Below are 42,546 nucleotides of genomic sequence, written 5' to 3'. Positions count from 1 at the left end.
ATGAAGTACACCTGGCTGCCCTTGAGTGCCTATCTCTCGTTTGAACGTCTACATGAAGAGGTACACCGCTTACTCGGTGGTTACGGAACTGATCACGCGATTAATTTTGAATAGGCACTTACCATCAGTAATCCAGACTTTAGTGTTTTCTCTGTTGCATCCGTCTATTATTCTCTGTTTTGTTTCATTTAATTTATCATTGCGTTTTTCTCTGTCGCTATCCATTACGATAATAGAATTAGTGTTGATTTTTAATATTGAAATCATGTCACTACTATTATCATCTAAGTCGAAGTGGCTTAATGCTCTACCACCATAAAACAGGAAGCTATAGTCAACGCCTTCGATTAAATTGTTATTTTGACCTGATAACCAATGTTTAATGTAGATTCTGTCAGAAGGTCCCTCAACCCAAATTACACAGTTTGCTTGAAATATATCGGATGCTTTGTAACCTAAGTCTTCAAGAAGCTTTTTCTCATCGCCAAAGGTTTCAACTGATCTTCCCTGAGTATGATATATGCTAATATTATCGCTAAAGTTTGCATTTATCATAGCTGACGAATGAGTACTAAAGAAAACTTGAAGGTCTTTCTCTATTGATATTTCTTCAATTCTTGTGAGTAATAGCCTTTGCAGTCGAGGATGTAAATTTATCTCTGGCTCCTCAAGTAAACAAATATCCCCATTATTGCAACTCATTAAATATGATGTGATTTCAGCATATGATCGCCATCCAGATGGGAACCAAGAAAGAGGCAAGGCGTTAGGCATCGCTTTATCCTCTTCTAACCAAGTCTCAATTAAGTTGTCATTAGTAATTATCAGATTACTTGAATTTACTGGGACGTGTTCTTTGGTAGTTCCATCATCATTTTGGGTTCTGTTATAGGTGCCATTTAGTTTCTCTCCTATCTTGTTTAGCTCATCAATATAATTTTCGTTTGGCTCAGTGATAAAATTACTGCTATATGTTTTGTAATGTATTTGATTATGAAGCTTAAACTTTATGCCTCTTAGGATTTTGTTGTTCTCGTCAGTGTTAAACTTACTAATGTCGCCGTAAAAAATAGTGGAATCTGAATCCATAATTCTACAGCCCAAGTATTTAGTTAGACAGTTGTTTTCATTCATCGAACCTGATGAGCTTACAAACTTGAACTCGCCGTCATCAAATGTCACTTTATAGAATGGAGAAGAGCTTGATAAGGGGTTTTCTTTAGGTAGGCTTGGGATAATAGATAAATCAGAAAGGCTGCGTATAATATCAATTATTGTTGATTTCCCTGAACCATTCTCACCTATGAAAATATTGATTTTATTAGGTTCTATTTTTCCATATTTATTATTATGATTAACATTCAATCTTCTGATTGAGTTATATAATATCTCTGTGATTCTCATCGACTACTCAATTGTATACTTTTAAACATAACGCCGCCAACACGCGAAGCTTTGTAGTGAAGGCGCAGCCGGAACGAAAAAGCTGTCGCCGTGATTGGCTTGGTTATGTGCGGTGCTACGCAACATTAACCCCCTTTCCTTGCTCTAGAAATAGCGTCCTCAACTGCCGACAAAGCTTGAGGGCTATTTTTCCAGCAGGTGTTTCTCAGCATAAAAGCCACCATTTCGGCAATATCTTTTGCATTGTGAACCGATAACTTACTGAAGGAATCGATACCAATTTCCTCAAAGCGCTTAACGACCGTCGGCCCAACGCCTTTCACTTCTAACAAAGCGTTTTTTTCGGATTCAGAGAAGGCCACTGTTTATCTCCTTTTAAGCACATAACAGCGTATTAGACGGCGCGTTCTATGATTGAATGAACGTGCCAACACTTTTTCCCAACAAATGCAGCCTGCCAGACTCTCCCAAGTTTATGATTTATTGGGCTATTAATTTCCATTAGGCTGTATAGCCAAAATTCGCGCGCCTGCGGAATTTCCGCTCAGGGTCTAGAAACCTCATTCGTTCCCTGCCCCACCAAACGCCACCCTACCCGCTATCGCATCCATCCCTTCAATCGGCTGCTCGTAGATCCAGGCAATATCTTTATTGTCACCCAGCGAGAAATACACCGTATGCCCTTTAAAGGGGCAGTGGGTGGTCGTTTCTGAAGGGGTCAGCAAATCCATCCGCACGTCTTCACGTGGGAAGTAGTGGCGTGGCGGGTAGCCGGTTTCGCGTAGCTCGAGGGCTTGTGTGGAGTCGGCAAGCAGTTTGCCATCCACATGCACTTGCACGCGCTGGCTAACGGGGTGAAGCGTAATGCGAGGTGCCTGTGGCATTAGGTTGTTCCCTGCGGCTTTTTAGCTCTAGTAAAATTAGCTTAGCAGCAAAGTTCGTTGAATCCCATGCTAGCCTCATCAAACTTTAGGATACGGGCATGACGTGGGTCATGATGATGACATTACTACCGCCCTACCAATGCCTTTGGCTGAAGTAATAAGTGCTTGGGCATTAAGAAAGGGCGTTTGGAAGGGCTTCAGGAAGGCGAGCAGCTTGCTTTGGAAAGCAAGCGAAATGTAGCTCGTAAGCTGATTGCTCGCACCGAAATGGTTGATCCGATGATCGCGGACATCGAAGAGCTGCCCGTCGAAGAGGGGAGAAGTTACGGGCCGATATCCAGCATTAATGCCTAAACAAGCTGGCGTGACCGCCGCCAGCAAGAGTTCAAAACGCTCGCGAGACTATTTTTCAGACCAACCCTAATCCCGCTTTCTTCAGTCTTTACCTAACGATGATGCCTTGCGACTACCCCCTCCACCCTTCCGCCTCGTGCGGGCCTTTTTCTGCTCACGCCCTCGCATCGCCTGGCGTGTTTGTGCAATTCGCATCAGACGTTGAAAGGTGGGGCATTCCAGATGACTTGGCGCCGTGCAAGTCACAACATGACGCAAACCATCACGTAGTGCTGTCAGTTCTTTTATGCGGCGATCCAGGAGATCCGCCTTGTCACTCACCATTTCACGGTCGATTTCCGGCTGTCGTTCAGAACCCAGCATTTCGCGTATCTCGGCCAGCGAAAACCCCGCGACCTGCCCCAGCGCAATCAGCGACAAGCGCGTTAATACGTCCGTTTCGAAAACCCGGCGCAACCCATTGCGCCCAACGGATCTGATCAGCCCCACTTCCTCGTAATAGCGCAGTTTCGAGGCGGGAATGCCGCTTTTACGGGAGAGTTCGGCAATATCGAGCATGGCACTTGACTTCAAGTTGACTTGAAGTAATAAGCTACTTTTCCTCACCCTAGCTTTCAAGGAGATTGAGGAAGATGCCTCTTTTCAATAATCAGGCTCGTTTCACCCACAGGGTCGGCCCTGCATTTACGCTATTGGCAGTCGTTCAGGCCACATTGATTATCACCATCACCTTGGTTGCACCGAAATGAACGGACTGCTGATCGATGCTCTATTGCTCGGCGTTGGGGCGACCGCTTTCATGGATATCGTAGCGCTGTTGCAAAAACGCCTGTTGGGAATCCCCTCACTGAATTACGCGATGGTCGGGCGCTGGCTGGGGCACTTGCCGAGCGGCAGGTTCATCCATCGGCCTATCGGCAATAGCGCACAGATCCAAGCAGAAGCGCCTCTAGGGTGGTTTGCTCATTATCTGATTGGGATCGCTTTCGCGATGACGTTCCTGGTACTTGTTGGGCCAGGCTGGCTCGCCCGCCCTACGCTCATGCCTGCGCTAGGTTTCGGTGTGATGACGGTGCTTGCGCCTTTTCTTGTCCTGCAACCTTGCTTGGGCGCAGGCATCACCGCCCGCAAGACACCTCAGCCAAACGTCGCTAGGCTTCGCAGCCTTTTGGCACATTCCAGCTTCGGTTTTGGTCTTTGGATTGCGGGCTTGGGATGGTTGCTTTGATGTGGCCAGCCTCTACTAACAGAATGCCGTCTGCTGGAAGCTCTTTGTTGCCACCATGCCAGCGTGCCAAACCTGAAGTTGTGGATACCCTTCTTTCCAGTTCACCTCTGGCAGCCTGAACGCCAGGTAGTCCAGGGCGACGGCAATGGCAATGTTGCCCAGGTGAATCGGTGAGGCCTGCTGTTCTTCGCCTAGCTCACTGCCTAGTTGTTTCAGTAGTCGCTGAATGGCTCGCGAACGACGCTGGCCAAGGATGCTATCGTCAATCTCGTTGCCATAATGCTTTCTGGCCACCACGGTCATTAATGCGGCATCCATCAGGTTTTGGCCCAGCCCCGCCCGGTGAAGCACATCATCCAGGCCCGCCGCTGGCAGCATGGGTGGGTTGGGGCTAACGCTATCCAGGTAAACGGCAATGAGCATGGATTCGCTAAGCGTGGCGCCCTCCTCCGTTACCAGCGCGGGAATGCGCCCGGCGGGGTTGGCATTTAACAGATTGGCATCGTCTGCCCAGGGGTCGCACCACTTCAGTGTCACGGCGTCCGCCAAGCCTTTTTCCATTAATACGATGCGCACCAGGCGCGCATAGGGCGAGGTTGCGTTTAAGTAGAGTTCCATTATTGCTTCCCTTGGTGTTTAGAGTGCTGTGTAGCGTGCTTTGTAAGTTGTTGGGCAGAAAGATGCGTGTGGCGCTGCTGTACACCACGGCTAAGCAGCACCAGCAATAAGCCCGCGACGAGGATAAGGCCGCTGATGGCAAACAGTGGCGTGTAGCTACCCCAGGTGCCATAAAGCGCCGACATGGCATAGCCCGCCACTGCCTGAGCGGCTGCAAAAGCGGCGGTGGCTTGCCCCCAGAGTTTCTTGTGGGCGGTTGGCCCTACCAACTCAGCAAGGCGGCCAGAGGTGAGTGCGACAATGCCAGGGATCATCGCCCCCACCATGAAGGAGGAAACCGATTGGCTGAGCAGCGCGAGCGAGAACACCGGCAGCAAGACAGCGGCGGCCTTCGCCGCAAAGGCGATCATTAAGCCACCCTGCCAGCCCAATCGCTGCGCCAGTGCACCAACCATAAACGGTCCACACAGGGCGCCCAACCCGAAGATACCCCACTGCAATGAAGCCGCTTGATTACCCAGGGCGTTTTCCCTGGCGAGATAGTCCACCCAGAACACGGTGTGAGGCACAAAGCCAATCGCATCCAGGGCGTAAGCACCCACCACCAACATCACGATTATCTTTACACCCGCACCCCCTTTGGGGCTATTCCCCCTTGGGCTAGCCGTGCTTGGTGAGGTTAAATGTGCCACGCCCCAGTCGCACAAAAGGCCAGCGGCAATACACAGCAGCCCAAGCGTGCCCCAGGTGACTGTCAGGCTTAACCCAAGAAGCAACGGTATGATGAAGGCCGAAAGCAGTGCGCCAAAGCCAATGCCGGTAAACACCATGGCACCGACACGCGTTCGCCTTTCAGGTGGCGTGGCCGCTAGCGCCAGCGAGGGGCCAACGACCATTAAAGTGGCCCCGGCAATCCCCGAGACCAACCGCCAGAAGAAGAACCAGAGGAAACCGCCCGCCCCGGCGCAGAGCACAAAGCTAAGCGCGATACCCGCGAAGCTTGCGGCCATCACCATGCGAGGAGAAAAGCGCTCACTCAGCGAGTGGGCGGCGAGTGCGCCGATAAAATACCCCAGCAGATTAGCGGCCCCCAGGTAGGCGCCTTGGCTCGCGGTGAACCAACCCTCTTGAATAATCGCAGGCAATAGCGGCGTATAGGCGAAGCGTGCGATGCCAATCGCCGCCAGGGTCGCCATTATGCCTGTCATCAGGGCGGGCAGATCGTGGGTAGTGAGTGTTCGCTTCATCACGCCAATTCCTTTTTGTGCCACCCCTTGGTGGGGTCGGCAGCACGTTGGTACATCGCCAGACTACGCGCGAGGAATTATTTCTAGAAACGATAAGTTTTGATCGCTACTATCTTGTTTATAGATAACCTGACAGGGAGACGGCGCGTGCAACTTAAATCGCTGCGACTGCTCGTGGCCGTGGCCGACACCGGCAGTTTTGGGGCGGCGGCCAAACGGCTGCACACGGTGCAATCCAATGTGACCACCCACATTAAAAAACTCGAGGAGGAGCTAGGCGTACAGCTGATTCATCGAGCGGGGCGGGTTCGCCCTACGAGTGCCGGGTTGGCGCTGGTGGAGTTCGCCGAGCGCATGCTGTCGGCCCACGACGAAGCGGTGTCGCTGTTTAAAGGCCAGGAGAAGGCGTGTGGGCGGCTACGCATCGGCGCCATGGAGACCACGACGGCGTTGCGCCTTCCGCCGATACTGGCGGCGTACCACGCAGCGCAGCCTGACGTTGATATCCAGATCAAGACCGGGCCCACGGCTGAGCTGGTTGAGTTGTTGCTTAACGGGCAGGTGGACTGTGTCTTCGTGGCCGGTCGGCTTGAACATGGCCGCTACCACTCGCTCAAAGCGTTTCGCGAGCAGCTTGTCTTAGTCGGCTCAACGCCGATGACGAAGATGCCCTCTTCACAAGCGCTGCTGACGTCTGCGTTCCTGGCATTTCGCCAGGGGTGCAGCTACCGCCAGCGTATCGAGCTGCTGCTGGCCTCCTACGGCGTCAATGCGGGCAGGATCTTCGAGTTCGGCTCCCTGGACGCGATGCTTGGCTGCGTTGCTGCCGGAATGGGTTACACGGTGCTGCCCCGTAGCACGGTTGAAGCCCACCAGCACCGGTTCGGAATTCACACGCTGGCACTGCCCACGTCCATCGCCAATGTCGATACCTATTTTGTCGCCCCCGAACCAGAAACCTGGACACCCGCCCTGGCAAGCTTCGCTGAAACCTTGCGTGACGCGGTGGTGGTGAATGAACCTCAGTTTACTGCGTCGTAAATAGGATAGTGGCACTACGCTATAACGTTGCTGTCCAAAACACATTCATTCAGGCAAGCCGTATTTCTTGCGAATATCCGCCACACTCGTAATGTTACCCGCTTGGCTATCTGCCATGCCCTTTTCGATGGTCTCCCGAACGTAGATCTCATGCATAAGGTCTTCCCAAGTGGCATTCACAGGAAGTTGCTCAATTAGCTTGTGCGCGTCGTCTTTGCTCATCGTAGCTGACATGGTGACTACCTTTTTTAGGTACGTAGAAAATACTTTTAGAGGATACCTTAGGTTACCGAGAGTGTTGCGGTTTATGCCATTTTCTGCAAATACATCGCGTGTGTCCTTTTAAATACTTTTGATTGGCTCCGCTATCTGCTTGCGCGTGTGCTTGGCAATAAACTCACTGCTCAAATACTTAATACCTATAGCTGCCACTCTTTTAACAACGGCTAACCAGCCCTAACAGCATGTATTGTTGGCTCACTCTATTAGTAGATGCTCGCTCAGCGCGACGAGGTCTTCAGCCACAAAATCCCACGCTTCTTCTGCTTCTAAATCTTTGCTCTGGTGGGGCCCATACTCTGTACGCCGGGGGATAAACGCCGTTTTCATTCCCAATGCTCGGGCAGCCCCCAGGTCGTAATTGTGGGCCGCGCATAACATTACCTCTTCAGGCGGCAGGCGCAGCAGGCCGCAAGCCCCTAAATAGACCTCTGGGTCAGGTTTATAGTGTTGGAATAACTCGGCGCAAAACACCATATCCCAGGGCAGTTTGGCGTGACGGGCAACGTCCACCATTAGCGACAAATTGCCGTTGGTCAGCGTGCCGATAATATAGTGCTCTTTTAAGCGCTGTAGGCCGTTCTGAACATCCGGCCAGGGCTCTAATTGGTGCCAAAAGTGATTGACGCGATCAATGGTCGCCTCGTCTAGCATAATGCCATGGTGATTGAGTAGTTTGACGAGGCTTTCTCGGTGCAGGTCATCCAACCCCATCCAAGGCACGTCACCTTGCCGTACTCGGTTCATCGAAGGCGCATAGTGCTGACGCCATTGATCCGTTATCACTTCACTGGGTAGTTCAATCCCCAGCTCTTTCTGCAGCTCATTGAACTGATGAATCAAACTGGAGCGCCAATCAACAATAGTGCCAAATACGTCAAACACGATCGCTTTCATTATTTTCTCCTTGCCGCTGGATAGTCATTAATAGCCCCAATAACGTCATGGCGATCAGCAAACTCCAGCCAAGCATAAAACTGCCACTGATATCTAACAGCCACCCAAGGAGTGGTGGTATCGATACAATCGCCAGTTGGTTAATCGCCATGGCCAGGCCTAGTACAAAGCCGGTTTTATCAGCAGGTGCAGACTCAGCCACATACGCTACCCAAGGGCCGTACCAACCAAAACCAAAAAAGCCCAGCCAGGCCATCAAGCAACCCAGCATGAGCGTTGAGTGTAGCGGCAGCCAAACCAATACCAGCAGCCCTACGATTACCGCCACCATGCACACCATGACCGGGAAATAGCGCGAGCGACAGCGATCACTCCAGGCCGCCAGCAAAATACGCCCTGCAACCCCGGCCCCTTGGGCTACGAATAGCAACGTCGACGCCTGAAGTACCTCCATCTGCAAACGGCTATGCAGATAGAGCACGGTAAAAATCAAAATGCCGTACTGAACCGAGATCAAACTAATACCGGACGCCATGATCTGTTTCATGGCCGGTTCACGAATCATCGCCAATCGCGATAAGACGACTTTTTTTACGCCACCTTCAGAGGCTCTTGCAACCGGCAACACGCTACCAGGGGCACGGTAAAAAAGCATAAAGACCAACGCCCCGAAGATCGCAATCAGCCCGCCCACTAGAAAAGAGGCGCGCCAACCCCAGGTGATCGCGACGGTTGGCAGTATAATCGCCGCCAGCGCCCCACCCAGCGGTAAGCCCGCCTGACGAATCCCCATGGCAAAGCCTCGCTGAGATTTATCAAACCAAGCGGCTACCGATTTGCTACCGCCGGGTTGGCCGGTACTGTAGCCTGCCCCTACGATGACCAAAAACAACAACATGGCCCAGTAACTCTCAGCCAGCACGGCAGCGCTAAGCGAAATGCCCACAACAAGGGTGCCTACTCCCACCACCAAACGTTCACTGAACCTATCCAGCAGCTCCCCGGCAACCAACAGCCCGACCAAAGGCACCAACTGAGCCGCCGAAACCAGTACCCCAATCTGAAATGCAGAGAGTGCCATATCTGCCTGTATATAAACGCTGATGGCCCCGATACCTTGAACGAAAAAGCATGCCGCTGCTTGAGAAAGGGTGGCTATTAACAAAATGACCCAGCGGTAGTTTTGAGTAGAAGCCATCGGTAGCAGCATCGTCATAGGGGTTCTCAGCGCATTGAGCCTTTACTTAGCATTACCCATTTCTTAGCGTTAAACCATGACGATATCGCAACGCCTGTTGCCAAATCAGCAAGCACCACGACTTTTCTGGTTAGGTTGCGATACCGGATAAAAGAGACGAAAAAGTTGCCAACGTTGCAACGCAAGATCGGTATACCGTTCAAACCACGTCAGAGAAGGTTCTCACATTCTTCATTTCCAGCAACCCATCCCATAGCCGCTGAGCTTCTGCTGCTAGGGGCGCTGTTCGTCTCAGCAGGATAATTTTTAATGGCACATCGAAAGCGTTACCTCCTGCTCGAACAAGCCGCTTAGCCCCGAGGTCTTCTCGCACTAGCGAATAGGGAAGCCACGCAACACCCAGTTTTGATAACGTCATATGACGCAAACTATCCGCAAGACCAGCATCATGGTGTTGCTGTAAATTCAACCCTTGATTCACAAGCATCGCACTCAGCGACCAGCCCAAATGGCACTCTTGGGAATAATTCAAAAATGAGAGCGGGGAGCCACCTGCAGCATGTAAATTAAACAGTGGCTGACCTGCGGCATTTGGCGCGCTAACAGGGATGAGAGACTCGGTATCCAACTCAATTGAAGTGTAACTATCACTCTCTACTCCCAAGCGCCTTGCAATAAGGTGTTCACCATCGAATAGCGCCGCTACATAGTCGGCCTCTCCCTGATCGAGAGCGGCCAGGCACTCCGGCAATGTATTGGCATCAATGCTAAATTTTGCCTGTGTGAACTGCTCTTGTAAGCGGGGCATCCAGAGGGGAAAAAATATCGCAGCCATAATGTGTGGTGAGCAAAATCGTATCCGCCTTTTCTGATCGTTAATATCATCAGCAACGGAGTGGCGAAATCGATCAAAAGCACTAAGCGCTTGTGAAGCTACCATTTGCAGGCTTTGCCCTGCTTCCGTCAGCACTAGCTCCCCTTTACGCCGCTCAAACAGCGCGCTGCCTGCCCACTCTTCAAGACCTTGAATACGACGACTCAATCCTGACACTGAAACATGCCGGTGCTCAGCCGTGCGGCTAAAACTCTTGGTTTCACAAAGGGCCAGGAAATCTCTCAGGATTATCAAATCAGTCATTGAAGGCCTTCCGGCAGATAAGCTTTAGTCTTACTTTAGCTAAATCAATCGAAAGGAAATAGCGCTTTTGAATACTTTCCAACCCCGCTGTCAAAGGCCTTAGAGCTGATTTTGTCGCCCCAGCACCAGATACCCGAACACACGCTTCGCTTAAACGCTGAGTGAAGTGGTGATGGTGGGTGAGCCTCAGCTTACTGCGTCGTGAGGTGGAGAGAAGAATTCAGGGAGTTATGACAGCCTTATTCAGGCTTTTTTCACAAAGTGGGCGGTCACCATCATGTCGCCGACGCCGTCGACCTTGCAGTCCAGCTGGTGATCTTTGCTGTCCATTAATCGCTTGATCACGGCTTTGGTGCCCACCTTGAGTACCAGTGAGCTGCCTTTGACCTTGAGGTCTTTGATCATCGTTACCTTGTCGCCTTCCGCTAACAGCGTGCCGTGGGCATCTTTTACCGTGACGGTGTCTTCCGCCTGAACCTCAGCAGGGTTCCATTCGTGGGCGCACTCGGGGCAGATGAACAGGCTTTGATCCTGATAGACGAATTCGGATTGGCAATGGGGGCAAGGTGGGCACGACATGAATGATGACTTCTGTGGTTTGGTTTAGGCTGCTTATGATACTGAGCCTGTATACCCTTGGCGAATGCCTTCACGCCTGCCCAGGAAAGGAGAACCAGGATGAACAAACGTGACCTGGAAGCAACCTACCGTGATTACATCACCTGCCTCAATAATCAGGATTGGACGAGCCTTGGCCAATTCGTGCATAACGATGCCCACCACAACGGTAAGCACCTAGGCGTTGATGGCTATCGCGCCATGCTGGAAGCCGATTACGAGCAGATACCTGATCTTCACTTCAATATTGAGCTTTTGGCCGTTGATTCACCCCATGTCGCGTGCAGGCTGCGATTCGATGTAACCCCGAAAGGTAGCTTTCTCGGCCTTGCGGTGGGTGGCAAAAAAGTGACGTTTTGCGAGAACGCGTTCTACCTCTTTAGCGATAACAAAATTAGGGAGGTCTGGTCGGTCATTGATAAAGCCGCGATTGAGGCTCAGCTTGGTTAAACGTTGTGGTTATCTCCATTAACAAACGAATAGAGCAGAATATCGGATCGGTACGCCCAGCCTTGGCTTGCCCAAAACGTCTGGGCGGCTTCGTTCTCGGGAAGAATCATCAGGTGTGATTTTTGGATACCTTCGTTCTTCAATGCTTCCAGGCAAAGGCTAACCAGCCGTGTGGCGATGCCTAACCGGCGATGGGCGTTTGATACCGACAAGTGCTGCAAATACCCGCGCTTGCCATCGTGGCCCGCCATAATCGTGCCCACCAGCTCCCCTTCTACTTCGGCCACAAAACTCAGTCCGGGATTGCGCAGCAGGTATTTCTCGATACCTTCCCGTGAATCGGCGTCGCGAATCCTCACGCCTTCACTCTCGCTCCATAGGGCAATGGCGGCGTCATAGTCGTTGATGGTCATGGTGCGGTAGTGCATTAATGGGGTCTCGCTGGGTAATCGTTAGTTAACGCGCTGGTGGCCTTGATCGCTCACTTCGCACAGAGCTCATTCGTTATTCTCCCACAGCTGATTAGCAATTATGTACAGCATTCGGCTGAGCGCCCGCCAAGCGCGTCAGAGAGGTCGGGGCCGGGATGCAGGCGGCCCGGCCAGCGCAACACCATGATCGCCAGAACGTTGCGGTGTTCACCACCCGCCAGCCCCTTTTCCCCCGAGGACGAGGGGATGATGCCGCTGGCCGGGTCCACTGCCGCCATCAGCGCCTTGCGCACCCGTCCCACCAGCGGGTGGTCCTCGCGGCCAGCCAGCAGGAAGGCCAATGCCACCTCGGCTTGGATGTCGGCCGTGGCCCGGGCCAGGATGTTGGCCGTCTCCCGCTCCAGCGCTTCCAGCACCCAAGCGTGCACCTCCGGGTCCACCTTCCGCTGGTAGTAGCGGCTGTCAGCGATGACGAAGTGGGTCAGGCCATAGAGCCAGTTACGGTACTCGGCGTCGTCGAGCCCGGCGACTCGATCAGGCGGGTAGTGGCGTCGGAAGGCCGACTCCACCTCCCGGCGCAGGTCCATCACGCCGAGCTGGTGCAGGAAGTACGCTTGGTTGGCCACCTGAGCGGCATAGATCCCGATCACTGCGCGGTCGGTCAGAAAGGCCGCCCAGTCAACTTCTGCCTGGTAGCCCAGCGCCCGCTCGTGGTTCTCAATGGTCGGCAGCAGGCCGTGGTACTCGGCCTGGACCAGCCTGAACAGCAGCCCCCGGGCGAAGGCGATCTCCCCCCACTCACCCAGCATGGCGCGCCGGGCACGCTGCTTGGCCGTGCGCTGCGAATAGTCGGCAACGATCGCCCGGCTGCGGGCAGCCGCGTACCCGGGCTCGGCCAGGCCGACGATGTCCTCCTCGAGTCGCACAATTAGACGCTCGCCGTAGGCATGATTGAGGTCCCGCCAGCGCTGCTCGCCAGTCAGACGGTAGAGCCGCTGGGCAAAGTGGCGCTGCTTGTCCTCGGACAGCGTCGGCAGCGCCTGCTCATAGATTTCCTGGATGGCCAGACCGGCGTCGCGCTGGACGTCACGCTCCGCATGCGGCTCTATGGCAGCGCAGCCGGCCAACACCAGCACAATCACCAGTGAAAAGAGCTTTCTCATGACGGCCCCTTGGTGGTGTTCACTATCGATAGGCCATCATTGCACAGTTAATGAGCAATTATGTACAAGCATCCGTGGCACTGACTGCCTAATCTAGGGCTGTGTTTCGAGGTGTTGGGTTTCATCAGAAGAGGTAGGCATGAGCAACGCCAGCCGGTTTGAGTTCTTCAAAAGTCATCATGTGCCGACACTGACGGTGCTGAAGGCGGCCATTGCGGATTTTAGCTACGCTCCCCACGCCCATGAGGAATATGCCTTTGGCGTGACGCTGGCCGGGCGTCAGGACTTTTTCAGCGGCGGCCAGTTTCACCGTAGCCCACCGGGCAACGTGATTCTATTCAACCCGGAAGAAGTCCACGACGGGCATTCGGGTGGCGAGCGAGCGCTGGATTATTTGATGGTGTACGCCCATCCGGAACAGGTGAAGCCGCTGTTTGCCGATGCCCTGGGGCACACGCGTGGCGCTGATTTCCGCTCCCATCAAACGCTGATTCAGGATGCGCCACTGCGCCAGGCCATTGTCGAACTGGCACGTTTGGTGACCTCCCAGGTCGGCAGCTGCATCGATCAGGAGAACGCGCTTTATCGGGTAGTAGAGCGGACGGCGCAGCTGGGCGGCCATGTGCAACCCAGCCAGGTGACGCACCGGCCGGATGCCCTGCTGGGCTTGGCGCGGGAGTATATCCACGCGCATCTGGAAGCGGATATGTCGCTGGACGACATCAGCCAGGCCGCACACCTGTCCAAGTACCATTTCTTGCGTCTGTTCCGTCAGCATTTCGGCATGACGCCGCACCAATACGTGATGAATGGCCGGGTCAATGCGGCCCGCGCCGCGCTCGACCAGGGCACTTCGTTGACCGAGGTAGCACTCCGCTTTGGCTTTGCCGACCTGAGCCATTTCAATCGCCGCTTCAAGCGTATTTATGGTATGACGCCCCACCAATATCAGCGCGATATCGCCCGCTAGTCCCACCACGCATAGAGGTTTTACCATGTTAGCAATCATCGCCTATGCCCTGGGCGTCATGTATACCCCTGGGCCTGTGAATCTGCTCGGCCTGAACGTGGGCATCAATGGCCAGGCCAGACAGTCGGTGGGATTTTGCCTTGGCGTGGGCACGGCGATGCTGGCGTATTTATTGGTGTTAGGCTGGGCGGGCGCTGCCTGGATCAATGATGACGCACTGGTGGTCGTAAGCGCCCTGGGGTGTAGTTATATCATTTATCTGGCCTGCAAAATTGCCCGCTCCAACGCCGATTTCAGCACGCCCACTAACGCCCCTCGGCTGGTTAGTTATCGCGATGGGTTAGTCATGCAGTTACTGAACCCCAAAGCCATTGTCGCCACCCTGCCGATTACTACACTGCAATTTCCTGCCGCTGGCATTCATGGGTTTAGCCTAGTGATGTGGGCGTTCGGGCTTGCCATGCTAGCCGCGGGCGCACCTGGCAGTTACGTAGTGATGGGCAGTTTGGTCGGCCAGCGGATTAAAAACCCAGCCGTTGTGAGGCGCTTTAATGGGCTAATGGCCGGGCTATTGGTCGCCGTGGCGTTTTCGATCGGGTTTGAGCATGTATGGCTGCCGCTTACCTCTCCTGCTAGTTAGAACGTTAGCTGATTGCTCATAAAAAAAGCGCCCTGAGGGCGCTTTTCATAACGGCTAGCGGTTAGAAGGAGGTCCATTTCTCGGTGTCTTGCTTGCCACCAATCACATGAGTCGGCAAGCTTTTAGTGGCTCGAGGCTGGCTCTCACGCGGATTTGGCGTAGCAGGTAGCGCGCGTTGGTTTTGGCCGGTGGTCGCTCCTCTAAAGAACGACACCTCGTTCAACAACGACTCTGCTTGGCTTTGCAGTGAACGCCCTGCCGCGCTGGACTCTTCCACCAAACTCGCGTTCTGCTGGGTGACACTGTCCATTTGCGAGACAGCGGTATTGACCTGATCAATGCCTTGGGCCTGCTCTCGGCTGGCGGTGGCAATCTCACCCATCAACACCGAAACACGCTTAACGCCATGAACGATACCTTCAAGCGACTTGCCTGCTTGGTTGACCAGGTTCGAGCCGGTATCGACTTGGCCGATACTGTCCTCGACGAGTTTCTTGATGTCTTTCGCGGCATCAGCACTGCGCCCTGCCAGGTTACGTACTTCGTTGGCCACCACCGCAAAGCCACGCCCTTGCTCGCCCGCGCGGGCGGCTTCCACTGAAGCGTTCAGCGCCAGCAGATTCGTCTGGAAGGCGATTTCATCGATCAAGCCGACGATACCGGCAATCTTGCGGCTTGAGGCATTGATACCTTCCATCGCTTTGACGGCTTGACCTGCGATCTCGCCCCCGGCGTTGGCTTGCTGGCTGACTTCGTGCACGAGCTTGTCTGCTTCGGAAGCGTTGTCTGCATTCTGACGCACGGTCGAGGTGATTTCGTCCATCGAGGCCGCGGTCTCTTCGATATTTGAGGCCTGCTCCTGAGTACGGCGGCTGAGATCGTCGGTGCCTAGCACGATTTCATCGGCGGCGACATTCACGGACTCGGCGTTATTACGAACGGACATGACCACCTGCGAGAACTTGGTTTCCATGCTCTTTAACGCCCTGAGCATCACGCCAAACTCGTCCTTGGCTGAAGCGTCGACGTTGTTATCGAGCCTGCCTTCAGCCATGGCATTGGCGAGTGCTTGCGCCTTGCCCAGCGGCGTCATGATGCCGCGAATCAACCACATTGAGAGCAGGATGCCGAAGATGATTGCCGCCACCATAACGCCGATAACGAAGTTGCGCGTCCAAACATAGTCGCTTGCTGACTGCTGGTTATTGGCGGCGGCTTGCGTGCTGTTACGGTCGATGAGGCCCTGAATCGCTGTGAGCACTTTAGGGTATTCAGCACGTAGCGTGGTGGTGGCAATCTCTCTTGCGGCATCATAATCATTGCCGATCATTGCCGCGTTAATCTCGTCGATACCAGCGCGCAAACTGGCGAGAGACACAATGAACTCTTCGGCTATCGCACGCTCCTGATCATCAGAAACACGCTCAGGGAAGTAATCACTCCAGGCGGCGTCGATAATAGCGTCGTTCTCCGCGACCTCTTGTTGCGTCGTGATGGCAGATGCTGGATTCCGATCACGCTGTTCGGCCGTCACTTTTACCCGGTTGCCGAGCAGTGCTTGGTTGACCTTAATAAGACTACCCAAGGTGAGCACGTTCCCCTCATAAGTCCTATTGAGGGCATCGTTGGTTTTGCTGAGACTGGAAAGACCGATAATACCGACGACGATTAACATCAGGATGCACGCGCCTAAACTTACGGCTAGCCGCAGTTTAACGCTTCGATTTAGAAGTAGCATGGGAAGGTCTCGTGAAAGCCCGCAGCGCGCTGCATTGGGTAGGTGGAAGCAATCTCAGTAACCGCATGCGCTCAGGTAAAAGCGCATATTACGAGTAACGTTGATGCATTATCGGCACGCGCAAATAAAAGTTTAATTTTTTTAAATTTATAAATCGCCAATTTCTTATGTCATTACATGCTACCCACCCCTTTGATGGTCATTAACTTATCATCTGCATGACACAGCTTTGTCACCTAGGAGCGCTAACGTTGCATTGTAAGTCACAATAAAGTGAGCTTATACATTGCAGAAGGTGATCCAATGGAGCCTGTTCAATCCTCTGACTTAATGCTCCGCATCGAGAAAATGGGGGTGACATATCCTGGGAATGTTCTCGCACTTCGACCCACCACCGTTGATTTCCACAAAGGCGAGTTTACGGTTCTACTCGGTCTTTCCGGTGCAGGTAAATCTACGTTACTGCGCTCCCTCAACCACTTGGTGCGGCCCAGCACCGGCAAAGTGATCTCGGCCGAACTAGGTGCGCTCGAAACCATTACTACGGTACGCCGCCATCGGTGCAAAACCGCCATGGTTTTCCAGCACCATCAGCTCATTGAACGCCACACTGCGCTCCAGAATGTGCTGACGGGTCGGCTTGCTTACCACAGCACCTGGCGCAGTTTGTTTCCGCTACCCAGGCAGGAACAGGAGCTTGCCCTGCACTGCCTGGATCGCGTAGGCCTGGCTGAGAAGGCGCTTACCAGGGTCGATCAGCTTTCCGGAGGGCAGCAGCAGCGCGTGGGTATTGCTCGTGCCTTGGCGCAGCAGCCCGCCATGATCTTGGCGGACGAGCCAGTGGCCAGCCTTGACCCAGCCACGTCTGAGCGAGTGCTAACGTTACTGCGAGACATATGCCGTGAAGATGGTATTACCGCCATTATTTCACTGCACCAGCTGGAATACGCCCAGCGGTTCGCTGACCGCATTATCGGTTTAGCGAATGCCCAGATCGTTTTCGATGCGGCCCCCTCCCAGCTAAAGCAATGCCACCTTAATGAGATCTACCACGGTGCGAAAGGGACTGCGTCCGAAGCCGCTGACACCCCTGAACCCAACCTTTCATCTACACATCCTTCCCCGATAAAACTGGAGATTGCCCAATGAAACCGCTATTCAGCTTTTTCTTCGCCATCTGTCTTATGATTGGAATTGTGATGCCAGCCATGGCGGCGGACGCTGATCCAAATCCGGATCTGTTAAAAGTCGCGCTACTCCCCGATGAAAATGCCTCCGAACTGATCAAACGCAACCAGCCATTGAAAGACTATCTTGAAAGCACGCTTGGCAAAGAAATTGAGCTAATCGTCACTACAGATTATTCCTCCATGATCGAAGCTATGCGCTTTGGTCGCATCGACCTCGCCTACTTCGGGCCCCTCTCCTATGTGATGGCAAAAAGCAAAAGCGAGATCGAGCCCTTTGCGGCCATGATTGTGGATGGCAAGCCCACCTACCGCTCCATCATCATTGCCAATGTCGATTCCGGCATTGAGTCCTATGCCGATATCGAGGGCATGAAGATGGCTTATGGCGACCGAGCCTCCACTTCAAGCCACCTGATTCCCAAAACCGTGTTGCTTGAATCGGCTGGTTTGGAAGCAGGAGAGGACTATGAAGCCCATTTCGTTGGCTCCCATGATGCCGTGGCGGTGAACGTTGCCAATGGTAATGCAGATGCTGGGGGACTATCGGAAGTAATCTTTGAACATGTGATGGACCGCGGCCTGATAGATCGCAGCAAGGTTAGGGTGTTGGGTCACAGTGGGGAGTATCCGCAGTACCCCTGGGCGATGCGTTCCAACTTGAACCCGGAACTCAAGCAGGAGATACAAGACGCTTTCATTAGCATTGATGATGAAGAAATCCTGAGCAACCTAAAAGCCGAAGGTTTCGCCGTTATCACTGACGCCGATTACGATGTGATCCGGGAAATGGGTAGTCTGCTCGACCTTGACTTCGCCAAGATGTAAGGGGGCATTATGAATCAGACCAAAACGGATCCGCCGGCCCTTTCATCATTCTCTCCTGACGCGGTGCTGGCCGAACACGCGCGCGGCTGGCGGAGTAAGCTCTTCCAAGTGGGCTCGTTACTGGCAGTGGTTCTCCTGGCGAGTTGGTACGTGGACTTGCTGGATTTTCGCACCCTAGCCAACGGGGTTCCTGCCATCGCCACCCTGCTGGGTGAATCGCTACCGCCCGATTTCACCAATGCCAGGGATTGGATGTCTCCGCTGGTCGATACGCTCGCTATGAGCATTGCTGGCACGTCGATAGCGGTCATCGTTTCCGTGCCCCTGGCGTTCCTGGCCGCTCGCAATACCTCGCCCCATCCCGTGGTCTTCCACGTGACCCGCACGTTACTAAACGCTCTGCGCTCGGTGCCCGAGTTGATTATGGGCATTATCTTCGTTGCGGCAGTGGGTTTTGGCGCCTTGCCGGGCGTGCTAGCGCTCGGTCTTCATTCCATCGGCATGGTGGGTAAATTCTTTGCCGAAGCGATTGAGCATGTCGACCCAGCCCCAGTGGAAGCCGCCAATGCCGCTGGCGCGACTCGCTTACAGGTTCACTGGCACGCGGTGCTGCCGCAGGTTCTTCCGCAGTTTGCCGATGTCTCCATCTATCGCTGGGAATACAATTTTCGCGCCTCGACGGTCATGGGCATGGTGGGGGCCGGCGGGATCGGCTTCGAGCTAATGGGCTCTTTACGCGTCATGCAGTATCAGGAAGTCAGCGCCATCCTGATTGTCATACTCGTTATGGTGACGATGGTGGATAGCCTTAGCGGCCATCTTCGTAAGAAATTTAAGTAAGGAAATCAAATGAAACCAAGGGTTTTCATTACCCACCGGGTACACAACAGTGTGCTGGAAAGGCTGGAACAGAGCTGTGAATTAATCACCAACCAGTCAGACACTACCTTGCCCGCCGCCGAGGTAAAGGCCCGCGCGGCAACCGCAGACGGCATGATGGTGTTTATGCCGGACCAGGTCAGCGAGGAATTTCTAGCTGGCTGCCCCAAGCTGAAAGTCATTGGCGCTGCCCTGAAGGGATACGATAATTTCGATGTGGAGGCCTGTACGCGTCATGGTGTTTGGCTGACCTTCGTACCGGATTTGCTGACAGTGCCAACGGCTGAACTCACCATAGGGCTAACCATCAGCCTAATCCGACATGTTCGGGCGGCCGACGAGTATGTTCGTTCTGGCCAGTTCAGGGGGTGGCAGCCAACGTTCTATGGGCTTGGGATTGCAGACGCCATCGTGGGCATCATCGGCATGGGGCCCATCGGCAAGGCTGTGGCAACGCGGCTCAAAGGCTGGGGGGCAACCTTGCTGTATTCTCAGCCAGACGCCTTGCCCGCTGCGGAGGAGGAAACCCTCGGCGTGGCGCGCAAGTCGCTTGAAGAGCTGCTCGGGCAAGCCGACATTGTCATTTTGGCCCTGCCGCTCAATAAACAAACCCTGCATACCATGAACTCTGCGCGCTTGGCCCTGATGAAACCAGGCGCCTTTTTGATCAACCCATGCCGGGGGTCTGTAGTGCAGGAAGCTGCCGTTTTGGAAGCACTGGAATCCGGGCAGTTAGGCGGCTACGCAGCGGATGTTTTTGAAATGGAAGATTGGGCTCGAGAGGATCGCCCGCAAGAGATTTGCCCCACCTTGCGAGCACATCCCAACACGCTATTCACGGCACACATTGGCTCTGCCGTCCAGGATGTGCGGCTGATGATTGAACAGCGTGCTGCCGACAACATTCTTCAAGCGTTACAAGGAGAACGCCCTCAGGATGCGGCTAATTCGCCCTCTATCACTGAGACAACTCCATGCTGAACTTGGTCTGGCTGAAAAGTTTTACCACACTGGTTCAGCACCGACGTTTTCAGGCCGCCGCCCAAGCTCTCGGTATCGCACAACCCACGCTTTCACAGCACATTCAAAAGCTCGAAGAACAGCTAGGTGCCCTGTTGATACGCCGCAGTAAAACTGGATGCGAGCCCACCAAAGCAGCCCTGGCGCTTATGCCTCTAGCGCTTAGTATGTTGCAACTGGACGAGCGTGCTCGAGAAGTCGTTAGCGGTACGCGTTTACGCGTAGGGGCAAGTTCCAACATCGGTATTTACATGCTCCAGCCCTACGTGAGCACGTTCAAGAACATTCCGGCGGTACCTGAGCTGGATCTTGTGATTGATAACAATCCTAACATTGCTAGACAACTGACTAGCGGCGAGCTGGATATAGCGGTGATGGAGTGGTGGCACCCGAAACCTGGCTTCCAGGCAATGGATTGGCGACAGGAACCCGTGGTTTTAATTACCCGACCAGACCACCCCTATGCGGGCTGGCATGAAATAGACCGGGAAACCCTTGCCGGAATGAGCTTGCTTGGTGGTGAACCCGGAACAGGTACTGGCCGGTTGCTGGCGAATTTCTTTGGCGAAAGAGGGCCGTTCCCGAAGGTTTCAATGCAACTGGGCAGTACCGAAGCGGTTAAACAGGCTGTCAAAGCTGGCCTGGGCGTATCACTGGTGCTGGCGGCTTGCGTCGAAGCGGAGATTCAAGCGGGCTCCTTGTGTGCCATCCCGGTCAGTGATGCCGCATTGGCAAAAAAACTGATGGTCATTTGCCCTGAGACTCTAGCAAGGCAGCCGCCAGTATCCACTTTCGTCAGCCATATATGTCAGTGAAAATCGAGTGACATCTATAGAGCCAGGGAAGGCGTGTGGGTGGCTAAGAATAGGTACCATTGAGACCCACCCCCGCAAGCTTCACTGAAGCGTTAATCGGCATCGCGCAGCCGCACGCCTTCACTTTCGCTCCACAGGGCAATGGCGGCGTCATAGTCGTTGATGGTCATGGTGCGGTAGTGCATTAGTCGGCTCTCAGAGGGCGGCGGCATCGTCTTGTTCGTTCTGCTCGGCAGGGTCGTTGAAGTGGTCTTTCTGCTCTGCCCATTTCAACAAGGCATCCAGCGCCGGGCAGAGCGTTTGCCCCCATTCGGTCAGGCGGTACTCCACTTTCGGCGGCACCTGGGGATAGACTTTACGGGCCACGATGCCATCCGCTTCCAGTTGGCGCAGCTGTTGGGCCAGCATTTTTTGGGAGATCTCGGGGATAAGTTTTCCGAAATCGGAGTAGCGCTGCACTTTTCCATCGAAGAGATGAAAGAGAATGATGAGCTTCCAGCGCCCTTCCAGCATTTTTAATACATTTTCCACATCGCCTGCGGCGGTAGTGGGCGTATAAATCTTTCTCATTGGTAAGCCACTTACCTTTTTGTGCGTTCTTGATAACGCGTCAGTCTAGGCAGAATATTCTCTCACATTAACTTACGAGAGATGACCATCATGAGCTTGTCACTGCCAGACGCGATCACTACTTACTTCAGCATCAGCAACGGTGCGGATGCCTCCCACATTGCGGATTGCTTCACTCAAGATGCCTGTGTGTTTGACGAAGGAGAGACGCATCGCGGGCACACCGCTATTCAAGCTTGGATGCGCGCCACCCGTGACAAGATTGAGTATAGCGTCGAGCCGGTCAGTGTTTCCCAACAAGGCAACACGATGGTGGTTACCGCCACCGTGACCGGCAATTTCCCCGGCAGCCCGGTGCAACTGGACCACCAGTTTGAGCTTGCCGAGTCGCAAATCCAGTCATTGGAGATCCACTAATGAACCTGAACTTGAACGGGCGACGCGTATTGATCACCGGCGGCAGCAAAGGGGTTGGTGCGGCCGCGGTGGCTCTCTTTCGCGAGGAAGGCGCGCAAGTGCTAACAACCGCCCGTACTCGCCCCGGCGACCTGCCCGATGAGCTGTTTGTAACTGCTGACCTGACGACGGCCGAAGGCTGTGCCACGGTGGCCGATGCGGTCAACGATCGCTTGGGCGGCGTCGATATTATCGTTCACGTACTGGGTGGTTCATCCGCCCCCGGCGGCGGGTTCGCTGCCCTTGGGGAGGAGGAGTGGCAGCGCGAGCTCGACATCAACCTGTTTCCCGCCGTGCGGCTGGATCGCGCCCTGCTGCCCGGCATGCTGGCCCAGGGCGATGGGGTGATTATCCACGTGACCTCCATTCAGCGCGAGCTCCCCCTGCCCGAGTCGACCACGGCTTATGCGGCGGCAAAGGCGGCGCTCTCCACCTATAGCAAGAGCTTGTCAAAAGAGGTGTCACCCAAAGGGGTGCGCGTGGTTCGCGTGTCGCCAGGCTGGATCGAAACGGAAGCCGCCGTTGCGCTAGCCGAGCGGATTGCCCAAGAGGCAGGCACCGATTACGCAGGCGGCAAGCAGATCATCATGAACTCGCTAGGCGGCATCCCGATTGGCCGCCCCTCGAAGCCTGCAGAAGTGGCCAACCTGATTGCGTTTCTGGCATCACCGCTGGCAGCCACCATCACGGGCACGGAGTATGTGATCGATGGGGGTACGGTGCCTGTGGTTTGAAGGTGGTCTGAGGGCGGTTTGAAAGTGGTTTATACCGCCCCCTTGGCTTCCCGGCCTGCGATGAGGGCTAGCGATTGTTCGCAAGCTGCATTGCCCTACTGACGATTAGCCATTAAAACCAGTGTTCAATAAACCTTATTCGGCGAGGCACTGGTTCTTTACGTCTGGGTTTTGTTGATGGTCTTGGTGAGCCCGATAGGCTCTGTAGAAGTTGACGACTCCTCCGGCGAGAAACAGCAGGCTGGCGAAAATAAACTGAGCACCCAAGTAGGTGTGCAGTGCATGGGCAAGTGGTGTCTGATAGCTCGGCCAGAGATAAGGAATCGAGGCGGCCAAAAACAGGATGGAGCCGATGACAAACGAGATGGCAACGGCATTGAGTAGCTGCAAGACCACTAAGGTTCCCGCCTGAGTGATCTGCGTCACGTTGACCGTCGCGCCAATCGTAAACAGAACACTGCCAACGATAAAGCACCAGGCGCCCCCTCTTTCCCAGCCCACGCTGGGCAGAAACAAGGCGCTGCCTATCAGGAACAGTACACTGCCGATGATATAGCCTGCCGACATTACAAACTCGAGCATGGTCTTTTTGCCGTGCGAGGGGTGACGGCGGTAATAGCTGATGATTTCTATGCAATCGTTTGCCGCCACCGCTAGATAGATTAACGAGCCCAAAATGAACAGCCCGGCCCCTGCCGCCATGTAGTTCTCAAAGGCTGGCAGGAAGAAGACACTGCCTATCACAAAGGCAGCGGCACCCGCGATATAGGCTGAAGCATTCAGGCCTTCCCATAAAAAACTATCTTTGGGTAACGATGTTCGATAACTGCGTTTTCGGTTAGTGATGTGATGCGGCATGTCACGTCCTTATGTTTACACGAGCTAACAGAATGGCCGTTCCAGCGCTGATTTAAACACTCATTAAGCTTGCCCACGCCACTCGGTAGTTTAGTAGGCTATTGCATTTTACTGCCCGAAGCTGATGCCCAGCCGTAGTGCCTGTAGACCATCAAATTCGACCGTGACTTCATCAGAAAACAGAGGGTGGCCCTGCACTGCCAAATCCAGCGTTGCTTGCGAGCCACGATAAGTGACCGTGACAGCGATTTCAGCTGAGGTACTAACGGGCGCCAGCACATCATACTCAACGTTATCAATGCTAACAGCGGAGAGGCCACGGTCATCCAGCTGTTCTTGGATTTCCCGCTCAACAACCACGCCGTAATAGAAGTAAATGCCAGTGTAGCCAAGCGCTACAATTACGATTAATGAAAAGAGCTTTCCCATTATTTCTCTCTAGTTTGTAAACGCTTTAATGGTTATTGCCTGCCATTAATAGGTGGCGCAACCATTGATAAGTACTATTTTATATCGACTATATTTAAACCATTTTCTGCCCATGTGACACAGCGTAAATGCTTCATATATCGTCGTGCTCTAACTGCTCCGCTTTGTCTTTTAAAGTTTATGAGCATAAAGCACGATAGCACGGAATCTACGCTATCAAATATTCTTGAGAAAGAGAGAATTGGCGCCCGCCTCTATTCCAAGAACCGAGCAGCCACTGCAAGGGCCTGAATCCTTGAAGGTCAGGCCCGAAAAAGCAGGGTAGTAAAAAAAGATTAGTAAAAACTCGTTAGAAAAGCTTAGGGATCGCCAGCGCCACCGCCCGCGCCGTGTATATTGCCGGTGGTGTAGCTGGATTCTGACGAGGCCAGTAGTACGTATGTACCGGCCAGCTCTACCGGCTGGCCGGGGCGACCAAGCGGCGTGCTTTCGCCAAACGTTTCCACAGCGTCTTGTGGCTGGCCACCGCTGGGCTGAAGCGGGGTCCAGAACGGGCCGGGTGCGACGCCGTTGACGCGAATGCCTTTCTCGGCCAGTTGCTTCGCCAGCGCTTTGGTGAACGCGACAATGGCCGCTTTGGTCATGGAGTAATCGAGTAGGATTTTAGGCGGATCGTAAGCGACCACTGAGGTGGTATTAATGATCACTGACCCAGGCTCCATATGGGGTATCGCCGCCTGGGTGATCCAATACATGGCGTAGAGGTTGGTCTTCATGGTGTCGTCGAAGGCTTCATGGCTAATATCCATAATCGACGGCTGCCACTGCTGGCGACCAGCGTTATTGACCAAAATATCTAACCCGCCTAATTGCTCAACGGCCTTTTCCACTAACTCGCTACAAAACGATGCATCACGGATATCACCTGGAATAGCCGCCGCGGCACGCCCTTCGGCTTCAATAAGCTCAATGACTTCGCGCGCGTCTGACTCTTCCGCGGGCAGGTAGTTAATCGCCACATCAGCGCCTTCACGCGCATAGGCAATAGCGGCCGCACGGCCAATGCCGGAATCTCCACCGGTAATCAGTGCCCTTCTTCCGGTTAAACGACCACTGCCGCGATAACTCTGTTCGCCGTGGTCTGGGCGCGGTGTCATGTCACTGGCAAGCCCAGGCCACTCTAGCGGCTGGCGTTCAAAGGGGGGGTTGGGGTACTTGCTTTTGGGATCCTGCATTTGGTTTAACGTGCCTCCTGACTCATTGGTGTTTGAGGTATTACCTGCACCACCGGACGGCGATGTCGAAGATGACTGGGCGAATGCGGGTGCGGCCATAGCAGCGGCCATACCGGTAGCAAGGCCGCCCACCACTTGACGGCGCGTAGGGTCAAATGTGTTGTCGGGCTTCATAATAGTTTCCCATAAGTAACCATTGCGAATAACAACTTGATGCGTGGCCTAAGCCAAGAGCTTTTCCCTGAAAAGCATGCAATAGGGAAAGGCGTCAGCTCGCTTAAAACCCTATTGACCCTAGTTGGGATAACGGCGATTACCAAGCGGAGTACCGAAAGAAGCCATAAACTTAAAAAATGATAGTTATAAATCCAAATTAAAGTAAGCAACTTTAAAAGTAGTACCGGATGCATAATAAAAGCAGGCGCGTTGGCCTGCTCTCATACCTGTTCTCACAACAACTCGCTCTTTACTGACCTTTTATCAACAGGCTTGCGGTTCTCTCACTTCCCGACACGCCCTGACGCTTTCTGCCAGTTCACTGACTAGGCCATGCACACGCTCTACGGCTTCATCGGGCGTATTGGCGTGTTCAATACAGTCGACCAACGCAGAACCTACCACCACGGCATCGCTATAACGGCCGATGGCGGCGGCCTGCTCGGCGGTACGAATACCAAAGCCCACGGCAATGGGTAGCTCGGTGTGTTCGCGCAGTTGACTTACTGCGCCTTCCAACCGCTCTGGCGTAGGGGCACTGCCGCCGGTGACGCCCGCCACGGAAACGTAGTAGATAAACCCCGAGGCGTTCGCCAGCACTTTGGGCAGTCGCTTGGCATCGGTGGTCGGCGTGGCCAGGCGAATAAAATCAATGCCGTGCTGGGCCGCTGGCGTACAGAGCTCTTCGTCATGTTCTGGAGGCAAGTCCACGACAATCAGGCCATCGACCCCGGCCTTGGCAGCATCGGTCAAGAAGCGCTCGACGCCGTAGCAGTAAATCGGGTTGTAGTAGCCCATCAGCACAATGGGCGTGGTGCTGTCTTCTTCACGGAAGCGGCGCACCATTTCCAACGTTTTGGCTTGGGTCTGGCCGTTATTCAAGGCACGCAACGCGGCTTTCTGAATGGCGGGGCCATCGGCCATGGGGTCACTGAACGGCATACCGAGTTCGATGATATCCACCCCCGCTTTTGGCAACCCGTGCAACAGGCGGCGGGATGTCTCGGCATCCGGATCGCCAGCGGTGAGGTAACTCACCAGCGCTGGGCGGTTTTGCTGTTTGAGTGCAGCAAAGCAGTGTTCAAGACGAGAGGTATGGGTCATGACGTTCTCCTGTGTCGCGCTCATAGCTGTTTAACCCCGAATTTTTCGCCAAGGTGATGGGCGACGCTCATCATGTCTTTGTCACCACGGCCGCTAAGGTTGACCACCATTAAATGCTCGCGGGGCAGGCTGGGTGCGCGCTTGGCGACTTCGGCCAGGGCATGGGCGGTCTCTAGGGCGGGGATAATGCCCTCCTGTTGACAGCAAATCTGGAACGCTTCCAGCGCTTCGTCATCGGTGGCGGAAACGTACTCGACCCGCCCCTGCTCGTGCAACCAGGCGTGCTCTGGCCCAATACCGGGATAATCCAGTCCGGCGGAAATCGAGTGGGCGTCGATAATCTGGCCATCTTCGTTTTGCAGCAAGTAGGTGCGATTGCCGTGCAGCACGCCGGGGGTGCCGCCGTTCAGGCTGGCTGCATGCAGGCCGCTTTTCACGCCCTTGCCACCCGCTTCTACGCCAATCATCTTCACGTCGAGGTCATCAAGGAACGGGTGAAACAGCCCCAAGGCGTTTGAACCGCCGCCAATGCAGGCCACCAGCGAATCCGGCAGGCGACCTTTCTTTTCCAGCATTTGGGCGCGGGTTTCATGGCCGATCACGGCCTGAAAGTCACGTACCATGGCCGGGTACGGGTGTGGCCCCGCCACGGTGCCAATGATGTAGAAGGTGTCGTCGACATTCGTTACCCAGTCGCGCAGCGCTTCGTTCATGGCGTCTTTTAGCGTGCCGGTGCCCGAGGTAACGGGGATGACTTCCGCGCCCAGCAGCTTCATGCGGAATACGTTGGGTTGCTGACGCTCGATGTCGGTGGCGCCCATGTAGATGACACAGGGCAAACCAAAGCGTGCCGCAACGGTTGCGGTGGCAACGCCGTGCATGCCCGCACCGGTTTCCGCGATGATGCGCTTTTTGCCCATCTGCTTGGCCAACAACACCTGACCAATGCAGTTGTTGATCTTGTGCGCGCCGGTGTGATTCAGCTCTTCGCGCTTTAAGTAAATACTCGCACCGCCAAAGTGCTCGGTCAGCCGCTCGGCAAAGTAGAGCGGGCTTGGCCGACCCACATAATCACCCTGAAAATAGGCCAATTGGCGCTGGAATTCGGGGTCGTTCTTGGCAGTGGTGTATTCGTCTTGTAGCTCTAAAATCAGTGGCATCAGCGTTTCAGCGACAAAGCGGCCACCGAAGCTGCCAAACAGGCCATTGGCATCGGGCAGGCTCTTGGATACATCGACAGGTTGATTCATCGCGACCTCTGAATGCGTTATCGAACTGTTCAGTAAAAACAGTTCAGTGAAAAACAGTTCAGTGAAAAACTATGAAATGAAAGTAGCGCAAGCAGGGGGAGATAAAAATCGATAAGATGTCAGCAACACGTGAGTTAAAATCAACTATCAGCAGGATAGCCCATGCAACACAGCATGCCGCCGCTTAGCGCCTTGCGCGCCTTTGAAGCCACCGCCCGTTTGGGTAGCGTGACCGCCGCTGCCGATGAGCTAAACGTGACTCACGGCGCGGTCAGCCGCCAGTTAAAAAGCCTGGATGATCATTTTGGTATCGCGCTTTTTGCCAAAGCGGGCCGAGGTATTGCGCTTACGCCACATGGCGAAAAGCTGCAAATCGGTGTGGGAGAGGCGTTCGACCGTCTCAAGGATAGTTGCGCAGCGCTCAAACGTGATGTGGAAGAAGCCCCCTTTACTCTCGCCTGCCCTGGCAGCCTGCTAGCACGCTGGTTGATTCCCCGCCTGGATCGCCTGCACCGCGAGCTGCCTGAGCTCAAGCTAAAAGTCGTGGTGAGCGAAAGCGAACAGCCGGGTACGCAAACGGATGCCAGCGCCACCCTGGCGTTTGCCGAGCCTCCCTGGCCTGCGGGTGTGGAGGTATTCGAGCTGATGGCGGAGCAGATATGTGCAGTGGCGAGCCCGCAGCTGGCGGCCCAGTGCGATGCGACCAAGCCCGAATCGCTGCTTGCCAATAAGCTTTTATATACATCTTCCCGCCCCCAGGCGTGGCCGCAGTGGGCCACTGCCAAAGGGCTAGAGCTGGCACAGCTTGAAACGGCACTAAGCAAAGGCCAGGGGTTCGATCACCTTTACTACTTGATGGAAGCGGCAGTGGCGGGTCTGGGTATAGCCATCGCGCCGCGGCTATTGGTGGAAGACGACCTGAGGAGTGGCAGGCTGGTGGCCCCCTGGGGAAGTATTCAGACTCCTGCTCGTCTTTGCCTGTGGTTGCCCAGCCAAACCAACGTTCTCACTCAATCCCGCCGCAGCGAGCCACTTGCAGAGTGGCTCAAGCGGGAGTTGGCAACTGATCAACGCAGTGCGTTAACTCTCAATAGCGTTTAGCAATTACTAGCGGATAATCTCGCTAATTGAGCGCTTGCCATCCAGTAGTAAGTACTCCTGATTGACCACATCGGGCTTTTGCACAGCGTGAAGTAGCGCATGGGCAACGTTGGCGCGGGAGATTTGGTTGTCGCCTGCTTCCTCCAGTGAACTGGCGAACCGCTGACTGGCGGTTTCGTCGGTCAAACGCCCTGGCTTGAGAATGACGTAGGGAAAACCGCTGTTGCGCAGGTGGGCATCAGCAGCAAATTTCGCGGCCATGTAGGGGCGCATTTTTTCGGGCGCCTCTAGTGGTTTTTCTGCACGCATGGCGCTAATCATGATGTAGCGGGAGAGACCTTTTTCCTTGGCGATATCGGCGGTACGAATGGCGCCAAAAAGATCAATCATCAGCGTTTTGTCTGGCCCGGTGTGAGGCCCTGAGCCCGCCGTAAAGACCACTTGGTCGCAGCCGTCAAAGGCGTGCTCAAACTCATCCTCTAAATCAGCTACCACGGTATCGATGCCGTGCTCTTTGAACCAGGCTGCCTGCTCTTCACTGCGAATCATTGCCTTAATAGGCGTGCCCGCTTTTTGGGCCAGTTTGCAAAACTGTTTGCCAATCTGTCCGTTCGCGCCAATCACTAACGTTGTCATAACGGCTCCTTGTGAATGAGTTACTTATTAATAAGTGCAGGCACCTAGGCGTAATTCAACCTATTGCTGATTAATTCTCCCCTGCACCGGCACTTTAACAAGGACTAGTGGCCTCTCTAACGCTTTGTAAACCGGCAGCGAGACGCCGACATAATGGCTTAAGCGTGAACTTGAGGTGGTAAAGCTATAATGAATCAGTGAGCGCTTTGCGCCTAGTGGTTACCAGGAGGGGTCTATGACCGAGGGAGAACACAGTGTCGGTATTGATGCGAGTAACGATGCTCATACCCGAGCACGTTATATATCGCAAATTCAGCGTATTTCTTCGACTGCTAAAGCAGACATCTCAGCAGGCAGAGCCAGTTATCTTGAAGCAGCAGAGTACTGCCATGCGATGCGCAACAAAGTCATGGAGGAGTATAGGAAACTGACAAGCGAGCAGGGATTGGCGAAAGCAGAGCAGATAAAAAAAAACACCACCTAGCCTTGCTGATCTTTTCGAGCGATACGCGCAACAACTATTTGGTTGTTCGTACCAAGACCTCTCAGCTGAACAGCAGCAACGCATACACCACGAGGTTATTGAAGCTTCTGGCCGCAGCAATGCTGAAGTCTGAGCCAAGTACTTCAGCACCGATAATTGCCAGCTCTTCGATACGAACGCTAAATTCGGCGCTCACGCATTCAAGCCACGACTCCAAACACACGACCGATAGCAGAGGTTAGCGCCATTGCAAGCGCGCCCCAAAACATCACTCTTGCTGCAGCTTTAAAAATAGGTGCCCCGCCGACTCGAGCCGCAACCGCGCCCAACAAAGCCAGGAAGAGCAACGAAAACAGCGCTACCAAAGGAGTTAATAATGATGATGGTGCCCACCAGGCAACCAACAGTGGCAACAGCGCGCCCGCGGTAAAGGTCGCTGCTGATGAGAGGGCTGCTTGAAGCGGGCGAGCCTGACCAGTATCGGTGATGCCAATCTCATCTCTTGCATGAGCGCCGAGAGCATCGTTCGTCATTAATTGCTCAGCAACTTGACGTGCCAATTCAGGCTCTAAGCCACGAGTGACATATATGTCGGCAAGTTCTTCCTGCTCAAGTTCGTAATGTTCAGCCAGTGCTTTACGCTCAATGTTGAGGTCGGCGTGCTCGGTGTCGGATTGCGAGCTCACCGACACATACTCCCCCGCCGCCATCGACATAGCGCCAGCCACCAGGCCAGCAACGCCTGCCAGCATGATCTCACTCTGCGCAGTGCTGGCCGCTGCAACACCGAGAATGAGGCTACTGGTAGACACAATGCCGTCATTGGCGCCGAGCACTGCAGCGCGCAACCAGCCGGACCGGTGAGAGCGATGATGCTCTGTATGGATCATGGGTTTATTTCCATCGTTGTTGAGTCGCGGGACTGGGTTTTAAATACACTGGGCTCCTTCAGAGCCTAGCAGGTCTTTTATGAAAACGACCGATTAGCAATTTTTGCATTTACGCTTTGCAGCAAGAAATCTATTAGTTATTACGCCCACCCTGTAAGCAATAACCTACAAGAACGTAAGTAATTGCTTACAAAGCTGTCAGTTATAACTTACAAAAAAAGCATGCGACTAATGGTAGAATTAAGAATATTTAGCGAACAGCTCGCCTCAAACGTATGTACAAATCTTGAGGCTTGTCGGTACCTCTAGATAAAAATTCTAACCGACAAAAAAATCATTAGGGAATCTCATGTTGAAACGTTCTATTACCGCCTCTATTGCACTGTTAGGTGCGACAACTGCACTTACATTAAGCGCGACCACTTTTGCTAATGATCATCAAGGCGAAATCAATCCTTGGCAACATTGCGGCATCGGCGCTGCTATTTTTGATGACAACACTACCGCTGCAGCGATCTCAAACGTTATTTGGGACTCAGGCACCACTGCCGTGACTTCAGCAACTATTTCACCTGGTTCTTGTGAAGGCGAAGAGATCAAAGTAGCTCAGTTCATCGATGAGACGTACGACCAACTCGCGATGGAAGCAGCCATGGGAGAAGGTAACCACTTAGCCGCTGCACTCGGACTGGTAGGTTGTGACGCTGGCGATGCTACTAGCATTTCTCAGCTACGTAGCGACTTGAGCGCTGTAAGCGCCGACTCTAGCTACTCCTCTATGAGCCATAATGACAAAGCCTACAGCTTTTACACTAGCTTAAATCAAGCGGCTGCCAACTGTTCAGCTAGCTAATGCCATACGTGGGCTGGCCCAGTCAGCCCACTTCGCTTTCTAAAGGATATATTTCGCATGCGGCGGCTTTGGCTGACGATTCTTTTATTTTGCTCACTATCGTCCACCTTTGTTCACGCAAATGTCGCGACCCTTTCTCAAGACTCACAGTGGCTATCACTGCTGCACTTTGACCGTAAAACCCCTTTCTCTCCCCCTAGAAGTGCCGTTATCGACAGCGCTTTTTTCCTTGCCGAAAATGGACGTTATGACCCCCAGGCGGAACTCGTTGCGACGCTTGCCGCCTTACGCAAGCCACCTGAGGCAACCGGCAGTCACGCAAGTTGCCGCTTCCCGGCACGAGCAATGTGGTTGTCAGCTAAAACTGGTGAGCAGTGGCCCGACACTAATTGCTCCCAATTTAATGAATGGCAAGAACAGCATCAGGGCTCTGAAATAGGCCTGATGTTTGCAACGGGCTATCTGGGTAATCCAGCCTCATTTTTTGGCCATGTAATGCTTCACTCTTCCGTGCCAGAAACGCAAAGCTCATCATCTAATGCGCAGTATCTGCTAGACACCAGCTTAAATTTTGGTGCTGATGTACCCAATGACGAAGGGTTGATTACCTACATGGCGAAGGGCCTTTTGGGCGGCTACGACGCGCAGTTTTCAAATGCTTCGTTCTATCGCAATACCACGCTTTATTCTGAACGAGAAATGCGCGACTTATGGCATTACCAATTAGGCTTTACAGAGGAAGAAGTATCCCTATTAACCGCCCACTTATTTGAGATTATTGGCAAAGACTACGAGTACTTATTTTTATCGCAAAACTGTGCTTCCCGAATTGCTAGAACCCTGGAGCTGGTAGTAGAGGATGATCTTACACCTGGCTTTTCGCCATGGGTAGCGCCTGAGGATCTATTAAGGGCTTTGAGCAACACCACGCATCATGGCAGCCCTTTATTAGTCAAAACGCGCCAAATACCTTCAAGAAGGCTTATTACCCAACGCTCTTTCAATGCCCTAAATAGTGATCAGCAACGTGCAGCTAACGCCGTATGGCCTTCCGAAAATGATTTAAGAATGGAGGCGCAGTCGTTTTCTGAGTTATCAGCAGTGCAGCGTAGTGATGTCTTGGATACGCTGCTCAGTCATGTCTCTTTTTTGCGCCAAACGGGCGATACAAAGCAATTGCCGGAAATAGAGCGTCAACTGCTTCAAGCACGGTTACGCCTTCCTACCGGCCATGCCGAAGTGAACTATGAAACATCGCCTGCAATACATGAAGTAGCAGCGCCCTCATTGGTAGGTTTCAGTGGGGTTCATAATAGCTACTCTACTAATAGCGCTCGTCTAAGGTTTCGACCTCTTCAGTACGATTTGCTCGATACCAATCAAGCTCGTATGCCCAATTCGGCTGTTGAAATTGCTACTGTAGAAATTAATGCCGATGATCAAGGTGTATCGTTAAACCGCTTGGATCTTTTTAACGTTACCAATTTACATACTAATGCCATAGCGCTCCCTACCCTGCCACAAACGGCATGGCAAATATCTGCGGGCATTGAGAGGAACCGGCTAAGTTGTCGGCGCTGCTTTGATGGTGTTGCTAATGTGCTAGCCGGTAAATCATGGTCATTGGGGCCACATTTACCTTATTTTTTAGCAGGTGCGCAATTGCGAACACAGCGGCATTACGATGGCATGGCGGTACCGATGGTGAAGGCGGGCGTAGTGAGTAGTTGGTCGCCAAGCCAACGCACCCACATTCAGTTATCACATCGTAGTAATATGGGTTACAGCGATCGCCAACGAACAGAGTGGCAATTACAGCATCGTTTTGCCCTATCCACTGATTGGGACATGCGGTTTGAATTTCAGCATGACTATTCCGCTAACGAAGCGAGTATTGGTCTATCCCGTTACTTTTGAGTAAACACTGAACAGTTTCCCTCTTTTGGCTTTAACGCTTCAGGGGATGTACGCTTATTGAACGAACATTCAATTAAGGAATTCCCATGCAACGCCGTTTACTGGTTACGTCAATTTCCCTGGGCCTTTTCGCTGCTGCTACCACCGTGCTGGCCGAAACATCGCCGTTGGAACAGCAGATAAAAGATCTGCAGTCATTCCAGGTCATTGCCCACCGCGGCGCCAGCGGCCATGCGCCGGAAAGTACGATGGCGGCCTACGAACTGGCTCAAGAGTGGGGTGTCGATTACCTGGAACTGGACGCGCAAATCACCTCGGACGGTGAGGTGGTGGTGTTTCATGACGACACTATTGGCCGCACCAGTGACGGCGAAGGCGAGATCAATGATTACACGCTGGAAGAACTGAAAGCACTGGATACTGGCACGTGGTTCAACGAGCAAAACCCTGACAGTGCCGATACTGCCTTTGAAGGTGCGCAGATACTTACCCTTGAGGAGTTATTGGCGCACTTTGGGCACGATGCACGCTACTACATAGAAACCAAGTCGCCGCAGTTGAATCCCGGCCTGGAAGAGGCATTGGTAGCACTACTCGAAGAGCACGATTTGATCGAGAGGGGTCGCGTTCTGGTGCAATCGTTTGAGCAAGATAGTTTGCTAAAAGTGCACGAATTAAACGAGAACATCCCGCTTATTCAACTGGTCTGGTATTACCCCAGCGAAGAGGAGGATGGGCGATTGGTGGAGTGGACGGACGTGACGCCGGGGCCAGAAGAGATCACCGATGAGGACTTCCAGGCAGTGGCGGATTATGCAGTCGGACTGGGCACCAATTTCATTTACGAAGGTGAGGAAGTGATTGACGCTGACTTCATCCGTCAGGCGAACGATAACGGCCTGCCGGTACATGTCTACACCATCAATGAAGCCGATGAGATGGAGCGTTTGATGGAAATGGGCGTCAACGGTCTTTTCACCAACTATCCTGATCGTCTGCTCGAACTCGTAGAGTAAGCCGCTTATAAGCACTCAGTACGCCCAGCCCTGGCTGGGCGTTTTTGGTGAATCGCTTTACGCCCTGAAGTCAGTGGCCAGGTCGAGCTGCGCCACTACCTGTTCCACTCGTTTACGGTCATCCCCTTGTAGCGCTTTAAGCGGTTGAGGCAAGCAGGGTTGGCTGACCTTACCGGTTACCTCTGCAATGGTGGCCGCTACCCGCAAGCTGCCACCATATTCACGATAAAGCGCCCATAACGGCTCAAGCGCACTGGAAAGCGCATTAACCTGCTGGGTATCTCCCGCTTGAGCAGCCCGGGTCAGCGCCAGTGCTGTGTGGGGATAGAGCCCGCCAATAACGGAGTACCACGCATCACAGCCAGCGCTTAGCCCTGTAGCGGCGGCCGGATCCCCACTGATACCAATGGTGACCTCTGAAGGAATGAGTGCGCGCAGCCGCGCCACACGCTCACGCGCTTTCTCAATATCATTCACCACAGGCGGGATCTTGATAGAGCGAACCTGTGGCAACTGAGCGATACGTCCGTGCAGCTCATCGCTGAAATCAAAATGGGTGGTGCCAGGATTGTCATACACGCATAGCGGAACACTCAGCGAACGGCTGACGGTTGCATAGAGCTCGTACACTTCATCGTCGGTCAGCTTTTGATAAGACACCGGCGCCAGCAATACCCCACTGGCACCGGCTTGCTGGGCACATTCCGCATTAGCCAGCACATCGCGAGTACGCAATGCGCCTATGCCTACGACAACAGGCACGCCTCCGGCGTTTTCGATACTGAGGTTAGCCACGCGGGCTCGCTCTTCAACGCTTAAATAGGCGTAGTTGCCGGTCGACCCCAGCACACCAATGGAGTCCACACCTGCCGCGGCCAAGTGCTTCACTAAGCGAATAAACTCACGCTCTTGGACGCCCTGTTCGTTCATGGGGGTTAGCGGAAATGCACTCAGGCCGGTGAACATGGCGGATGATCCTTTTAGGATGGCAGAGGGGAATTTTCAAATAGCCTTAAAATGAAATGTGTATCGCACAGACGCTTAACCATTAAGCTCAAGCTCTCATGAGCGCCGCGAAGCATAAGTCAATCTAAATTGACAAAATTAAATGAACAAAAATTAAAAAACAACTGCCACCAAGAGCCCTCACTCTTCTTCAACATAACTACCTGTTATTTTTTTTAATTTGATGTAGTGTTTGTGTATATGCCGTATCGTTACGGCACAGTTTTTTGGTGCTTATCCCTTAGCTAATCAAAGGGCACTGAAGATAAAAAGCAATGCCGATAGACTGCGAGGGAGAACGCGTCATCAACTCATACACAGATAAAGTCCAATATAGAACTGCATCGTGCATGAACCTGGCGTTCATCAATCAACCAGTAAGATACCGCCCATGCCTCCTCCTGTTTTGAGCGGTGCTCTAATGCGATTGGCGTTACTGGCAGTGGTCACCCTCGTTTTGCTGGTGATGTTCACTTTCACCTGCACAAATGCCATCGCTCGGGAGACCCCTCTTTTTTTAGTCGCCCATCCTGACGTCTCCACCCGCTGGTTGAATCGTGATACTACCCGCGCGATTTTTGCGATGCGTCAACGCACATGGCCGGATGGCCAAGCTGTCAGGGTCTTCGTTTTAAATAACAGTGATCCCGTACATGCTCGCTTCACCAAAGAGCAATTAGCGGTATATCCGCACCAGCTTCAGTTAGCCTGGGATCGCATGGTCTTCTCGGGAACCGGCCAAGCCCCTGACCGCGTCGCTGATCAGGCAGAGATGCGCGAGCACGTTGCCACGACACCCGGCGCCATTGGCTACCTAGAAAGGGAGTATCTGGATGATAGTATCCAAGTTATCTCAATGGAGTGAATACCGTGCTGTTGCCGCTCTGTTAGGCGTTGTTATATTAGGAGCTTCTACCCAAGCCCGTAGCGATGAAAACGTTAGGGATACTCTGCAGATGCATGGCTTTCTTAGTCAGGCGTTAGTCGTTACTGATGATAACGACTTTTTTGGCCCCAGCAGCCAAGATGAAGGTAGTTTCGAGTTCACCGAAATCGGTCTCAACGTTTCATTACGCCCTCATCAGGATGTGTTACTTGCCGCACAAATGCTAAGCCGCCGTGCAGGTGGCGAAAGTAGTGATGCTTATCCAGAGCTTGACTATGGCCTTATTGATTACCAAATAGTTTCCGACCAGCAGCGCACCTTTGGTATTCAGCTAGGCAGGATTAAAAACCCGTTTGGGTTCTACAATCAAACACGCGATGTGGCATTTACACGCCCTAGCATACTGTTACCCCAATCACTTTATTTTGACCGCACCCGCTCACTGGCTCTAACAGGGGATGGACTAACGCTCTACCTGGAAGAGCGATTGGATAACGGCGTTATAAGAGGTCAGCTTGGTTTAGGGACACCCCAGGCTGACGGTGGCTTAAACCAGACGCTTCAGTTGCATCGTATCCGGGGCTCTTTCGATCCACAGCAGTCTGGCATTGCACAAGTACGCTATGAGCATGATGCAGGACGTATCGTTGCGGCTCTAAGCCATGCCCATGTCAGATCCCAAATAGATACCCACTCCCCAAACGTGAGTGATGGAGACTTTTACTTTAGGCCCTGGGTATTTTCGTTGCAGTATAATCAAGAACTCTGGAGTCTAACGGCTGAGTATGCACTGCGCCACTCAGGGTTAAAAAACTTCAATCAACCGGCTTTAAATTTTGATACGACCGGTGAAAGTTGGTATGTGCAGTATACGCGGCGCTTTTATGACGATTGGCAGTGGCTAATCCGTTATGACAGTTTGGTCAGTAATCGTGATGATGCGTCAGGCAAAGCCTTTGAGGCTAATGGCCTGGGGCCTGCTCACTCTCAGTATGCAGATGATTTAACCTTTGGTTTGCAATGGACGCCGCACCCTCAGGTAATGCTGGCAGGCGAATATCATCATGTGGATGGTACTGGCTGGCTGCCCCTTCAGGACAACCCGGATTCATCAGCCACCAGCCGACGCTGGAACATGTGGTTGTTCCAGTTATCACTGCGTTTTTGATGGGTTACTCGATTCTGGCTAGGATGCTATCGCGATGAAAACACCCGCCCTTTTTCGAACCCCTCAGCGCCTTAGCCTGACTTGGCGTGTTATCGCGTTGAGTAGCTTACTGCTTTTAGTATTAGTTAGCCTATTTACTTGGCTGGGCCACGAAAATCTCACCCGCCAGTTTCAGGAAAGCCGAAGCCAACACCATGAACGTCAACAGCGTGAAATTCATTTAGCGTTAACGCGTTCCTCCGAGAATTTACGTCAATTAGCCGGATTGACCGCTGCTTCAGCAAGCTTAGGCCCACCTTTACAAGCAGGTAATACTATTGAGGTGGAGCAAGCGCTGGATTCCCAGTGGCCTGCACTCCAGCTTGAGGCGGGAATCGATGAAATCCTAATCATTAATACGCGTGGCCAAGTCTTAGGCACATGGGGCTCCGGCAATTCAGAAGCGCAGCTACCCATACTCAGTTGGGTGCAACGAGTCATGAATACCGAACGGCCACTAACCACGCTTCGCTGTGCCGCTAGTTGCCAACAATTTGCTGCAGTGCCGGTACTGGTAGATGGCGAAAGTGTCGGCATGGTCGTGCTGTCCCGCTCATTAGCGGATGTCACTCGGCAGGCGAAAGAAGTCTCTGGCAGCGAAATCGCGTTACTGGTCAAAGGCGCTATTGAAGACAGTGAAGGCCGTAATGTAATGGCTCAACGACAACTGAAGGCATGGAATGGGTATCTGCTCGCACTGACCAGTGAAGAACAAAGCCTAGCACCGTTGCAGCGAGCAGCAGAAACCGCGCCAGTGGAGCGTTTGATAGAGGCACCGTTACACTTTGAGCATACTGGCAGGCATTTGGAGCTTAGCGCCGCACGCATGGTGGAGAGCAGTGAGCGCAACGATAATGGTTACTTCCTGCTGATATCGGATATTACCAGCCAAATTAATGCCATCAATAACGATACACGCACCCTATTGTTCGTTGGTGTGCTTGGCTGGATTGCCGCTGAATTACTCCTGCTCGTCATACTGCTTGGCCCTATGGCACGGCTGCGTAGAGTCGCTGGCTTGCTACCCATACTGGCGAGTGGGCAATTTAGCGATATACGCTCCGCCCTTCCCAATCATCGCCATCGCATTGCAGACGAGATAGATATACTCGAAGTCACCACGCTTGAGCTTTCTCATCAACTCGAAAGGTTGGAAAGCGAAGTACAAGAGCGCGGTAGCCAATTAGCTGAGCGTATTGATGAACTGGCCCAAGAGCGTGATTTCGTCAATAGCTTACTGGATACAGCCCAAGTATTTATCGTTGCCCAAGACAGCGCAGGACGCATCAGCCTCGTCAATGAGTACACTCAATTGATGTTGGGAATAACAGGGGCTTCCCTGCTTGGGCGCAATTTTGTAGATGTCTTCGAGGCTGGCGTCTTTACCACAGCAAATACCGTTGATCTTCCTCAACAAGAAGAGAAAACACTGCGCACCCCCGATCATCATCTCCACACTATCGCTTGGTATCATGCGCCTTTGCATACAGGTAATGAGGAACCGGTATCGCGTATTTCCGTTGGCCTTGATATCACTGAACGCAAGGCCGCCGAAGCGCGGCTAACCTGGCTTGCCGAGCGAGACCCGCTGACCGAGCTATACAACCGGCGCTACTTCCAACATGCGCTGCAAATCGCCATTGAGCGCTCTGCCACTGCAAAAGGGGCGGTACTGCTGCTGGACTTAGATCAGTTCAAGGAGGTTAACGAGCTAAGCGGCCACCACGTGGGCGACAAACTATTGCGTGAAGTGGCCGATACACTGTTCCATAAGCTAGGCCGCCGTGGCGTCATCGCCCGCTTAGGGGGAGACGAATTTTCGCTGCTACTCGAAGATACCAATGCCGACCAAGCAGTAACCGTCGCGCAATATATCGTTCAGCTGCTAGACGGTATCGGCTTTGTAGTCGGAGAGCGGCGGCATCGGGTCACGGCGAGTATTGGTATTGCGCTGTTTCCCACCCATGGCAATACGCCTGCCGATCTAATGGCGAGCGCCGATGTGGCTATGTACAAAGCGAAGGAGAGTGGCCTTCAGCACTGGCACCTTCTTTCTAAAGCTGAAAATGCCAAAGATGAGCTGCAGGATCGCGTTTACTGGGTTGAGCGGATACGCAGTGCGCTGGAAGAAGACAGCTTTGAGCTAATGGTTCAACCTATCATTAGGCTAGAAGATCAAGACATAAAACATTACGAAGTACTGCTGCGAATGCGCAACGCAGATGGCAGCTTAGTTTCTCCCGCACACTTTATTCCTATCGCCGAACAGAGCGGTCAAATCGTGTTGATTGATCGTTGGGTAGTGCGGCACAGCTTAAAAGCCCTCAGCCAACTTCAAGATCGAGGCATTACGTTTGCAGTTAACCTTTCCGGCCAGTCCTTGCATGATGAGGGGCTAAAGCAATATTTAGCCGAGGAAATAACCGCCAGCGGCGCTGACCCTCACCATTTAATATTGGAAGTGACAGAGACCGCAGCGGTTACCGATTTTTCTGCTGCACGTGGTGTATTAAAAGCCGTGCGCAGCCTAGGGTGCCGCACCGCTCTGGATGATTTTGGTGTTGGTTTTAGTAGCTTTCACTACCTTGGGCAGCTACCCGTTGATTACATTAAGATAGACGGCTCTTTTATTCGCAGTTTGTTAATTAGCCCCGACAGCCGCGTTATCGTTCGCGCTATAGCGGATATAGCCAAAGGCTTTGGTAAGCAAACTATTGCTGAGTTCGTTGACCAAGAAGCATTGTTGCCCATATTAAAAGGCTATGGAATAACATATGGGCAAGGGTACCATTTAGGTAAGCCCACCAAACTTACCGAAGAATTTTTTGGAATCAGTTACTTATAATAGAAGCAGTTTAAATTTCATTCTTGGACTGAAAAGGATAGCGCGTGATGTCTTCACCTCGTATAGCAACAAATAGGGAAGCACCTTCAGCATTACTGGAAAGGTTTATTCAAGAATTTAAATTTAAACTGTGTATCACTGAGCAGGAAAAGCATAAAGTTTACCGTTTAAGGCATGAGGTTTACTGCGAAGAGCTGCAATATGAAGAACCGACTGACCCTTACAACAAGCTCGAATATGATATTCATGATCAAAATTCTATTCATTGCTTGATTGAGCATTGCAGAACCGGCCTGGTGGCCGGATGTGTGCGAATCGTCATTCCAAAGCCTTCTAGCCCTCAGCCGCTAAACCAGCTTCCTTTACAGGCATATGGCAGTCAGAGCCTAACACATCCGGAATTCCATCCTGAAAAGCTGGCTATCAATAGTTACTATGAAATTTCTCGCCTTGCCGTTAACCCTCTATTCAGAACAAAAGCAAAAGAAAAAAACATGTTAACAAACACAAGCGCTATTACCTGTTTTTCCCTAGAGGAAAGGCAGCTATTCCCATTACTAGCAAGCGGGCTATTCATTACAGGTTATTCATTAGGAAAGCAGCTAGGTAAAATACAGGTGTTTGCCATGATGGAACCTAGCCTGCCTCGCCTTCTCGCGCTAACAGGGTTTCACTTCACCAAGGTAGGAGAAACCATTAACTTTCATGGCAGAAGAAGCGCCTACTACATAGATAAGCAAAAAGCAGAAAGTGGTTTAAAGAAAACGTTACTACCCTTATATCTGCACATACAACAAACTCTCGCCCCTCAGTTAGAAGAAATGCTGGCCCAAGAAGCCAGCATTTCTCTTACCATTTAAACAAAAAGGCCTGTTATAAACATAGAGCCTAGGCTTCGGCGGTTGAGCTCCCACGATCATCCAAAGTGTTCGAACGCTTAAAATCATTAACCGTAACGCTGGTAAATTTCTCCAAGAAAAATACTAGCGTTTCGGGATATCGAAAGCGCTCTACAAAGCGCTCTTGACCTTCTTGCGAACGCCGCGTCACGCTCGCTTGATAGCCACTGTTAGATTTTGTCACTTTAACGCTATTTTCTCGAGCACCATCACTGGTAACAGCGGTTAGGGAAGAGTTACTCGTTAGTAAGGCATCAAGCTGCTGGGCAGCCGTGTGTTCTTCTTCAGTCGCCCATAGAGGTTGATCGCGATCCCCGTAGTGGAAAAGCATAATTACCAACATGACGGAAAAAATACTGCTGGTAAGCATCCAGGTTAATAAAACGCTCGATAAAGGTGTGGTGAGCATTACGACTAACTGAATCACAATACCCACCGCTAGTATTCCCGCCAACGGCCTCCACATACGCGGGTTCATAAACCGCCGCTTCAGGGTGTACCCCCACAGCCCAATTACTGCTAATGCGCCCACCAGCAAATACACGGGAGAGAGCAGTGTACCGCCACCTGCTAATAAGGCGATGACACCGATGATAAGTATCACTGTGTAGAAAGCTGCTAATAGGCGGTAAGCGCGGTCTAGATTCATCAGTCAATCTCCATGCTTAATGGCCGGTGTCATAAGTGGTGTACCGGCCTTTGTTTTTATCGGCTATGGTTCTCGTCATACTTTATGCAGTATAGGCAATGTTGTGAGTTCTACACGCCACGCCGCGTCAACGACTTAATTTAAGTTTATATTAAAGCCCCTGGGCGCCCCGACGCAGCCAATCATGCACAAACGCCAGCTTGCGACGAGCGTTCTCAGAAAGCACAAAGGGATAGAGGTCCGGCAAGCCCATAGAGCGGTTAACATGATTAACGCCCA

General features: G+C 52.9%; 48 protein-coding genes and 1 pseudogene (1 of these 49 running past the window's edge). 23 read left to right on the top strand and 26 right to left on the bottom strand.

Annotated elements, in window-relative coordinates:
- A pseudogene (locus tag V8L70_RS01535) lies at positions 1–114 on the top strand (IS630-like element ISHsp2 family transposase); the annotation flags it as partial.
- On the opposite strand, the gene V8L70_RS01530 reads toward V8L70_RS01535, so the two are convergent.
- The 3 genes from V8L70_RS01530 to V8L70_RS01520 form a co-directional block, all read right to left on the bottom strand.
- Positions 70–1,404, bottom strand: a complete 1,335-nt coding sequence (locus V8L70_RS01530) for an ATP-dependent nuclease (RefSeq protein WP_336268589.1) — start codon at positions 1,402–1,404, stop codon at positions 70–72. The pseudogene V8L70_RS01535 and the gene V8L70_RS01530 sit on opposite strands and share 45 nt — an antisense overlap.
- A 125-nt stretch (positions 1,405–1,529) precedes the next feature.
- Complete coding sequence (locus V8L70_RS01525; protein ID WP_101146291.1) at positions 1,530–1,766, bottom strand: hypothetical protein; 237 nt, start codon at positions 1,764–1,766, stop codon at positions 1,530–1,532.
- Between the two features lie 198 nt (positions 1,767–1,964).
- Complete coding sequence (locus V8L70_RS01520; RefSeq protein ID WP_101146292.1) at positions 1,965–2,288, bottom strand: DUF427 domain-containing protein; 324 nt, start codon at positions 2,286–2,288, stop codon at positions 1,965–1,967.
- A gap of 165 nt (positions 2,289–2,453) precedes the next feature.
- Between V8L70_RS01520 and V8L70_RS01515 the strand changes: the two genes are divergently transcribed.
- Positions 2,454–2,642: a hypothetical protein gene (locus tag V8L70_RS01515; protein WP_157826478.1), complete on the top strand. Its 189-nt coding sequence runs from the start codon at positions 2,454–2,456 to the stop codon at positions 2,640–2,642.
- Positions 2,643–2,723: 81 nt separating this feature from the next.
- Here V8L70_RS01515 and V8L70_RS01510 read toward each other — a convergent pair whose 3' ends face one another.
- On the bottom strand, positions 2,724–3,200 hold the full coding sequence (locus V8L70_RS01510; RefSeq protein WP_101146293.1) for a helix-turn-helix domain-containing protein: 477 nt from the start codon (positions 3,198–3,200) through the stop codon (positions 2,724–2,726).
- Positions 3,201–3,387: 187 nt separating this feature from the next.
- Between V8L70_RS01510 and V8L70_RS01505 the strand changes: the two genes are divergently transcribed.
- Positions 3,388–3,870 (top strand): DUF2938 domain-containing protein, encoded by a 483-nt coding sequence (locus tag V8L70_RS01505; protein ID WP_101146294.1) that lies wholly within the window; start codon positions 3,388–3,390, stop codon positions 3,868–3,870.
- Between the two features lie 15 nt (positions 3,871–3,885).
- On the opposite strand, the gene V8L70_RS01500 is transcribed toward V8L70_RS01505, so the two are convergent.
- Positions 3,886–4,488, bottom strand: coding sequence for a glutathione S-transferase N-terminal domain-containing protein (locus tag V8L70_RS01500; protein WP_101146295.1), 603 nt, complete (start codon positions 4,486–4,488; stop codon positions 3,886–3,888).
- Positions 4,488–5,735 (bottom strand): YbfB/YjiJ family MFS transporter, encoded by a 1,248-nt coding sequence (locus V8L70_RS01495; RefSeq protein ID WP_101146296.1) that lies wholly within the window; start codon positions 5,733–5,735, stop codon positions 4,488–4,490. The genes V8L70_RS01500 and V8L70_RS01495 overlap by 1 nt, the downstream gene beginning before the upstream one ends.
- A gap of 147 nt (positions 5,736–5,882) precedes the next feature.
- Here V8L70_RS01495 and V8L70_RS01490 point away from each other — a divergent pair, with 147 nt between their 5' ends.
- A complete protein-coding gene (locus V8L70_RS01490) occupies positions 5,883–6,776 on the top strand; it encodes a LysR family transcriptional regulator (RefSeq protein WP_101146297.1) in 894 nt (297 codons plus the stop codon).
- 45 nt (positions 6,777–6,821) lie between these two features.
- Here the strand turns inward: V8L70_RS01490 and V8L70_RS01485 are convergent, their stop codons facing one another.
- The 5 genes from V8L70_RS01485 to V8L70_RS01465 form a co-directional block, all read right to left on the bottom strand.
- Positions 6,822–7,010, bottom strand: coding sequence for a hypothetical protein (locus tag V8L70_RS01485; protein ID WP_008959973.1), 189 nt, complete (start codon positions 7,008–7,010; stop codon positions 6,822–6,824).
- Between the two features lie 243 nt (positions 7,011–7,253).
- Positions 7,254–7,952, bottom strand: coding sequence for a haloacid dehalogenase type II (locus V8L70_RS01480; RefSeq protein WP_101146298.1), 699 nt, complete (start codon positions 7,950–7,952; stop codon positions 7,254–7,256).
- Positions 7,933–9,168 (bottom strand): MFS transporter, encoded by a 1,236-nt coding sequence (locus V8L70_RS01475; RefSeq protein ID WP_101146299.1) that lies wholly within the window; start codon positions 9,166–9,168, stop codon positions 7,933–7,935. The genes V8L70_RS01480 and V8L70_RS01475 overlap by 20 nt, the downstream gene beginning before the upstream one ends.
- A gap of 181 nt (positions 9,169–9,349) precedes the next feature.
- Positions 9,350–10,288 (bottom strand): LysR family transcriptional regulator, encoded by a 939-nt coding sequence (locus V8L70_RS01470; protein WP_101146300.1) that lies wholly within the window; start codon positions 10,286–10,288, stop codon positions 9,350–9,352.
- Positions 10,289–10,531: 243 nt separating this feature from the next.
- A complete protein-coding gene (locus tag V8L70_RS01465; protein WP_044628437.1) occupies positions 10,532–10,867 on the bottom strand; it encodes a zinc ribbon domain-containing protein YjdM in 336 nt (111 codons plus the stop codon).
- Between the two features lie 99 nt (positions 10,868–10,966).
- On the opposite strand from V8L70_RS01465, the gene V8L70_RS01460 reads away from it, so the two are divergent.
- Complete coding sequence (locus V8L70_RS01460) at positions 10,967–11,356, top strand: ester cyclase (RefSeq protein WP_101146301.1); 390 nt, start codon at positions 10,967–10,969, stop codon at positions 11,354–11,356.
- Here V8L70_RS01460 and V8L70_RS01455 read toward each other — a convergent pair.
- Positions 11,353–11,784 (bottom strand): GNAT family N-acetyltransferase, encoded by a 432-nt coding sequence (locus tag V8L70_RS01455; protein ID WP_101146302.1) that lies wholly within the window; start codon positions 11,782–11,784, stop codon positions 11,353–11,355. The two genes, V8L70_RS01460 and V8L70_RS01455, sit on opposite strands and share 4 nt — an antisense overlap.
- 101 nt (positions 11,785–11,885) lie before the next feature.
- On the bottom strand, positions 11,886–12,950 hold the full coding sequence (locus V8L70_RS01450) for a DUF3541 domain-containing protein (RefSeq protein WP_101146303.1): 1,065 nt from the start codon (positions 12,948–12,950) through the stop codon (positions 11,886–11,888).
- A 139-nt stretch (positions 12,951–13,089) separates the two neighbouring features.
- Here V8L70_RS01450 and V8L70_RS01445 point away from each other — a divergent pair, with 139 nt between their 5' ends.
- Complete coding sequence (locus tag V8L70_RS01445) at positions 13,090–13,920, top strand: AraC family transcriptional regulator (RefSeq protein ID WP_008958752.1); 831 nt, start codon at positions 13,090–13,092, stop codon at positions 13,918–13,920.
- Positions 13,921–13,945: 25 nt separating this feature from the next.
- Positions 13,946–14,560: a LysE family translocator gene (locus V8L70_RS01440; protein ID WP_101146304.1), complete on the top strand. Its 615-nt coding sequence runs from the start codon at positions 13,946–13,948 to the stop codon at positions 14,558–14,560.
- Between the two features lie 61 nt (positions 14,561–14,621).
- Here the strand turns inward: V8L70_RS01440 and V8L70_RS01435 are convergent, their stop codons facing one another.
- The gene (locus V8L70_RS01435; RefSeq protein WP_101146305.1) at positions 14,622–16,298 is read right to left on the bottom strand and encodes a methyl-accepting chemotaxis protein; all 1,677 of its coding nucleotides are present in this window, start codon (positions 16,296–16,298) and stop codon (positions 14,622–14,624) included.
- A gap of 303 nt (positions 16,299–16,601) precedes the next feature.
- On the opposite strand from V8L70_RS01435, the gene phnC reads away from it, so the two are divergent.
- The 5 genes from phnC to V8L70_RS01410 are packed head-to-tail and all read left to right on the top strand — an operon-like array spanning position 16,602 to position 21,027.
- The gene (gene phnC / locus V8L70_RS01430) at positions 16,602–17,447 is read left to right on the top strand and encodes a phosphonate ABC transporter ATP-binding protein (protein ID WP_008958755.1); all 846 of its coding nucleotides are present in this window, start codon (positions 16,602–16,604) and stop codon (positions 17,445–17,447) included.
- The gene (gene phnD / locus V8L70_RS01425; protein ID WP_101146306.1) at positions 17,444–18,313 is read left to right on the top strand and encodes a phosphate/phosphite/phosphonate ABC transporter substrate-binding protein; all 870 of its coding nucleotides are present in this window, start codon (positions 17,444–17,446) and stop codon (positions 18,311–18,313) included. The genes phnC and phnD overlap by 4 nt, the downstream gene beginning before the upstream one ends.
- Before the next feature lie 9 nt (positions 18,314–18,322).
- A complete protein-coding gene (gene phnE / locus V8L70_RS01420) occupies positions 18,323–19,153 on the top strand; it encodes a phosphonate ABC transporter, permease protein PhnE (RefSeq protein ID WP_101146307.1) in 831 nt (276 codons plus the stop codon).
- Positions 19,154–19,162: 9 nt separating this feature from the next.
- On the top strand, positions 19,163–20,173 hold the full coding sequence (locus V8L70_RS01415; RefSeq protein WP_101146308.1) for a phosphonate dehydrogenase: 1,011 nt from the start codon (positions 19,163–19,165) through the stop codon (positions 20,171–20,173).
- Entirely contained in the window at positions 20,167–21,027 is an 861-nt protein-coding gene (locus V8L70_RS01410; protein ID WP_101146309.1) for a LysR family transcriptional regulator, read from the top strand. The genes V8L70_RS01415 and V8L70_RS01410 overlap by 7 nt, the downstream gene beginning before the upstream one ends.
- Before the next feature lie 195 nt (positions 21,028–21,222).
- On the opposite strand, the gene V8L70_RS01405 is transcribed toward V8L70_RS01410, so the two are convergent.
- Positions 21,223–21,597, bottom strand: a complete 375-nt coding sequence (locus V8L70_RS01405) for a winged helix-turn-helix transcriptional regulator (protein ID WP_101146310.1) — start codon at positions 21,595–21,597, stop codon at positions 21,223–21,225.
- 90 nt (positions 21,598–21,687) lie between these two features.
- On the opposite strand from V8L70_RS01405, the gene V8L70_RS01400 reads away from it, so the two are divergent.
- Positions 21,688–22,014 carry a nuclear transport factor 2 family protein gene (locus V8L70_RS01400; protein WP_101146323.1) on the top strand — a complete coding sequence of 109 codons (327 nt, stop codon included), beginning with the start codon at positions 21,688–21,690 and terminating at the stop codon, positions 22,012–22,014.
- The gene (locus V8L70_RS01395) at positions 22,014–22,787 is read left to right on the top strand and encodes an SDR family oxidoreductase (RefSeq protein WP_101146311.1); all 774 of its coding nucleotides are present in this window, start codon (positions 22,014–22,016) and stop codon (positions 22,785–22,787) included. Before V8L70_RS01400 ends, V8L70_RS01395 begins: the two co-directional genes overlap by 1 nt.
- Before the next feature lie 135 nt (positions 22,788–22,922).
- Here V8L70_RS01395 and V8L70_RS01390 read toward each other — a convergent pair whose 3' ends face one another.
- The 5 genes from V8L70_RS01390 to trpB form a co-directional block, all read right to left on the bottom strand.
- A complete protein-coding gene (locus V8L70_RS01390; RefSeq protein ID WP_101146312.1) occupies positions 22,923–23,645 on the bottom strand; it encodes a YrhK family protein in 723 nt (240 codons plus the stop codon).
- A 108-nt stretch (positions 23,646–23,753) separates the two neighbouring features.
- Positions 23,754–24,074 carry a hypothetical protein gene (locus V8L70_RS01385; RefSeq protein WP_101146313.1) on the bottom strand — a complete coding sequence of 107 codons (321 nt, stop codon included), beginning with the start codon at positions 24,072–24,074 and terminating at the stop codon, positions 23,754–23,756.
- A 359-nt stretch (positions 24,075–24,433) separates the two neighbouring features.
- Positions 24,434–25,483 (bottom strand): SDR family oxidoreductase, encoded by a 1,050-nt coding sequence (locus V8L70_RS01380; protein ID WP_101146314.1) that lies wholly within the window; start codon positions 25,481–25,483, stop codon positions 24,434–24,436.
- 306 nt (positions 25,484–25,789) lie between these two features.
- The gene (gene trpA / locus V8L70_RS01375; protein ID WP_101146315.1) at positions 25,790–26,629 is read right to left on the bottom strand and encodes a tryptophan synthase subunit alpha; all 840 of its coding nucleotides are present in this window, start codon (positions 26,627–26,629) and stop codon (positions 25,790–25,792) included.
- Between the two features lie 20 nt (positions 26,630–26,649).
- Positions 26,650–27,879, bottom strand: a complete 1,230-nt coding sequence (gene trpB, locus V8L70_RS01370; protein ID WP_008956161.1) for a tryptophan synthase subunit beta — start codon at positions 27,877–27,879, stop codon at positions 26,650–26,652.
- 162 nt (positions 27,880–28,041) lie between these two features.
- On the opposite strand from trpB, the gene V8L70_RS01365 reads away from it, so the two are divergent.
- On the top strand, positions 28,042–28,980 hold the full coding sequence (locus V8L70_RS01365; RefSeq protein ID WP_101146316.1) for a LysR family transcriptional regulator: 939 nt from the start codon (positions 28,042–28,044) through the stop codon (positions 28,978–28,980).
- A gap of 6 nt (positions 28,981–28,986) precedes the next feature.
- Here the strand turns inward: V8L70_RS01365 and V8L70_RS01360 are convergent, their stop codons facing one another.
- Positions 28,987–29,616, bottom strand: coding sequence for an SDR family oxidoreductase (locus tag V8L70_RS01360; RefSeq protein ID WP_101146317.1), 630 nt, complete (start codon positions 29,614–29,616; stop codon positions 28,987–28,989).
- Between the two features lie 235 nt (positions 29,617–29,851).
- Between V8L70_RS01360 and V8L70_RS01355 the strand changes: the two genes are divergently transcribed.
- Positions 29,852–30,100: a hypothetical protein gene (locus V8L70_RS01355; RefSeq protein ID WP_101146318.1), complete on the top strand. Its 249-nt coding sequence runs from the start codon at positions 29,852–29,854 to the stop codon at positions 30,098–30,100.
- A 61-nt stretch (positions 30,101–30,161) separates the two neighbouring features.
- Here V8L70_RS01355 and V8L70_RS01350 read toward each other — a convergent pair whose 3' ends face one another.
- Positions 30,162–30,296 (bottom strand): hypothetical protein, encoded by a 135-nt coding sequence (locus tag V8L70_RS01350; protein WP_269801097.1) that lies wholly within the window; start codon positions 30,294–30,296, stop codon positions 30,162–30,164.
- A gap of 4 nt (positions 30,297–30,300) precedes the next feature.
- Positions 30,301–30,990: a VIT1/CCC1 transporter family protein gene (locus V8L70_RS01345; RefSeq protein ID WP_101146319.1), complete on the bottom strand. Its 690-nt coding sequence runs from the start codon at positions 30,988–30,990 to the stop codon at positions 30,301–30,303.
- A gap of 349 nt (positions 30,991–31,339) precedes the next feature.
- Between V8L70_RS01345 and V8L70_RS01340 the strand changes: the two genes are divergently transcribed.
- The 3 genes from V8L70_RS01340 to V8L70_RS01330 all read left to right on the top strand — a co-directional run bounded on the left by V8L70_RS01340 (position 31,340) and on the right by V8L70_RS01330 (position 34,776).
- A complete protein-coding gene (locus tag V8L70_RS01340) occupies positions 31,340–31,843 on the top strand; it encodes a DUF3015 family protein (RefSeq protein ID WP_176301966.1) in 504 nt (167 codons plus the stop codon).
- A gap of 57 nt (positions 31,844–31,900) precedes the next feature.
- Entirely contained in the window at positions 31,901–33,760 is a 1,860-nt protein-coding gene (locus tag V8L70_RS01335; RefSeq protein WP_336268579.1) for an Lnb N-terminal periplasmic domain-containing protein, read from the top strand.
- Positions 33,761–33,846: 86 nt separating this feature from the next.
- The gene (locus tag V8L70_RS01330; RefSeq protein WP_336268578.1) at positions 33,847–34,776 is read left to right on the top strand and encodes a glycerophosphodiester phosphodiesterase family protein; all 930 of its coding nucleotides are present in this window, start codon (positions 33,847–33,849) and stop codon (positions 34,774–34,776) included.
- A gap of 57 nt (positions 34,777–34,833) precedes the next feature.
- Here the strand turns inward: V8L70_RS01330 and V8L70_RS01325 are convergent, their stop codons facing one another.
- A complete protein-coding gene (locus V8L70_RS01325; RefSeq protein WP_336268577.1) occupies positions 34,834–35,742 on the bottom strand; it encodes a dihydrodipicolinate synthase family protein in 909 nt (302 codons plus the stop codon).
- Between the two features lie 430 nt (positions 35,743–36,172).
- On the opposite strand from V8L70_RS01325, the gene V8L70_RS01320 reads away from it, so the two are divergent.
- Genes V8L70_RS01320 through V8L70_RS01305 form a run of 4 tightly spaced genes read left to right on the top strand, consistent with a single transcriptional unit; the run spans position 36,173 to position 41,579 of the window.
- Complete coding sequence (locus V8L70_RS01320) at positions 36,173–36,646, top strand: hypothetical protein (RefSeq protein WP_336268576.1); 474 nt, start codon at positions 36,173–36,175, stop codon at positions 36,644–36,646.
- On the top strand, positions 36,615–37,835 hold the full coding sequence (locus tag V8L70_RS01315) for a hypothetical protein (protein ID WP_336268575.1): 1,221 nt from the start codon (positions 36,615–36,617) through the stop codon (positions 37,833–37,835). Before V8L70_RS01320 ends, V8L70_RS01315 begins: the two co-directional genes overlap by 32 nt.
- Positions 37,836–37,869: 34 nt before the next feature.
- A complete protein-coding gene (locus tag V8L70_RS01310; protein ID WP_336268574.1) occupies positions 37,870–40,719 on the top strand; it encodes a bifunctional diguanylate cyclase/phosphodiesterase in 2,850 nt (949 codons plus the stop codon).
- A 47-nt stretch (positions 40,720–40,766) separates the two neighbouring features.
- Positions 40,767–41,579, top strand: a complete 813-nt coding sequence (locus V8L70_RS01305; protein ID WP_336268572.1) for a PEP-CTERM/exosortase system-associated acyltransferase — start codon at positions 40,767–40,769, stop codon at positions 41,577–41,579.
- A gap of 28 nt (positions 41,580–41,607) precedes the next feature.
- Here V8L70_RS01305 and V8L70_RS01300 read toward each other — a convergent pair whose 3' ends face one another.
- Together V8L70_RS01300 and V8L70_RS01295 are read right to left on the bottom strand one after the other, a co-directional pair.
- Complete coding sequence (locus V8L70_RS01300) at positions 41,608–42,267, bottom strand: hypothetical protein (protein WP_336268571.1); 660 nt, start codon at positions 42,265–42,267, stop codon at positions 41,608–41,610.
- 151 nt (positions 42,268–42,418) lie between these two features.
- Positions 42,419–42,546 carry the final stretch of a zinc-binding metallopeptidase family protein gene (locus V8L70_RS01295; protein WP_336268570.1) on the bottom strand. It continues 838 nt past the right edge of the window, so 128 of the gene's 966 nt are visible here — the last part of the coding sequence; its start codon lies beyond the right edge, outside the window — the gene reads right to left on this strand; it ends in the stop codon at positions 42,419–42,421.

Source organism: Vreelandella arctica (assembly GCF_037070215.1).
GTDB classification, from domain to species: domain Bacteria; phylum Pseudomonadota; class Gammaproteobacteria; order Pseudomonadales; family Halomonadaceae; genus Vreelandella; species Vreelandella arctica.
The sequence above is the reverse complement of the archived record's forward strand: the minus strand, read 5'-3'. Positions and strand labels throughout refer to the sequence as shown.

Coding starts and splice junctions, on each gene's coding strand:
- V8L70_RS01530 (WP_336268589.1), bottom strand. CDS start 1,404: ATGAGAATCACAGAGATATTATATAACTCAATCAGAAGATTGAATGTT.
- V8L70_RS01520 (WP_101146292.1), bottom strand. CDS start 2,288: ATGCCACAGGCACCTCGCATTACGCTTCACCCCGTTAGCCAGCGCGTG.
- V8L70_RS01510 (WP_101146293.1), bottom strand. CDS start 3,200: ATGCTCGATATTGCCGAACTCTCCCGTAAAAGCGGCATTCCCGCCTCG.
- V8L70_RS01505 (WP_101146294.1), top strand. CDS start 3,388: ATGAACGGACTGCTGATCGATGCTCTATTGCTCGGCGTTGGGGCGACC.
- V8L70_RS01500 (WP_101146295.1), bottom strand. CDS start 4,488: ATGGAACTCTACTTAAACGCAACCTCGCCCTATGCGCGCCTGGTGCGC.
- V8L70_RS01495 (WP_101146296.1), bottom strand. CDS start 5,735: ATGAAGCGAACACTCACTACCCACGATCTGCCCGCCCTGATGACAGGC.
- V8L70_RS01485 (WP_008959973.1), bottom strand. CDS start 7,010: ATGTCAGCTACGATGAGCAAAGACGACGCGCACAAGCTAATTGAGCAA.
- V8L70_RS01480 (WP_101146298.1), bottom strand. CDS start 7,952: ATGAAAGCGATCGTGTTTGACGTATTTGGCACTATTGTTGATTGGCGC.
- V8L70_RS01475 (WP_101146299.1), bottom strand. CDS start 9,168: ATGACGATGCTGCTACCGATGGCTTCTACTCAAAACTACCGCTGGGTC.
- V8L70_RS01470 (WP_101146300.1), bottom strand. CDS start 10,288: ATGACTGATTTGATAATCCTGAGAGATTTCCTGGCCCTTTGTGAAACC.
- V8L70_RS01465 (WP_044628437.1), bottom strand. CDS start 10,867: ATGTCGTGCCCACCTTGCCCCCATTGCCAATCCGAATTCGTCTATCAG.
- V8L70_RS01460 (WP_101146301.1), top strand. CDS start 10,967: ATGAACAAACGTGACCTGGAAGCAACCTACCGTGATTACATCACCTGC.
- V8L70_RS01455 (WP_101146302.1), bottom strand. CDS start 11,784: ATGCACTACCGCACCATGACCATCAACGACTATGACGCCGCCATTGCC.
- V8L70_RS01450 (WP_101146303.1), bottom strand. CDS start 12,950: ATGAGAAAGCTCTTTTCACTGGTGATTGTGCTGGTGTTGGCCGGCTGC.
- V8L70_RS01445 (WP_008958752.1), top strand. CDS start 13,090: ATGAGCAACGCCAGCCGGTTTGAGTTCTTCAAAAGTCATCATGTGCCG.
- V8L70_RS01440 (WP_101146304.1), top strand. CDS start 13,946: ATGTTAGCAATCATCGCCTATGCCCTGGGCGTCATGTATACCCCTGGG.
- V8L70_RS01435 (WP_101146305.1), bottom strand. CDS start 16,298: ATGCTACTTCTAAATCGAAGCGTTAAACTGCGGCTAGCCGTAAGTTTA.
- phnC (WP_008958755.1), top strand. CDS start 16,602: ATGGAGCCTGTTCAATCCTCTGACTTAATGCTCCGCATCGAGAAAATG.
- phnD (WP_101146306.1), top strand. CDS start 17,444: ATGAAACCGCTATTCAGCTTTTTCTTCGCCATCTGTCTTATGATTGGA.
- phnE (WP_101146307.1), top strand. CDS start 18,323: ATGAATCAGACCAAAACGGATCCGCCGGCCCTTTCATCATTCTCTCCT.
- V8L70_RS01415 (WP_101146308.1), top strand. CDS start 19,163: ATGAAACCAAGGGTTTTCATTACCCACCGGGTACACAACAGTGTGCTG.
- V8L70_RS01410 (WP_101146309.1), top strand. CDS start 20,167: ATGCTGAACTTGGTCTGGCTGAAAAGTTTTACCACACTGGTTCAGCAC.
- V8L70_RS01405 (WP_101146310.1), bottom strand. CDS start 21,597: ATGAGAAAGATTTATACGCCCACTACCGCCGCAGGCGATGTGGAAAAT.
- V8L70_RS01400 (WP_101146323.1), top strand. CDS start 21,688: ATGAGCTTGTCACTGCCAGACGCGATCACTACTTACTTCAGCATCAGC.
- V8L70_RS01395 (WP_101146311.1), top strand. CDS start 22,014: ATGAACCTGAACTTGAACGGGCGACGCGTATTGATCACCGGCGGCAGC.
- V8L70_RS01390 (WP_101146312.1), bottom strand. CDS start 23,645: ATGCCGCATCACATCACTAACCGAAAACGCAGTTATCGAACATCGTTA.
- V8L70_RS01385 (WP_101146313.1), bottom strand. CDS start 24,074: ATGGGAAAGCTCTTTTCATTAATCGTAATTGTAGCGCTTGGCTACACT.
- V8L70_RS01380 (WP_101146314.1), bottom strand. CDS start 25,483: ATGAAGCCCGACAACACATTTGACCCTACGCGCCGTCAAGTGGTGGGC.
- trpA (WP_101146315.1), bottom strand. CDS start 26,629: ATGACCCATACCTCTCGTCTTGAACACTGCTTTGCTGCACTCAAACAG.
- trpB (WP_008956161.1), bottom strand. CDS start 27,879: ATGAATCAACCTGTCGATGTATCCAAGAGCCTGCCCGATGCCAATGGC.
- V8L70_RS01365 (WP_101146316.1), top strand. CDS start 28,042: ATGCAACACAGCATGCCGCCGCTTAGCGCCTTGCGCGCCTTTGAAGCC.
- V8L70_RS01360 (WP_101146317.1), bottom strand. CDS start 29,616: ATGACAACGTTAGTGATTGGCGCGAACGGACAGATTGGCAAACAGTTT.
- V8L70_RS01355 (WP_101146318.1), top strand. CDS start 29,852: ATGACCGAGGGAGAACACAGTGTCGGTATTGATGCGAGTAACGATGCT.
- V8L70_RS01345 (WP_101146319.1), bottom strand. CDS start 30,990: ATGATCCATACAGAGCATCATCGCTCTCACCGGTCCGGCTGGTTGCGC.
- V8L70_RS01340 (WP_176301966.1), top strand. CDS start 31,340: ATGTTGAAACGTTCTATTACCGCCTCTATTGCACTGTTAGGTGCGACA.
- V8L70_RS01335 (WP_336268579.1), top strand. CDS start 31,901: ATGCGGCGGCTTTGGCTGACGATTCTTTTATTTTGCTCACTATCGTCC.
- V8L70_RS01330 (WP_336268578.1), top strand. CDS start 33,847: ATGCAACGCCGTTTACTGGTTACGTCAATTTCCCTGGGCCTTTTCGCT.
- V8L70_RS01325 (WP_336268577.1), bottom strand. CDS start 35,742: ATGTTCACCGGCCTGAGTGCATTTCCGCTAACCCCCATGAACGAACAG.
- V8L70_RS01320 (WP_336268576.1), top strand. CDS start 36,173: ATGCCTCCTCCTGTTTTGAGCGGTGCTCTAATGCGATTGGCGTTACTG.
- V8L70_RS01315 (WP_336268575.1), top strand. CDS start 36,615: ATGATAGTATCCAAGTTATCTCAATGGAGTGAATACCGTGCTGTTGCC.
- V8L70_RS01310 (WP_336268574.1), top strand. CDS start 37,870: ATGAAAACACCCGCCCTTTTTCGAACCCCTCAGCGCCTTAGCCTGACT.
- V8L70_RS01305 (WP_336268572.1), top strand. CDS start 40,767: ATGTCTTCACCTCGTATAGCAACAAATAGGGAAGCACCTTCAGCATTA.
- V8L70_RS01300 (WP_336268571.1), bottom strand. CDS start 42,267: ATGAATCTAGACCGCGCTTACCGCCTATTAGCAGCTTTCTACACAGTG.